Source organism: Pseudolabrys sp. Root1462, assembly GCF_001426945.1.
GTDB lineage: Bacteria > Pseudomonadota > Alphaproteobacteria > Rhizobiales > Xanthobacteraceae > Pseudolabrys.
Window position 1 is genome coordinate 2,916,480 of the sequence record NZ_LMFS01000001.1, and the last position, 57,355, is coordinate 2,973,834.

Here is a 57,355-nt window from a genome sequence, read left to right on the forward strand (position 1 = left end):
GTGCGGCTTCGCACCGCGGACGAATTGCTGGCCCGCGCCGAAGCCGACAATCGCGGCGTCGCTTTGTTGCCGCTGTCGGAGACCGCACGCGATATCTCGCTGCAGGTCGCCGGCGCCGCGCGCGTTCAGGTGAAGTTGCTCAAGCCGAAGCCGCACGCCGTCGACCGCATCGAGGCGCTGCCGCTGATCGACCGCTTCCTCAAGAGCTCGCCGGGCGTCGAGATCGTCTGGCTGTCGGACGGCGTCGACCTCGGCAAAGGCGCCGGCTTCATCGACGGACTGAAACAGATCGCCGGCAATCATCCAATCACCGTCGTCTCCGGCGGTGTGCCCATTCCGCATGCCCTCGCCGCCGCCGACAACGCCGCCGGCGCGCTGACGGTGAAGGTGCTGCGCGCGCAGACCGGCGTGTCCGAGAACGGTCTGGTCCATGCCCTCGATCTCAAGGGCCTGCCGCTCGGCGACGCGCCCTTCGCCTTCGGCGCCGGCGATCGCGAGACGGAGGCGACGATCAAGCTGCCGGTCGAAATCCGCAACGACGTCGCGCGGCTCGAAATTGCCGGTGAGCGTTCCGCAGGTGGTGTGCAACTACTCGACAAGCGCTGGCGACGGCGCACCGTCGGCATCGTCTCCGGCACCGCGCTCGACCGTTCGCAGCCGCTGCTTGGCGCCAGTTATTATTTAAGCCGCGCGCTCAGTCCGTTCGCCGACGTCAGGTTGGCCGAGAGCGTGGCGCCGCCCGAAGCCATCGGTCGCTTCCTCGATCAGCGCCTGCCGATGCTGGTGCTGGCCGATGTCGGCAATGTCGCCGAAGCGCGCGGACGGCTGGATACCTGGCTGGAAAACGGCGGCGTCCTTGTGCGCTTTGCCGGCCCGCATCTCGCCGCAGGGAGCGACGATCTCGTACCGGTCCGCCTGCGCCGCGGCGGCCGCATTCTCGGCGGTTCGCTGAGTTGGGAAAAACCGCAGCAGCTTACCGGCTTCTCGCGCGACAGCCCCTTCGCCGGCATGCCGGTGCCGAACGACGTGACTGTAACGCGCCAGGTGCTGGCCGAGCCCGACGCCACGCTGGCGGATCGCACCTGGGCAACGCTCGCCGATGGCACGCCGCTCGTCACGGCGCAGCGCCGCGGCAAGGGTCTGATCGTGCTATTCCATGTCACCGCCGATACCAACTGGTCTGACCTGCCGCTGTCGGGCGCCTTCGTCGATATGCTGCGGCACATCGTCGGCCTTGCCGGCGCGACTGCGACGACCGAAGGCGACGGCGAAAAGGTTTCGAACGGCGCCGCGCAAGTCGTGCCGCCGACGCGCGTGCTCGACGGCTTCGGCGCCTTCACGGTGCCGCCGGCGAATGCGCGGCCGTTGCCGACCGGCTATTCCGGCCGCGCCAGCGCCGACCACCCGCCCGGCTTCTACGGACCGCCGGAAGGCCTCGTCGCCGTCAATACGCTGGTGAAGGACGACCGCCCTGCTCCGCTTGACTTCGCGCCGCTCAACGCGCGCCTCGACGTCTATCGCTTCGGTGAACCGGTCGACCTGCGCGGTCCGGTGTTCATCGCCGCATTCGGCCTCATGGCGCTCGATGCGCTGGTCGTGTTCTGGATCGCCGGCGGCCTGATGGCGTTCAGCCGGCGCCGCGCCGCGACGGCGGCGCTGGTGATGATGGCACTCGCCGGCGCGCTGGCGATGCCGCAACCGGCCCGCGCCCAGTCAACGCTGGTGCCGGCGCAGAGTCTGCCGCAACGCCAGCCGCTGTCACCGCAGCAGAACGACTTTGCCATCAAGGCGACCGAGCAGACCCACCTCGCCTATATCGTCACCGGCGACGCGGAAACCGACGCCATCAGCCGCGCCGGCCTGCAGGGACTGACGCTGTTTCTCGCGCAACGCACCGCGCTCGAGCCGGGCGAACCGGTCGGGCTCGATCCGGCGCGCGATGAACTGTCGTTCTTCCCGCTGATCTACTGGCCGGTCTCCGGCTCCGTTGCGAAGCCGACCCGCGCCGCGCTGGATCGTATCGACACTTACATGAAGCGTGGCGGCACGGTGCTGTTCGACACGCGCGACGCCATCGATGCGCCGCCCGGCCCGGATGGCGCCAATCGCTCGCCCGGCATGGTGGCGCTGCGTTCGATCCTGTCGTCGCTCGACGTGCCCGAGCTTGAGCCGGTGCCGCGCGACCACGTGCTCAACAAGACGTTCTTCCTGCTGAAGGACTTCCCCGGCCGCTACACCAACGGCCAGCTCTGGGTCGAGGCGCTGCCGGCGGAAAGCGCCGAGGATCCGAACCGTCCGGCGCGTGGCGGCGACGGCGTCTCCTCGATCATGATCACATCGAACGATCTTGCCGGCGCCTGGGCGATGCGGCCCGACGGCCAGCCGATGCTGCCGCTGGTGCCGGGCGAACCGCGCCAGCGCGAGTTCGCGTTCCGCGCCGGGGTCAACATCGTGATGTACGTCCTGACCGGCAACTACAAGGCCGATCAGGTCCACATTCCGGCGCTGCTCGAAAGATTGGGACAGTAGCTCAATGAATCTCGGCGTCGCCTTCGCACCGCTGGTTCCGCAGTATGTCGTCTGGGCGGCATTCGGCGTCGCCGTGGTTCTGTCGATCCTGCTGCTGGTCGCGCGCAGCCGCGGCGCGCTGGTGCGTGCGATCGCCATGGCGATGCTGGTGCTGGCGCTCGCCAACCCGTCGATGACCCGCGAAGACCGCGATCCGATCCCGTCGGTCGCCGCCGTGATCATCGACAAGAGCCCGAGCCAGGAATTCGGCGACCGCACCGCACAGACCGAACAGGCGCGCGCCACCGTCATCGATCGTCTCAAGCGCGTGCCCGGTCTCGAACTGCGGGTTGCCGAGGCCGGCGCCGCCGACGGCGAGACCGACGGCACGCGGCTGTTCAATGCTCTGTCGTCGACGCTGGCGGACGTGCCGCCGGACCGCATCGCCGGCGCGGTGTTCATCACCGACGGCCGCATCCACGACATTCCGGCCGACGCCGCCGCGCTCGGCTTTGCCGCGCCGATCCATGCGCTGATCACCGGCCACGCCAACGAGATCGACCGCCGCGTCGTGCTGACGCAGACGCCGCGCTTCGGCATCGTCAACCAGATGCAGACCATCGGCTTCCGCGTCGAGGACCACGGCGTGCCTGCCGGTCCGGTGCAGGTCTCCGTGCGGCGCGACGGCGAAGTGCTGGAGCAGCGCACCGTCAATGCCGGCGCCAACGTCACCATGCAGGTGCAGATCCCGCATGCCGGCGCCAATATCGTCGAGGTCGAAGCGGCGCCGCTCGCCAACGAGCTCACCCAGGTTAACAACCGCGCGGTCATCTCCATCGACGGCGTGCGCGACAAGCTGCGCGTGCTGCTGGTCTCGGGCGAGCCGCATGCCGGCGAGCGCACCTGGCGCAACCTCCTGAAGTCCGACGCGTCGGTCGATCTCGTGCACTTCACCATTTTGCGGCCGCCGGAAAAGCAGGACGGCACGCCGATCAACGAACTGTCGCTGATCGCCTTCCCGACGCGCGAATTGTTCCAGCAGAAGATCGGCGAATTCCAGCTCATCATCTTCGACCGCTACGCCCGCCAGGGCGTGCTGCCGATGATCTATTTCGACAACATCACCCGCTACGTGCGCAACGGCGGCGCGGTGATGATCGCCGCCGGCCCGGATTACGCCTCGCCGACGTCGATCTGGCGCACGCCGCTCGACGCCATCCTGCCGGCGGAGCCGACCGGCGACGTCACCGAGCAGAGTTTCCATGCGCGGCTGAGCGACGCGGGCAAGCGCCATCCCGTCACGCGCGCGCTCGAAGGCGCCGGCGCCGATCCGCCGCACTGGAGCCACTGGTTCCGGCTGGTCAACACCAAGCGCACCACCGGCACCACGGTGATGCAGGGCCCGGACGGCAAGCCGCTTCTCGTGCTCGCCCGCGAGGGCGAAGGCCGCGTCGCGCTGATGCTGTCCGATCACATCTGGCTGTGGGCGCGCGGCTATGAAGGCGGCGGCCCGTATCTCGATCTCCTGCGGCGCCTGTCGCACTGGCTGATGAAGCAGCCCGAACTCGACGAGGAAGCCTTGCGCCTCATCGTCACCGGGCGCGACATGACGGTGCAGCGCCAGACCATGGCCGACGGCGTCGCCGACGTGACGCTGACCTCGCCATCCGGCAAGGCGCAGACCTTGAAACTATCGGCGGCCGAGCCGGGCCTGTGGCGGTCGCAAGTGCCGGCCAACGAACTCGGCCTGTGGCGCGCCACCGACGGCAAGCTCACGGCGCTGGTCAATGTCGGCCCGGCCAATCCGCGCGAATTCCAGGAAGTGACCTCGACGACGCAGACCCTCAACACGCTCGCCGATGCCACCGGCGGCAGCGTGCGACGGCTCGACACCGGCAGCGGCGTCGACGTGCCGCGAGTCGTGCCGGTGCGCACCGCCTCGACCTACAAGGGCGACGACTGGATCGGCATGAAGATGCGCGATGTTTCGGTGGTGCGCGGCATCGGCGTATTGCCGGTGTTCGCCGGTCTGATCGGCCTGCTGCTGCTGGTCGGTTCGCTGGCCCTCACCTGGGCGCGCGAAGGCCGCTAGTTCAAACGCGCGGTCACCCCGCGAAAGCGGGGGTCCAGACGAGAAAGAACCGGGTCCCCGCTTTCGCGGGGGCGCGCGGTTTGTTAGCGTCCATGGGCCTTCTGACGCGGGTATCTCCCATGACTTTCTCATTGTTCTTTGCGACCATGTTCGCCGGATTCCTTTATTCGGTGATCCCCGGCCCCGCCGTGCTGCTGGTGTTCTCACTCGCCGCTCAACACGGCCGCGGCATGGGCGCCAAATTCCTGATCGGACACATGGCCGGCGACGTGACCTGGAGCGCCCTGGCCTTTGCCTCGATCGTCGGCGTCAGCCAGACTGGGCCGCTGCTGTTCGACATCCTCGGCGCCGGCTGCGGCCTGTATCTGATTTATCTCGGCATCACTGCAATGCGCGCCAAGTCGGTGGGCGAAGCGCCGGTGCTGCGCGGACACCGGCCGTACCGCGCCGGCTTCCTGTTCGGCCTCACCAATCCGAAGGCCTATCCGGTTGCCGTGGCAGTCTTCACCGCGCTGATCGCGCGCTACACCCTTGAGCTGACCTGGTCGTCGGTGCCGCTGATGGGCCTTTCGGCCTGGATCGGCATCGTGCTGGGCTATGTCTGCACGCTGTTCTGGGCCGGCCTGCCGATCGTGCGCCGCTTCTTCCTGACCCACGGCGTCATCGTCACCCGCGTCATCGGAGCGACCTTCGTGCTGTTCGGCATGAAGTCGCTCGTCGATGCCGGGCGCTCGTTCCAGATGCGTTAGGAGCCAAGCCTTACTTCAGCACGTCGTCGGCGGCGGTGATGAGACTGTGCGACGGGTTCTTGCCGCAATATTCGCCGAGCTTGCCGCCGTTTTCCTTCATCTTGTCGAAGTCGACGATCGGCTTGGCATCCTGCGCGGCGTAGAAGCCCACCAGCCACATCATGATGAGACCGATGGTGTCCTTGTCGCTGGTGACGAAATCCTTGCAGGTCACGGTCGAAAGATCGAGTTGCTGCGCCTTGACGGGCAGCGACGACAGGCACGTGATGGCAAGCAGCACAACCGACAACGTCTTCTTCATGAAGGCCCCCTAACGCCGAACCAGATCGGCTGGCCAACTCTTGCGGCCGTGCAGTGACGCCGACAAGACCGTGACCTCGCGAGGCCGCTGAATTTTTTCTGAAATTATCTGAAGTTACGCCGGCTTTATGCGGGGACGATCCAGTCCGGGCGGATCAGGCCGGTGACGCCGTCGAAAGCGCCGGGCACCAGTTCGTTGACCAGCAGGCGGGCGGGATTGACCGGGCCGGGCATCTTCACCTGCCCCTTCTTGATCGGCTTGAAACCGCTGCGCGCGTAGTACGGTTCGTCGCCGACCAGCACGACCAGTTTGTGGCCCTTGTCCCTGGCATCCTTGAGCGCGCGCGCCATCAGCGCCGAGCCGACGCCGCGCGAGCGGAACGGCGGCTCGACCGTGAGCGGCCCGAGCAGCAGCGCCGGGACATCGCCGATGCAGATCGGCGTCAGCCGCACCGAACCCACCATCAGCGTGCCGATCCGGGCGACGAAGGACAATTCCGGCAGATGGCCGCGACCTTCGCGGATGCGATAGGCGCTGCGCGCGTAGCGCCCCGGCCCGAACGTGCGCTCGTTGAGGCGCTCGACGGCAAGGGCGTCGCTGGGCGATTCCGGCTGGATGACGAGTTCGAGTTCGCTCATGAAACCATGCGATTAGCATCCCCTCCGCCGAACGTCCATCGGCGGTGGCGCCCCGCTCCCCAAGCTCTTAGATAGACAGGAGCAAGGAGGCAGCATGGGACTTCTGGTTGACGGCGTCTGGCACGATGAGTGGTACCAGACCAAGGACGGCCGCTTCGAGCGGCAGGCTTCGAAATTCCGCAACTGGGTGACGGCCGACGGCAGCGCCGGGCCGACCGGCGATGGCGGCTTCAAGGCCGAGTCCGGCCGCTATCACCTTTATGTCTCGCTCGCCTGTCCCTGGGCCCACCGCAGCATCATCTTCCGCAAGCTGAAAGGTCTCGAGAGCCTGATCTCGATGTCCGTCGTCTCGCCGGACATGCTGAAAGACGGCTGGACGTTCCACAAGGACGAAGGCTCGACCGGCGACGCCGTCAACGGCAAGGACAAATTGTCCGAGATCTATCTGCTCGCCGATGCGAAATTCACCGGCCGCGTCACCGTGCCGGTATTGTGGGATAAAAAGCTGAAGACGATCGTCAACAACGAATCGTCCGAGATCATCCGCATGTTCAATTCGGCCTTCGATGCGCTGACCGGCAACACCGACGATTACTATCCGGCGGCTCGGCGCCCCGAGATCGACCGCATCAACGACCTCGTCTATCCGAAGATCAACAATGGCGTCTATCGGGCCGGTTTCGCCACGACGCAGGATGCTTACGAAGAGGCCTTCCGCAACCTGTTCGACGCGCTCGACGAGATCGAAGAGATATTGTCGCGGCAGCGCTATCTCGTGGGATCGAGGATCACCGAAGCGGACTGGCGACTGTTCACCACCTTGATGCGCTTTGATGCCGTCTATTACGCGCACTTCAAGTGCAGCTGGCGGCACATTTACGAATATCCCAACCTGTCGAACTACGCGCGAGAACTCTATCAGGTGCCGGGCGTCGCCGAGACTGTCAATCTGGCGCAGATCAAGCGACATTATTATCATAGCCAACGCACGGTGAACCCGACCGGCATCGTGCCGGTTGGTCCGCAACTCGATTTCGCCGCGCCGGACGATCGTGGTCGGTTTGGCTAATCCTGTCATTCCGGGGCGCGCCCGAAAGGCGCGAATCCAGGCGCGCGCGGTTTTGTAACGGAACTCCGGGTTCGCTTGCATTGCAGGCGAACCGGAATGACAATGGATCATGTTCGGCACCCATGATCTCTGGCTCTTTATTTTATCCGCGCTGCTGCTCAACATCACGCCCGGCCCCGACACCGCGCTGGTCGTCGCACGCTCGACCCAGATGGGTCTGCGCGGCGGCGTTGCTGCGTCATTCGGCATCACCGGCGGCATTGTCGTGCACATCACAGCCGCGGCGATCGGCCTGTCGGCGCTGATCGCGGCATCCGCCACCGCCTTCAGCATCATCAAATATGTCGGTGCTGCCTACCTCATCTATATCGGCCTGCGCCTGATGTTCGCGCGCCACGCCACCGGGGCCGACGCTGCGCCGCTATCGGTCGCGCCGCCGATGCGCAGCGTTTTCTGGCAGGGCTTCTTCAGCAACGCGCTCAATCCGAAGGTGGCAATCTTCTTTCTCGCCTTCCTGCCGCAGTTCGTCAGCAACGATGCGCCGTCGAAGGCGCTGGCCTTCTTGTTCCTCGGCGTCATCTTCAGCATTGGCGGTACCTTGTGGTCGCTGACTGTCGCCGTGATTACCGCGCATGCCGCCTCGCGCCTGAAGGCAACGCGGCGTTTCCAGCGCTGGATCGACAGCGCCATCGGCGCCATGTTCGTCGCGCTCGGCGTCAAGCTGGCGCTGGTACAGCGCTGAGGCGCAGCCGTCTTTGCCCTCGCATGGAGGGTGAACCTCTTTACCGCGCCCTCGCGTGTCAGCGGATGCGATAGGCGGCGTGACAGCCATTACAGGCGGACAGCGTGTCGCTCAGGCCGCGGTTCACGGCGGCCATCGTTTCCACAGACGGTGCAACGTCGGCGTCCTGGATGGTAATGGCCAGCCGGCTGGCCGCCCGATGCATGCTGGTGCCGAGATCCTGCATCGGCTGCGGCATATACGGCGCCAAATGCGCGGCATCGTGCTGCGTCAACGAGGTCATGCCCAGACGCTGCTCCGAGATTTTGGCCGCCGCGTCGAGTTTGCCGTCGGCCAGGTTGCCGACGATCTCGCCGACGGCCGCCAGATGATCGCGCATGTTGGCGAGCATATGCTCCTGCATCGGCGCCGGCAGGCGAACGAGGTCGCGCGGATCGGCCGCCGCGCCGCTCTGCGGCTGCTCGGCGCCGGCCGCAGGGCCGTGCATATGGTGATGTTGCATGTCCTGTGCGACGGCCATGGGCCAGACCGCCACGACGGCGACCACACCCGCTATCAATCCGATACGCCGCATCGCGCCCTCGCAAAAGTGACGAGACGCAGCTTAGGCCCGCACCGCTTTTCGCGATATGATCCCGATCATACGCGGCCCTGGGGCTTCCCGGCCCGCAGGAGCACGATCATGCCAGGGCCTCGCTTGATCTCGCCATGGCGCTCGAGCGCCGCCAGATTGCGATAAAGCGCCTCGTGCGTCAGGCCGAGCTCGGCGGCGATATCCTTCAGCGTGCCGGCGATGACGACGGTGCGGCCGTCGGCGCCAGCATTGATATGCAGCCAGTGCCGCAGGCGCTCGCGGGCCGACCGGATATTGCGCTGCTCGATGCGGGTGCGCAGGTTCATCACCTGACGCGCCAGCGTCGCCGTGAAGGCCTGCGCCGCTTTCGGATTCTTGTCGAAGGCCGCGAGCACGGCCGCCTTCGGATAGGCGCGCACCGTGGCAGCGGAGGAAGCAACAGCGTCGCAGTGATAGACCGGCGAGAACAGCGAGGCTTCGGCGATGGTTTCGCCGGGGCCAGCTACGTAAAGAAGGATCTCGTGGCCGGATGTGTCGATGCGCGACAGCCGCACCTGGCCGTCGATCACCTCGAACAGGCGCGCGACCTTGTCGCCGCGATGGAACAGAGCTTCACCGGCTTTCAAGTTGCGCTCGACCGCGGCGGCGCCGATCTCAGTCGGCGGCCACGTCGTGTCGCGATCGCTCACCACAGTTCGCTCACCGCCCGCCCCTCGAACACCTCGGCGATACGGGCGCGGGCGGCACGGCCGGTGTCGGCCGGCAATTCATCGATGGCAAAGAAGCCATGGGCGACGATCTCGTGATCCGGCTCCGGCGGGCTCTCCTGAACGAAGTCGCGCACCACAAACAAGGCGACATGATCGCGCCGCGAAACGCGCTTGTTGTGAAACACGCCGTGCAGCACCGGCTCGCCGGTGAGCTTGATGTTGCCCTCTTCCAGGAGTTCGCGCGCCAGCGCCGTCTTGATGGTCTCGCCGGTTTCGACGCCGCCGCCCGGCAAGTGCCAGCCGCTGACATAGGAGTGCTGGATCAGGAACACGCGGCGCTGACCGTCGATCACCAGGGCGAAGGCGCCCAGCGTCGCCCCGCGGGCGAACCGCCAGTAGAAGTGGAACACGCGCCGCAACAGCGGCTCGAACCTGCGGCGCAACGCGGACAAGGGCGATTCCTTCTCGATCGGAGCCCCCAAGTCCTAGCAGCGAACTGGTTGAAAGTGAGGCCACAGGCGAGCGCTGGGTAAGTCGGCCGGGCCTCTTTACACCTTAGAATAGTTCTAATATCTGAGGTAGCGACTTACTCGTCCCGAAAGGCGTCCTCCCGTGAAGCGATTTTCCGACCTGACAGAACAGGAAGTGCTGGCGCTCGCCATCACCAACGAGGAGGAGGACAGCCGCATCTACCGCGGCTTCGCCGAGGGCCTGCGCGAACAGTTTCCCTCCTCCGCCAAGGTGTTCGACGAGATGGCCGAGGAGGAAGTGCACCACCGGGCGATGCTCTACGAACTGTACCGCTCGAAGTTCGGCGAATATCTGCCGCTGATCCGCCGCCAGGACGTTCAGGGCTTCCTGCATCCGAAGAAGCCGTTGTGGCTGATGCGCCCGCTCGGCCTCGAGGAGGTCCGCAAATTCGCCGAAAACATGGAGTTCGAGGCCGAGCGCTATTATCGCAAGGCGGCGGAAAACGCCCGCGACGTGTCGGTGCGTGAGCTGCTGGTCAAGCTCGCCGAGGCCGAGGCCGGACACGAGTCTCTGGCGCACAAGCTGTCCGAGAAGATCCTCACCGAGGGCGCCCGCGAGAAGGAAGACGAAACCGCGCGTCGCATGTTCCTGCTGCAATACGTGCAGCCGGGCCTTGTCGGCCTGATGGACGGCTCGGTCTCGACGCTGGCGCCGTTGTTCGCCGCCGCGTTCGCTACGCACAACACCTGGGAGACGTTCCTGGTCGGCCTCGCCGCTTCGGTCGGCGCCGGCATCTCGATGGGATTCGCCGAAGCGCTGTCCGACGACGGCTCGCTCACCGGCCGCGGCACGCCGTGGCTGCGCGGCGCGGTGTGCGGCATGATGACCATGCTCGGCGGGCTCGGGCACACCTTGCCCTATCTCATTCCCGACTTCTATCTGGCGACCATCGTGTCGGTGATCGTGGTCGCGGTAGAGCTCGCGACGATCTCCTGGATCCGCTACAAATACATGGACACGCCATTCCTGCAGGCGACGTTCCAGATCGTGGTCGGCGGCGTGCTGGTGTTCCTCTCCGGCATCCTGATCGGGAGTTCGTGACGCCGAGCGCGCGGACGTGCTTTACAGGGCGGCATGACGTTCACCCTCGCTCACCTCTCCGACATCCACCTTGCGCCGCTGCCGCCGGCCCATGTGCTCGACCTTTGCTCCAAGCGCATCACCGGCTATCTCAACTGGCAGCGCAAGCGGCGCTTCGTGCATGACCGCGCGGTGCTCGATACGGTCACCGCCGACCTCAAGGCGCAGGCGCCCGACCACATCGCCGTGACCGGCGATATCGCCAATATCGGGCTGGAAGCGGAATATCCCGCGGGCCGCGCTTTTCTCGACGGTCTCGGCACGCCCGCGACGGTGAGCTTCGTGCCCGGCAATCACGACATCTATGTTGCGGAATCAACCGGCTTTGCCGAGCGCGCCTGGGGCGACTTCATGCGCGGCGACGGCGGCGAAGGCTTCCCTTATTTAAAGCGCCGCGGGCCGCTGGCGATCATCGGGCTTTCGACCGGCGTGCCGACGGCGCCGTTTCAGGCGACCGGCACCTTGGGCGCCGCGCAACTGGCTGCGCTCGGCCCCCTCCTCGACCGCACACGCGCCGAGACATTGTTTCGCGTGGTGCTGATCCATCATCCGCCGGTCAGCGACTCGCCGCATCACAAACGGCTCACCGATGCGGAGGCGTTCACCCGTATCATCGCCGCGCACGGCGCCGAGTTGATCCTGCACGGTCATGATCATCTCGACATTCTCAACATCATCGACGGCCCGAGCGGCGCGCGGGTGCCGGCGGTCGGCGTGCCGTCGGCCTCCGCCGCGCCCGGCACCGACAAGGATGATGCCGGCTATCATCTCTATCGCATCGATCGCGACGCGCATGCGTGGCGGTGCGAGATGGTGGTGCGGAGGATGAGTGAGGATGGGATGGTCAGGGAAGTGAAGCGCGAGATGCTCTCAGCCTAACCGTTCGTCCCCGCGAAAGCGGGGATCCAGAGGCCACGCACTCACCGAAGACTGGGTTCCCGCTTTCGCGGGAACGAATGGAGTGTGGATACGCGTTCAGAGTCGCCGAGTGTTCTACGGCTGCGGCGCGCTGAGCAGTGCCCAGGTCAACAGCGCGGCGACGGCGACCACAACGCCGTAGACGAACATGCGCACGCCGCGCAGACGGCCGCGGCGCTGTTCGTATTCGACGGTCTTGAGCGTCGCCGCCTGGCCGAACGGTACGTCGTCCGACAGCGCACGGTCGCGCTCCAGCAGCCGGCGCGCCACATAGCGCGTGATCGCGCCGGTCATCTCCGGCACGTCGTAGCTCTCGGCCAGCACGGCGCGGCCGTAGCGGGTGTCCTGCACAAAGCGGTACTGCCGCTTGTCGCGGCCCATTTCGACATGGGCCACGACGTCGAGCCACAGCCGCGGCGTCTCGCCCCGGCTGATGCCGCGGTCGAACAGTTCGACCTCTTTCGGGATTTCGGCGAACAGCGGGTCGAGCGCGTCGTTGAGCAGTTCCAGCCGCGCCACCTCGGCGTCGCGCAGATCGACGATCACGGCCGAGCGTTCGGCCGCCTCGATGCGCGCCTCGCGCAGGGCCTCTTTCAGCGGGGTCGGCGGCGGAGGCGTCTCCGGCTCGGCCTTTTTGCGACGTCCAAACATGGTCCTAATTCTAGCAGGGCTCCGGCCCGCGGAAAAGGTGATTTTCCGTGATTTTTCAACAACCTTGATGGTTAGCGGAGTATTAATTGCGGGGAACCACCCCGTAGCGCCGCAGCCAGCCGAAGCTATCCTCGGTGCGCGGCGTCGAGGGGATGTACTCGCAGCCGATCCAGTGGGCATAGCCGAGCCGGTCGAGTTCGGCGAAGACGTAGGGATAATTGATCTCGCCGTCCTCGTTGGGTTCGTGGCGCACCGGCACCTGCGAGCACTGCACGTGGGCGATCAGGGGCTGATACTTCTTGAAGCGCTCGATGAGATCGCCACCGACGATCTGCATGTGGAACAGATCGTACTGGATGAAGACGTTGTCGCTGCCGACCTTGGCGACGATGTCGGCGGCATGCTCCAGCTCGACCAGGAAATAGCCGGGAATGCCGCGGCCGCAGATCGGCTCGATATAGAGCTTGATGTCCCTGGCGGCGGCCTCGTCGGCGGCGCGCTTGAGGTTCTCGACGAACACGGCTTCCGCCTCGCGGCGCTGCTCGGGCGCCGCCTTGCCGGCGAGGCAATGGATGGCGAGGCCGCCGACGGTTTCCACATAGTCGAGCGTCTGCGCAAAGCCGGCGCGCCACTCGTCCTGCCGGCCCGGCAGCGCGCCGAGCCCGAACTCGGTGTCGCCGCCCTGCGGCGTGTTGATGCCAAGGACCTTGAGGTTGTTGCGATCCACCGCGCGCTTGTAGTCGGCCGCCGAGACGCCGTCGGGAAAGCGGCCCTCGATCGCGGTGAAGCCGGCCGCCGCCGCGGCGTCGATGCGGTCGATGAGCGGCCGTTCCTTGAACAGGTAGCCGAGATGGGCCGAAAAACGCGGCATGCGTCTCCCCTTTTTTGTTGCTCTTACTCTTGCTCTTGCGTTCGGAGTTCTTGCCGTATTGATTAGCGGTCAACCGGCGACAAGACCACCCCGCATTTCAGGAAACGCTCCCATGTCAGCCAATTCCGCCTTTCATGTCGCCGTGCTGCCCGGCGACGGCATCGGCCATGAGGTGACGAAGCCGGCTCTCGATGTGCTGCGACGCATCGAAGAGACGACGCCGAGCCTGAAATTCCGCTTCTCGGAAGCGCCGGCCGGCGCCGAGGAATACAAGGCAACCGGCAAATCGATGTCGGAAGCCACGGTGAAACTGTGCGGCGATGCCGACGCGATATTGCTCGGCGCCTGCGGCATGCCGAGCATCCGCTATCCCGACGGCACCGAGATCATGCCGCAGGTCGAACTGCGCTTCATCTACGACCTCTATGCCGGCGTGCGCCCGGCGCGGCTGGTGTCGGGCGTGCCCTCGCCCATCGTCGGCGCCCATGAGCACGGCATCGATTTCGTGCTGGTGCGGGAATCGACGGAAGGCTTGTTCGCTTCGATGGGCAAAGGCGTCACCACGCACGACGACGCACGCGAGACGCTGGTGGTCACGCGCAAGACCACGGAGCGGCTGTTCGACTTCTGCCTGCGCCTCGCCGAGCGCCGCAAGAAGCGCGGCAAGCCGGGGCGCCTGACGCTGGTGGACAAGGCCAATGTGTTCAAGGCCTTCAACTGGCAGCGCACCATCTTCGACGAACGCAAGGCGAAGTTTCCCGACGTCGCCACCGACAAGCTTTATGTCGATGCCTGCGCGGCCATGATGGTGAAGAAGCCGTGGGACTTCGACGTCATGGTGATGGAGAACATGTTCGGCGACATTCTCTCCGATCTTGCCGCCGGCCTGATCGGCGGCCTCGGCATGGCGCCAAGCGCCGACATCGGTGACACCCACGCCGTGTTTCAGCCGTGCCACGGCACCGCGCCCGACATCATGGGCCAGGGCAAGGCCAATCCGACGGCGATGATCCTGTCGGCCGCGATGATGCTCGACTGGCTTGCCGACAAGCACGATCATCAGCCTGCTGCGGAAGCGGCGATCCGCATCGAGCAGGCGGTGGACGACGCCTACAAGACCGGGCTGCGGCCGATGGAATTCGGCGGCGGCGACGGCACCGCCGCCATCACCAAGGCGGTGATGACCGCATTGGAGTCATAAAAAAGCAGACCGCTCGACGGCGGTCTGCTTGGGAAGTCATAAACGGCCAAGCCGATCAGGCTTTTTCTTGTTCCATCGTTACCGCAACGTCGGCATTGGCCGACAGGCGGACTTTCTGGCCTTCCACTTCGGCCACCAGACTCATGTCGATGAAGTGATGGTGCCCCTTGTGACTGCCCTGGCCGCTGTCAGCCTTGGTCAGTTTGATCCTGTTGCCTTCAACCTTGTCGACAGTCCCGACATGGGCGCCATCGGCGCCAATGACTTCCATGTGTTCCTTGACCTGATTCATTGTAAGATCCCTTTATTGAATAGGGTCAACGCGCGAAACCGGGATGAGTTCATCTGCGCTGGGTCGCACCACCGGAACGGACTTCTGCCCGCGCCGAACCAGCAACAGGATCGCCAGACCGGCCAACGCCATGGCCGCGCCGGCGATCGACACTGCCGGAAAGCCGAGTCCGGCGTCGATCACCGCGCCGCCGAGCGCGGCGCCCACCGCATTGCCGAGATTGAAGGCGCCGATGTTCATGGCGGACGCCAGGTTCGGCGCATCGTGCGCGGCTTGCATCACGCGCATCTGCAGCGGCGGCACCACGGCAAAGCTGGCGATGCCCCACAGGAAGATCAGCACGGCGGCGCTCGCCTCCCAGCGCATGCCGACGGCAAAGGCGACGAGCAGCACGACAAGAGCGAGCAGCGACGCGATCAGAGTGCCGTCGAGCGAACGGTCGGCGAAGCGGCCGCCGATGACGTTGCCGACAGTCAGGCCGACGCCGTACACCACCAGCATCGCGGTGACGAAGATCGTGCCGGCCCCAGTCTCGGTCGTCAGGATCGGTACGATGTAAGTGAACACGGTGAACATGGCGCTGGCGCCGACCACCGTCAGCGTCAAGGCGAGCAACACCGGCGCACGGGCGAGCACACGCAGCTCGGCGCGCATGTCGGCGTCCTTGTCGGCCGGCAGCAATGGCAGTGCCAGCCGCAGCGCCACCATGACGACGGCGCCAACGGCCGCGATGCCCCAGAATGTCGCGCGCCAGCCGAGAACCTCACCGAGCCAGGCCGCGAGCGGCACGCCGCCGATGGTCGCGATCGTCAGGCCGGTGAACATCGCGGCCACGGCGGACGCCCTGCGCTCCGGCGCCACGACGCTGGCCGCAACGACCGAACCGACGCCGAAGAAGGCGCCGTGGTTGAACGAGGTGATGATGCGGGCCGCCAGCAGCATCGCGTAGCTGTCGGACAGCGCCGCCAGCAGATTGCCCACGGTGAAGACCCCCATCAGGCCGATGAGCAGGGTCCGCCGCGGCACCCGGGCGAAGGCCAGTGTCATCACCGGCGCTCCGACCAGCACGCCGAGCGCATAGGCGCTGACCAGGAGCCCGGCGGCCGGAATCGAGACCCCGAGGCCATGCGCAATGAGCGGCAGCATGCCCATGGGGGTGAACTCGGTGACACCGATGCCGAAGGCGCCGAGCGCCAGGGCTAGAAGGGGCGGATTGAGTTTCATGGCGGTACGGCGCTCCGGATTATTGCGCCCACAGACATGGTGCAGCGCCGCAATGCCGACTAGCCGCATTCTCGGTCCAGCATCTTTGCGTATGATTCACAAATGGACCGGATCGATCACTCTGGCGAAATGGCGGCTTTCGTCGAAGTTGCCCGGCAGGGCAGCCTGTCGGGCGCGGCGCGCACCCTTGGGCTCACGCCGTCCGCCATCAGCCGGATCGTCGGCCGCATCGAGGCCAGACTCGGCGTCCGCCTGCTGGTGCGGACCACGCGCTCGCTGCGGCTGACCGCCGAGGGCGAAAATTATGCCCGCGCGGCGGGGCGCATCCTGGCCGACATCGCGGAGACCGAGAGCGCCATCGCCGATCAGGCCTCGCCTCGCGGCCGGGTGCGCATCAGCATGGCCTCGGCGCATGGCCGCATGTCGGTGCTGCCGCTGCTCGGCGAATTCACCACGCGCTATCCCGGCATCACGCTCGATATCGACCTCAGCGACGAGGTGGCCGATATCATCGGCGGCCACGCCGATGTTGCGGTTCGCTTCGGGCCGCTCGCCGACAGTCCCCTCACCGCGCGCCGGCTCGGCGAGACCGGCCGCACCGTGGTCGCCTCGCCGGCTTATCTCGCACGCCACGGCACGCCGCGAACGCCGGCCGACCTCGCCGAACACAACTGCCTCGATTTCAGCTTTCGCCGCATCGAACCGGGCTGGCCTTTCCGCGAGAACGGCCGCGACACCATCCTTCCGGTCAGCGGCAACATGACCGCCAACAACGGCGAGACGCTGGTGCAACTCGCGCTCGACGGACTCGGCATCACCCGCGTCGGCAATTTCCACATCGAGGACGAACTGGCGAACGGCCGGCTGGTGGCTTTGCTGGAAGATTTCAACCCGCACGACCGCGAAGCCATTCACGCCGTTTTCATCGGCGGCGCCAACATGCCGGCGCGCGTGCGCGTGTTGGTTGATTTCCTGGCCGAGAAATTGCGCGCGCCGAACGCGGCGTAGAAACCGTTGCGCGTGCACCCGTAAAGGGTGGGCTGCTGCCCGTGTGGCCAGCACATCGCTTTTCGTCACCCGAAAAACTTCGCGGCGATTGGTTTTGCATTCACCCCGGCCACCGCCTACGCTGCCGGCCAGACAGCACGAACCGGCGGCGGATAAATCCGAACAGCAGACCGGCTCGGCAGGGGAGGAAGATGACCATGTCAAACGAGACACGTCTCGGCGTGAGCCGCATTGCCCGCAACCGTTTCGTCATCCATGCGCTCGGCGCCCTCGCCGCGCTGGCGCTGGCCGCCGGCACGGCCTCGGCGCAGACCTACGGCATCGCCACCATGCCGCCGGGCACGCTCAGCCACACCACCGCCTCGGCGATTGCCAAGGTGCTCAAGGAAAAAGGCGGCCTCAACGTGCTGGTGCAGCCGACCGCCGGCGAGACCACGCTGCTGCCGCTGGTCGGCCGCGGCGAAGCCGATCTCGGCATCGCCAACATCTTCGAGACCGAAGCGGCGATGAAAGCCAATCCGGACCTGCGCATCGTCGGCTCGCTGCATTCGTTGCGCGGCGCCTTCTGGGTGCGCAAGGACACGCCGATGAAGACCATCGCCGACCTCAAGGGCAAGCGCGTGGTGCTCGGCTTCTCGGCGATGCGCACCATCGATCCGCTGGTGAAAGCCATCCTCGCCACCGGCGGGCTGACAGAAGCGGACGTCAAGCCGGTATTGGTCCCCAATGTGGTTCGCGGCGCCGACGACTTCGCCAACGGCGCGGCCGATATGTTCTTCTTTGCCTTCGGCGGCGCCAAAGTGCGCGAGGTCGATGCCACCGTCGGCGGCATTCGCGCGCTGGAGATTCCGAAGGAAGGCATGGCCGCGGCGCAGAAGATCGTGCCGGAAGGCTATCTGTCGCCGGCGGTGCCGTCGCCGTTCTTCGTCGGCGTCGATCATCCGATGGGCGTCTACACCTGGGACAACATGCTCGTCACCAACGCCAAGGTGAAGGACGAGGTCATCGTCAAGATGATCGAGACGCTGCAGGCCAACAAGGCCGACCTCATCGCCGTGCAGCCTGCCTTGCGCGACTTCGACGACAAGGCGCTCTACAAGGCCTACGACCTCAAATATCACCCCGGCGCCCTGAAGTATTTCAAGGATCACAACATCACAGCGATGAAGGTGCAGTAGGCCGGTAAGAAGCGAGACCATCCCTGTGAGCGATCTCCACGCCATCGACGAAGCGGCCGGCATGAGGCCGGCCATTTCTCCCGCCGCCGCGCTGGCAACCGACATTCTGCAGGCCTTGCTGCTGATCTGCGTCGTCGGCTGGGTGCTCGACCTGCCGCGCCGGCTGTTCGGCCTGTCGTTCTACACCGAGCAATTGCTGGCGGTGTGTCTCGGCCTGGCGCTGGCTTTGTCCTTCATCAATGCGAATTTCAAGCCGGCCGTGTTCGGCTGGATCGGTGGGGCGCTCGCGCTCGGCATTTGCGGCTACATTGCCGTCCGCTACGAGCCGCTGACGCTGTCGATCGCCATGCTGCCGACGGAAGGCGTCATCGGGAGCGCCATCCTCGTCCTGCTAGTGCTGGAAGCGACGCGGCGCTCGGCCGGCGGCGTCCTGGTCGCGATCATCCTGATCATCTCGGCCTATGTCTTTATCGGCCCGCATATGCCGGGCGACTTCGCCACCCGCAACGTGTCATTCGAGCGGCTGCTCGTCTATTTCGGCCTCGATACCAACGGCATGATCGGCAGCATTCTGTCGGTCGCGGTGCTGATCGTGGTGCCGTTCACGCTGATGGGCCAGGTACTCGGCCGCACCGGCGGCGCCGCTTATTTCGCCGATCTGGCGATGTCGGCGATGGGCACCTATCGCGGCGGCGCCGCCAAGATCGCCGTGGTCGGCTCCGGCCTGTTCGGCCTGATCTCCGGCGCCGCGGTGTCGAACGTGGTGGCGGTCGGCATCGTCACCATTCCGCTGATGTCGCGCTCAGGTTTCTCGCGCACCCGCGCGGCGGCGATCGAGGCCGTCGGCTCGACTGGCGGGCAATTGATGCCGCCGGTGATGGGCGCCGCCGCCTTCATCATGGCGGAATTCCTGCAGGTGCCCTATGGCGCGGTGTGCGTCGCCGCGGCAATCCCGGCCTTGCTCTACTACATCGCGCTGTTCGTGCATGTCGATCTCGAGGCCGCCAAGAACAAGATCGGCGCGGCTCAGGTTGCCGACATGCCGTCGTTCCGCGAAGTGCTGCTGTCGGGCTGGCACTTCCCGATCCCGCTGATCTTCCTGGTCACGACGCTGGCCTGGCCGGAATTCTTCCAGATACCCATCGAGCGCGCCGCGATCTATTCGACCGGCATCCTGATCGTGCTGTCGCTGACCTTCGGCTATCGCGGCAAGCGCGTGACGCCGGCCGAGATGGTACGCGCCATCCTCGACACCGGCCGCGCTGCACTCGACATCATTTTGATCGGCGCCGCCGCCGGCATGGTGGTCGGCGCGCTGAACATCTCCGGCATATCGTTCGGCCTGACGCTGCAGCTCATCACGCTTGCCGGCGAAAACTTGTTCGTGCTGCTCGTGCTCACCGCGATCATCTCCATCATTCTCGGCATGGGCATGCCGACGGTCAGCGTCTATGTGCTCACCGCCTCGCTGCTGGCGCCGTCGATCATCAAGCTCGGCGTGTCGCCGATGGCGGCGCATATGTACGTGATGTATTTCGGCATGCTGTCGATGATCACGCCGCCGGTGGCGATCGCCGCCTATGCGGCGGCCAACATCGCCCGCGTGCCGGGCTGGAATGCCGGCTGGATGGCCGTGGTGGTGGGCTGGAGCACGTTCTTCATCCCGTTCCTGTTCGTCACCGAGCCGTCGATGCTGATGAACGGCACCTGGCCGGTGATCGCCTGGAACCTCGCCCGCAACGTGCTCGGCATCGTCGTCGGCACCGCGGGCATCGTCGGCTTCATGTTCGCACCGCTGCCGGCGGCGCTGCGGCTCGCCTTCGCTGCGGCGGGCGTCGCCATCCTCATTCCGCCGCATGTCTTCCCGGGCGCCGAGTGGCTCGACTGGGCCGGGCTCGGCGGCGCGGTGGCGCTGCTGGCGTTCAACTGGCTGCAGAGCCGCGCCCACAAGCAAACGGCGCCGCAGGTGGCGGCGCCGTAATCCTTGCCCGTCACTCGGGCGGCCGAAGGCAGGGCCTACTGCCCTTCGCGCCAGATGCCGAGCGACTCCTGCGCCGGACGATCCGAGATCGAGAACAGCACAGCGTCGCCGCTCCCCGTAACCTCATGGGTGTAGCGCTTCCACGGCGGCGCCACGAAAACGTCGTTGCCGCCCCACTCGAACGGCTGACCGTCGATCACGGTGACGCCCGATCCTTCGGCAACGCAGAACACGGTGCCGTCGGTCGAGCGGTAGGGTTCGCCCTTGAAGCCCTTCGGCAACAGCGCCAGATGCGCGCCCATGGTCGGCAGCACCGGGCCGCCATTGATCGGGTTGGCGTAGCGCACGCGCGCGCCGTGGCGCTTGTCGATGTCGCCGGTCTTCTTCAGGCGATCGAGGATCGGCTTCATCTTGCGGTACGGATAATTGATGACCGGCGAGCGATTGGTGACCGCCGGCATGCCGTCGGGCAGCACGCCGGTGGCGAAGCGCTCGAACGAGTCGCCGTCCTCGTGATTCACGTTCTGCATCTTCTCGTCGAAGTGGTTGGCGAACGACGCCTGGAAGTGGTTGACGATGTGCATGTCGAGCACGTCGAGCCACATCACCGGCTCGCTTCCGGGATTGCCGTGATCATGCGGCGCCCAGTTGGCCGTGATGATGAAGTCGCCATGCTCCATCGACGACTTCTCGCCTTCGACCGCGGTATAGGCGCCCTCGCCTTTCAGCACGAAGCGGATGGCGGAGGCGGTGTGCTGATGCGCCTCGGCGATCTCGCCCGGCATGATGAGCTGGATGCCGGCGAACAGCGAATTCGTGATCTTGGACTTGCCGGGGTCGCCGGGATTTTCCAGCACCAGCACGCGGCGCTCGGCCTCCTCGGCGGTGATGACGTCGCCGGCCTCGAGCATGTACTTCTCGACCTGCGCAAACTTCCACAGCGCCGGCTGCATCTGCGACTTCGGCTCCGGCGTCACCAGGCCGCGCAGCACTTCCCACAGCGGCGCCAGATTGTAGCCTTTGATCTTCTCGTAATAGGCCTGTCGCGAACCCTGAATGTTGTGCTTCGGATTGGCCTGATCCGCGGTCGCCATCGACATGAGCCAGCTCCCTGGAGGGCGAACGCTTCGCCCGGTTGTTGAGTTTGATGCTGTATAGCGCAATCGCGGCGGTCGCGGAACAACCCTGGATCGGGGGCGCCATGCGCCGGAACGATAGTTCCGCCCCGGTCAGTTGTTGACGGACCCGCCGTCCACCACCAGCGACTGGCCGGTGACGAAATTGCTGTCGTCGGAGGCAAGGAAGATCAGCGCGCCCAGGAGATCCTCCGGATAGGCATCGCGCTTGAACGCCCGGGTGTTGCGGATCTTGACCTGCTCCTCCTCGATATGGGCGGTGTTGGTCAGCCCGGTGTCGGACAGGATCAGGCCCGGCGACAGCGTGTTAACGCAGATATTATGCTCGCCGAGTTCGCGCGACAGCGCCCGGGTGAAGGCGATGATGGCGCCCTTTGACGTCACGTAAGGCAGCATGCGCGGGATGCCCTTGTAGGGCGTGCCCGAGGCGATGTTGATGATCTTGCCGCTCTTGCGCGCGATCATGTGCGGCGCGGCATGGCGCACCGTCAGGTAGCTGCCCTTGATGTTGACCGCCATGACCTTGTCCCACAGGTCGGCGTCCCACTCGCCGAAGGCGCGCGGCGTCAGCGTCGAATACAGGGCCGCGTTATTGACCAGGATATCGATCTGGCCGAAGGCCTTCATCGTTTCGGCCACCATCGCCTTCACCGACATCTCATCGGCGACGTCGCAGATCGTGGTGGCCGCGCTGCCGCCGGCCTTGGCGATCTCGGCGACAATGTCCTTGCCGTCGGCGATGTCGGCGACCATCACCTTCGCGCCGTGCTGCGCGAGCGCCAGCGAATAATGCCGGCCGATGCCCTTGGCGCCGCCGGTGACGATGGCGACCTTGTCCTGAAGCCGGGACATGGCTTGCCCCTTCTCGTTCAGGCTTTGACGCGCTGAATGAACGACGCGAAGGCGGCGAGCTGCGCCTTGACGAAGTCCTTGGTCGGCTGGTCGGTCAGTTCGAGCGTATCCTTGTCGAACTTGTTCTGCGCGAAGCTCACGAGGACTTCGGGCGTTCCGAAGGTGAAGGCGTTGAGATAAGTGAGCGTCATGCGCATGTGATACTGCATGCGCGAGCCGCCCATCGGCCCACCGCTGGCGGACTGGATCGCCACCGGCTTGTCCTTGAACGGCTGGTCCTTCATGCGCGACACCCAGTCGAGCGCGTTCTTCAGCGCGCCGGGGATCGTCCAGTTGTATTCCGGCGAGACGATGATGACGCCATCGGCGGCGCGAATGGCGTCGGCCAGGGCCACGACCGGCGCCGGGAAGCCCGACGCATCCTGGACGTCCTGATTGTAGAACGGGATGGCATCGTAGGGCGGCGACTCGATCAGGGTCATGCCCGCCGGTGCCAGCGGTGGCAGCGCGCGCACCAGCGCGTGGTTGAAGGACTTCTTGCGCAGCGACCCGCAGATCGTCAGAACCTTGAGTTCTCCGGCCATTTCGTCCTCCCGTCGAACAAACTTATTTCGGCTAGTGCGCCAACAAAAACGCGTCCCGTGACGCTCACGGGACGCGCACTGTGTCAAATTCCGAGGGTCAACGCCAGAACCGGCGCTTCGTTCACTTCTCGTCGGCGATGGTGTTCTTGAGAACGCCGATGCCGCCGATCTCGACCTCGATGGTGTCGCCGGCCTTCATCCACACCGGTTCCGGTTTTCGGGCATGACCGACACCCGACGGCGTGCCGGTGAAGATGATGTCGCCCGGCTCCAGCGTGATGCCCTCGGTCAGATAGACCAGCGATTCCGCGACCGGGAACATGAAATGGTCGGTGTTCGACGACTGCATGGTGGTGCCGTTGAGGCGGCTTTCGATCTTGAGGCCCTTGCCGCCGCGCGGCAATTCGTCGGCGGTCACCATCCAGGGGCCGTAGCTGCCGGTCTCGTCGAAATTCTTGCCCATGCCCCACTGCGTGGTGTGGCGCTGATATTCGCGGATCGAGCCTTCCATGCCGCAGGTGTAGCCGGCGACACAGTCGGCGGCATTGTCCAGCGTCAGATGCTTGGCGCGCTTGCCGATGATGATGACGAGTTCGGCTTCGTAGTCGAACTGGATCGACTTCTTCGGACGGATCAGCGGCGCGCCCGGCGCGGTGAACGAGCTATTGACGCGGAAGAAGATCGACTGGAATTTCGGGATGTTGTCCTTCTGCGGGCCTTCCTTGACGTGGTCGAGGTAGTTGAGCCCGAGGCAGATCACCTTGCCCGGATTCTGCACCGGCAGTGCGAACTTGACGCCGGCGAGCGGGCGGCGCGCCGAAGCCGGCGCCTTCTTCGCCACGTCGGCGAGCGCCTTCACGTCGCCGCCGGCGCGCAGGAAGGCGCCGAGTTCGGAGGCAAGCTTGTTGTCGGCCGCATGCACGTCGACGACGGTGTCGCCGTCGATCACGCCCATACGCACGCCGTTATCGGTCTGGAAATTGACGATCTTCATTTGCTTGCCTCACCAGGACTATTGTTCGACCGCCGCGAAAAGCGCGCGGATCTGCGCTGCGAGGCTTAGCGCACTGTGAGGCATCCCTTCAACTGCCTGAAGGGGCCGCATTTTTCGGATTGCGGAACGGTGGGCCGGCCCGGCCCACCTTGGGCCAGCTAGCGCTTGGCCTCGGACAACGAGAATGCCTGGATCGAGAACCGGCAGTCGGTGTCCATCCAGACACTCACCGGCTCCCAGCCGACGCCGCGCGCCAGGGCGGACAGCGATTCCGGCGTATATTTGTAGCTGCTCTCGGTGTGGATGGTTTCGCCGGCCCGGAATTCGAAGCACTCGCCGGCAACCTTCACCTTCTGCCGCTTCAGGCTCGCCAGGTGCATCTCCACGCGCTGACGCTCGCGGTTATAGAAGGCGTGGTGCTCGAAGCTTTTCAGATCGAAGTTGCCGCGCAATTCGCGATTGATGCGGACAAGGACATTGACGTTGAATTTCTCGGTGAAGCCGGCGGCGTCATTATAAGCTTCGTTGAGAACTTCGGCTTCCTTCACCAGGTCGGCGCCGATGATGATCTTGGCGCCGGGGCCGAGCGTCTTGGCGGCATTGCGCAGGAAGGCCGCCGCCTCGTGCGGCTCGAAGTTACCGATGGTCGATCCCGGAAAGAAGCCGATACGCGCCGGCGCATCCAGCGCCTCTTGCGGCAGGGCGAAGGGCTGCGTGAAATCCGCGGTAATCGGCAGCACGTTGAGCGATGGGAAATCCGGCCGAAGCTCAGCCGCTTCCTGCTCCACCATCGGGCCACAGATATCGACCGGTACATAAGCCGCGAGCGCCGGCGCGGCAGCAAGCAGAATGCGCGCCTTCTTGTTCGAACCCGAACCGAACTCGACCAGCGCCGCGCCCGGCGGAATGAGCTGCGCGATCTCGGCGCCGCGCTCGCGCAAAATGTTCATCTCGCAGCGAGTCGGATAGTACTCCGGCTGCTCCGTAATGCGCTCGAACAGCTCGGAGCCCACCGCGTCGTAGAAATACTTCGGCGGCAGCCGCTTGGGCTGCTGGCTCAGGCCTTTGAGAACGTCAGCTTCGAACGCCGACTGTTCGTCATCGACGGGAGCAAAAGTGTGGGTACGTGCCAAAGCGACCATATGGCCCTCTTAATCCGAATGCGGTGTGTTAATTCCGATGCCGGCGTTCTGGTTCAGGGAAATTCGGCTAAACGCAGTCCACTGAACTGCCAGCGCGCGGCCGGCTGAAAGAAATTGCGGTAGCTCAAACGTTCATGGCCTTCCGGTGTTGCCAGCGACGAGCCACGCAGCACCATTTGTCCGCTCATGAATTTGCCGTTGTACTCTCCCAGGGCACCTTCGATTGCTCGGTAGCCCGGATAGGACAGATAAGCGCTCCGCGTCCATTGCCAAGCCACGCCGAAGGCGTCGGCAAGCGAGCCGGACCGGGCGGAAACCTCCCATTCTTGCTCGCTCGGCAGGTGTTTGCCGGCATAGCGGGCAAAAGCGTCGGCCTCGTAATAGCTGACATGCAAAACCGGAGCAGCCGGATCTACCGTCTTCAGGCCGGCAAGTGTCATGACCTGCCAGGTTCCCTCGACCTGCCGCCAGTAGCCGGGCGCCTCCCAGCCCTCAGCCTGCACCGCAGCCCAGCCGTCCGACAGCCATAGCGAAGGCGTGCGATAGCCGCCGGCCGCCATGAAATCGAGCCACTGTGCGTTGGTCACAAGATGCCGCGCGATGCGCATCTTCGGGATCAGGGTGTCGTGACGCGGCAACTCGTTATCGAAGCAGAAGCCGTTGCCGTCATGGCCGATCGGTTGAATGCCGGCAGGCACATCGACGAAGTCGTTCACCGCCCGCGGCCCCCCGGCGATGCCCGGCATGCGCCAGTCGGGATTATAGGCTGGATTGGTCGGGTTCTGTGCGAAGGCGTGCAGTATATCGGTAAGCAACAGCTCCTGATGCTGCTGCTCGTGATTGAGGCCGATTTCGAGGATCTCGAAAACGCGAGCCGCATCATGCTTCGGTACGCTGCCGATCAGTTTTTCCACCGCGGCATCGACGTGAGCGCGATAGCGCGTCACCTCTTCGCTGTTCGGCCGCGTGATCAGGCCGCGCTGCGGCCGCGCGTAACGCGGACCGGCGGCGACATAATAGGAGTTGAACAGGAACGGAAAGCGCTCGTCGAAAATCCGGTAGGACGTGTCGAACTCGCGAACCAGAAAGGTCTCGAAGAACCACGTCACATGCGCGCGGTGCCACTTGGTCGGCGACGCATCGGCCATCGACTGCACGATCTGGTCTTCCGGCGACAGGAACGACGCACGGTGCTCCGTCTCCGCGCGCACGCGTCGAAAGGCCGAGAGCCAATATCCGCGCTGCTCGTCGATGGTGGGAATTTTATGCAACGCGCCGGGCATCGACGACTTTGCGGACTGGGCCATGAACGGCCTCCGTATCACTAGCGAAAGACAACGCGCCCCGGCGGGGAACATACCATTAGATAGATACGGCTCACGGCGGGAATAGTTCCATTTTCGCTATTCACACACAACTAGGGACAGCCTCACTTTAGTCGAGCTTGCCAGGATGCCCGCGATGCGCCAGCGCGCCGGATTCACACGTCGGGCCAAGGCGATAGCCGTCGATTGAAACCGCTGGGGCACGTCTCTATAAGGGCGCATCTGGGGGTCGAATGCGCGTCAGCGGCAAGTCCTATCGCACGATTTGGATCGGTGATGACGGCCGTTCCGTCGATATCATCGACCAAACCAAACTGCCGCATCGATTCGTCATCGTCACCTTGCGGACGCTGGACGATGCCGCCCGCGCCATCAAGACCATGCAGGTCCGCGGCGCGCCGCTGATCGGCGCCGCCGCCGCCTACGGCGTCTGTCTCGCCGTGGCGGCCGATGCCTCGGACGAAGGCCTCGACCGCGCCCACGACATTCTGCTGGCAACGCGGCCGACCGCGGTCAATCTGCGCTGGGCGCTCGACGAGATGCGCAGCGCCTTGCGCAACCTGCCGCGCGAGGCGCGTCTTGCCGCCGCCTATCGGCGCGCCGCGGAAATCGCCGACGAGGATGTCGCCGCCAATGCGGCGCTGGGCGAGAATGGCGCGAAGATCCTGCGCGACATTGCAGCGGCCAAGAAGACCGAGCGTCTCAACGTGCTCACGCATTGCAATGCCGGCTGGCTCGCCGCGGTGGATTGGGGCACGGCGCTGGCGCCGGTGTACAAGGCGCATGAAAGCGGCTTGCCGATTCATGTCTGGGTCGATGAGACGCGGCCGCGGAATCAGGGCATGAGCCTGACCGCCTGGGAACTCGGCCAGCACGGCGTGCCGCACACCGTGATCGCCGATAATGTCGGTGGTCATCTGATGCAGCACGGCATGATCGATGTGGTCATCGTCGGCACCGACCGCACCACTGCGCGCGGCGACGTCTGCAACAAGATCGGTACTTATCTGAAAGCGCTGGCGGCAAAAGACAACAACGTGCCGTTCTACGTGGCGCTGCCCTCGCCGAGCATCGACTGGACGCTTCAGGACGGCATTCGCGACATCCCGATCGAGGAGCGTGGCGGCGAAGAGCTCTCGCGCATCAGCGGGCGCCTGCCGGACGGCTCGGTGGTCGAGATCGATATCGCGCCGGAAGGTAGCCCGATGGCGAATTACGCCTTCGACGTCACGCCGGCGCATCTCGTCAGCGGGTTGATCACCGAACGCGGCGTCTGCGCCGCCTCGGCGGACGGCCTGCGCGGCCTGTTTCCCGACCGCGCGCGGAAGGAATAAGAGGCACTCGATGGAGAACCTGTGGTCCGACGAGGACGCGCGCGCGGCGGTCACGACTTACGCCGGACAGGACGTCAATGAGGACGTGGCGCTGCGCACCTATACGACGCGGTTGCTCGGCGGCGAGCCGCGCCTGGTGCAGCACGGCGGCGGCAACACATCGGTAAAGACGAAAGTGACTGACAGGCTCGGCCGGATCATCGACGTGCTCTGCGTCAAAGGCTCGGGCTGGGACATGGGCACGATCGAGCCGCCGGGCCTGCCCGCCGTGAAACTCGCGCCGCTCATCGAACTTACCGCGCTCGATGCGCTGAGCGACGAGGACATGGTCAACCTGCAACGAACCAACCTGATCGATGCCGGCTCGCCGACACCATCCGTCGAGACGCTGCTGCACGCCTTCATCCCGCACAAATTCGTCGATCACACCCATGCCAACGCGACCTTGTCGCTGTGCGACCGGCCGGACGGCATGGAGCTGTGCAAACAGGTGTTCGGGCCGAAGGTGCCGGTGATCCCCTTCGTCATGCCGGGATTTGCGCTGGCGAAGAAGGCGAAGGAAACCTTCGACGCCCATCCCGATTGCATCGGCCTGATGCTGCACAAGCACGGCCTGTTCACGTTCGGCGCCACGGCGCGCGAAGCCTATGACCGCATGATCGAGCTGGTCAGCCTCGCCGAGCAGGAGCTGGCCAAGGGCGCGGGCAAGACGCTGGTACAGGTCAAGCTGCCGACGCAACTCGCCAGCGCCGCCGAGATCGCGCCGATCCTGCGCGGCCTCCTGGCGACGCCGATCGACAAGGCCGAAGGCCGCTACGCGCGCGCCGTGCTCGATCATCGCGCCACGCCGAAGGTGATCGAATATGTGAATGGCGCCGACCTCGCCCGCTACAGCCAGCAGGGTCCGGTGACGCCGGATCACGTGATCCGCACCAAGCCCAAGCCCGTCATCCTCCCCGCCCCCGAAGCCGGCAAGCTGGATGATTTCGCCAAGGCGGCACGCGCCGCGATCGAGAGTTTCCGCGCCGACTACCGCGCCTATTTCGAGCGTCACAACGCCAACGCCAATCCGAAGAAAAAGCCGCTCGACGATACGCCCCGCGTCGCGCTGGTGCCGGGCGTCGGCCTGTTCGGTATCGGCCCGACAGCGAAAGACGCCGCTGTTACCGCCGACATCGCCGAGACCTGCGCCTCCGTCGTGCTCGATGCCGAGAAGACCGGGCGCTTCGAGACCATCACCGAGGCCGACCAGTTCGATATGGAGTACTGGTCGCTGGAGCAGGCCAAGCTCGGCAAGTCGCAACCGAAACCGCTGCAGGGCCAGATCGCCGTCGTCACCGGCGGCGCCGGCACCATCGGCAGGGCGACCGCCGCGGCGCTCAAGCGCGAGGGCGCCGAGATCGTGCTGTTCGACCTCGACGCCGGGGCCGTGAAGGCCGCGGCCAAGTCACTGGGCGGGCTGGGGATTCAATGTGACGTGACGAACCGCCCCTCGGTCGATGCCGCCTTTAAGGCGCTGGCCGAGAGGTTTGGCGGTGTCGATATCCTGGTCTCGAACGCAGGTGCTGCCTGGCAGGGCCGTATCGGCGAAGTGGACGACGCCGTGCTGCGCGAGAGCTTCGAACTCAACTTCTTCGGCGCGCAGAACGTGGCGCAGGCAGCGGTGAAGGTCATGCTGACGCAGGCGACCGGCGGCACGCTCTTGTTCAACATCTCCAAGCAGGCGGTGAACCCGGGGCCGAACTTCGGCCCCTACGGCCTGCCCAAGGCGGCGGCGCTGGCGCTGATGCGGCAATACGCCATCGACTACGGCGCCGATGGCATCACCGCGAACGGCGTCAATGCCGACCGCATCCGCTCCGGGCTATTGACCGACGACATGGTCGCGGCGCGCTCGAAAGCGCGCGGCGTGTCGGAGGGCGATTACATGAGCGGCAACCTGCTCGGCCGCGAGGTACGCGCCGCGGATGTGGCGGACGCCTTTGTTGCGCTGGCGCTGGCACGCAAAACCACCGGCGCCGTGCTGACCGTCGATGGCGGCAATATCGCCGCGGCGCTGCGTTGACGTGACTGGACCGTGGCATTCGGCCTCGCGGCGGACTATAGAGCCGATCTAACAGGTGGGAGACGGAAGCCAGGGAACTCCCCCGGCTTTCTATCTTATGGAGATGCGTCAATGCGCGCAGAGAGCAACGTAGATCCAAAAACCGTTGAAGGCTTCGGGAGCGAGTGGCAGTCATTTGACCACTCGGACGACACGCTTTCGGCTATGACGCGCGAACAGATTTTTGACGCTTACTTTGGCATTTTCCCGTGGGACATGTTGCCGGCTCATCCCGTGGGAGCCGATTTGGGTTGCGGCAGCGGTCGATGGGCTGCGCTCGTTGCACCGAAGGTCGGAAAACTGTATGCCGTCGATGCCAGCGCCATGGCATTGGCTGTTGCCAAGAATAATCTTACAAATCATAGCAACGTAGAATTCCATCATTGTGACGTTTCACAGCTACCATTTCCGGCAGGATCGCTAGATTTTGCGTTTTCTCTGGGCGTCTTGCACCATCTTCCAGATACTCAGCGCGCACTTTCGGACATCGCAAGTCGATTGAAGCCGGGCGCTCCCTTCCTCGTATATTTGTACTATTCGATGGATAATCGGCCGGTCTGGTTCAGGTCCATTTGGGTGATGACAGATTGGCTACGCCTTGGAATCTCACGACTGCCGCATGCACTAAAAATCGGTAGCACGACCGCTCTGGCGGGCCTAGTCTACTGGCCGCTGGCACGGATCGCTCGTCTCCTGGAAAAACTGGGACTGCGCTTCGAACATATTCCCTTGGCCTTCTATCGCGACAAGCCGTTTTATGTGTTGCGAACGGACGCGTATGATCGATTTTCGACGAGGCTCGAGCAACGGTTCTCCAAGCTCGAAATCCAGGCCATGTTACTGAGGGCCGGCTTTACTGACATTCGTTTTTCTGACCACGAGCCGTATTGGTGCGCGGTCGGCATTCGAGCGGGCGGCTAGCGACCCTCATTCCGAAATACGCCAGTGCTTGAAACGTAACGACACAGCCTCACGTGGCCAGCGACAATCCCGCCGCCAGGGCGTCCGCGCGGAACGCCTTGACCGCCGCGAGCGACAATTCCGCGCCGGTCTTGGTGCCGAGATTGGGCAGCTTCTTGAGAACATCGGCGGGCGCGGTGATGATGTGGCAGCCCATCATGTCGGCTTCGACGACGTTGAAGACCTCGCGAGTCGAGGCCCAGATGACCTCGACGGTTTTGGTCGCGCGCGCGCGGGCGATCGCCTGCTGCATGATCGGGCGATAATCGATGCCAAAATCGGCAAGCCGGCCGGCAAACACCGACACGACCGACGGTGCGCCGCCGTCGAGCGCGGCAACGCCCTGTTCGACCTGCTCGCTGGTGAACAAAGCCGTCAGGTTGATCTTGATGCCCTCATGCGAGAGCTTGCGCACCATGTCGAACAGCGGCTCGTTGCGCGTCGTGGTCACCGGCAGCTTGACGTAGACGTTGCTGCCCCAAGAATTGATGACGCGGGCCTGCGCTTCCATTTCGGGCATGTCGTCGGAAAACACCTCGAAGGAAATATGCCGGTCCGGGACGGCGTCGACGAGATCGCGGCCGAAGGTGGCGTAGTCCTTCACGCCGGCCTGCTTGAGCAACGAAGGGTTGGTCGTGAAACCGGCGATCCATTTGTTCTTGGCCATCTCCACGATCTGCGCCTTGTCGGCGCCGTCGGTAAACAGCTTCACTTTCAATCCAGCTAGCGTTGCAATTGTCACGACATGCTCCTTACGGCCCCGAAACCGGGCACTCTATAAGCCATTTTCGGCGGCTGGGACACTGGAAGGGCCGCCTTGCAGGGGAACTATGAAAATGCAACTTTCCGCCGTTCATGGCGAGGAAAGTGCTCCCGATGTCCTTCGATATAAACGCCTATTACCGCAGCGAGTTCGCCGAGCAGCGCGAGGTCGCGCAGGCGACCGAGAAGGCTCTCGCCGCATCCTTTGCCGGTCTGGTCGCCGCCTGTGCGAAGTCGGTGCGGGCCAGCGGCAAGCTCATGTTCTTCGGCAATGGCGGCAGCGCCGCCGACGCCCAGCACCTCGCGACCGAACTGACCATCCGCTACAAGACGGATCGCGCCGCCATCGCCGCGCTGGCGCTGACCACCGATTCGTCGGCGCTGACGGCCTGCGCCAACGACTTCGGATTCGACCAGATATTCGCGCGTCAGATTGAGGCGCTCGGCCGGCCCGGCGACGTCGCGCTCGGCATCACAACCTCGGGAAAGAGTGCTAACGTCACCTTGGGGCTGCGGCAGGCCAAGGAAATGGGTCTCGTCACCGCGGCATTGTCCGGCAAGGACGGCGGCGACCTCCCTGGCCTCGCCGATCACCTGCTCGTCGTCCCGAGTGGTACCACTGCCCGCATCCAGGAAATGCATATCACGCTGGGACAGATGCTGTGCGGCGCGCTGGAAATTGAACTGTTCGCCGAAGGCGACGTTCAAGGACTCTGAACGGTCTTGTCAGGCTTAACCAGGGGCCTGCTGCCGAGCCAGCCATCGACAGCGCGGCCTGCCGATCGCGACCAGCGCGTTGGCAGCAGATCGATCCAGCGATACATCGCAATCGATACGGCAAAGACGACGACGATCGTCGCCGAGGCGGCGGCGGGCGTAGCGAGATTCGGCGGCACGTTAAGCACCAGCCAAGAGGTCAGGCTACAGATAATTGGTACGTGGATCAGGTAGAGCACGAAGGAGATTCGTCCCAGCAGCCGCCCCACCGCACCGCCCAGTACCGCCTGCAACAACGGCCAATTTAGAATCGCAGCGACTAACATGGTGGCGCCAAGCATGTGCCAGTAAAGCCCGTCAATGGCGGGGAGGCCAAGGCGATGCAGCCAAATCTGTGGCGCTGATACGAGCAACAAGCCAGTGAGAAAGACCGCAGCCTTCCATGCGGTGCCATTCTGCGCCTGGCCCAAGTCATTGCGATATTCATGCAAGAGCGCGCCGACCGGAAACAACAATACGTAGTCGCCCCAATAGCCGACGCTGAGCAAGATATAGCACATCGCCCGAATCCTAGGCGTACGGCCGGCGGCATTGACCAGGAAGACAAAAAGGCTTCCAATTAATTCGGGACGCATGGTCCACAGATTGCAATTGTAATCTGAGTGGCCGTTGACAAAGACACCGTACACTGTCTCGACTACCATCGCTTTGAAGGATGAATCGAACTTGTACCAACTCGCGAGCCACCAGCTTCCCGTTAATGCCGCTGCTTCCTGATTTTTGTATAGATGGAGCGCCAGCAGAGCCCACGCAAACAACGAGGTGACTAGCATCGGGATAACGAGGCGCATATAACGTCGCACTACTTGCGCCGGGAAACTGAGTCCCGACCTTTGGGCGAGCTCAGAGAGCACATAACCGCTAAGAACAAAGAATATGCAAACTGCGCCGTTGCCGTTAAATATCCATCCATTGCCTACGAGAGCTAAAGATAAGTGCCCAAAAAAAACAACACAGGACGCCACACCTCGAACGCCGTCGAGGTGAGCCTCCCGCGCCATTTTGACGGGTCTCAAATATGTTTCGTCGTTGCTCGCAGTCGCCACTGCATCCTCTCAGCTTAAGGCCGCCTGATTACTCGAACCAGATGTATTCGTAATCGCCAGTATAACCCGCCTGTTTGAAGATGAAGGCCCATTCATCCGGCGTGGCGAAGGCCCGGCAGGTGAGCTGCCAGTACATCAGGTTCACTTTCTCGCGTTCGTTGCGATAGGTCTCGACGCAGATGTACTTGTTGCCGCGGCTGACGCGCTCGATCTCCTTGAGTGCGGCGTGCAGATCGTAGTTGTACAGGTTGTGCAGCGTGGTGATCGAAATCACCAGATCGAAATGCTTGTCGGGGAACGGCAGCTTGTTGGCGTTGGCGACCTGAACGAACGGCTTGACGTCGTCCATGGTGTGCTCGATGGCGTATTTCGAGATGTCGATGCCGGCGACCTCGAGGCCGGGCACGGCCTCTTTGAAGTCATGCAGCAGAAAGCCCTTGCCCGAACCGACGTCGAGCACGCGCATGCCCGGCTTGAGGCCGTAGGCCGCCACCATCGCGTCCGCGACCTTGCGCCAGCGGCCGTCATACTTGTAGCCGCCATAGCCGGTCTCGCGGCTGCCGTCCCAGTAATCGTGGTCGAACTGGATCGCAAGCTCGGCGACCTCGGCCTTGTCGCGCTGTGTGACGCGCGCCAGATAATCGCGCTTGGTCGATTTGTGAATGAGGCTGACGAAATCACGGTAGGCCATAAGCAAGCTCCGAGGTTCAAGAGGTCACAAGGTCGAGATAGCGTTCGGCGGTGCGCAACTGGCGCGCCGCCCGTATTTCATGATCCTGCGCCGAGGCGAAGGCGCGACGGCGCGCGCCGACCGGCGAGAACTCGTTGAGCATGATGCATACCCATTTGACCCGGTAGGCGTCGAGCAGTGCGCGCGCGCGCCACAGATCGTCTTCCGCCAGATCGAGCGCGGCCGCGACCTTGCCGGTGAAGGCATCGTAATGATTGAGGGGCACCGCAAGCTCCGGCTGGCAGAAGAAATCGCAGATCAGCTTGGCGGGATCGTCGCGCCCGGCATATTCGAAATCGAGGAAGCTGGCGCGGCCCTGCTCGTCGATCAGGGCGTTGTGAAAACCGAAGTCGGACGGCGACACGATCTCACGGCCGATCGCCGCGTCGGGGGCGACGCCGCGGGCCTGCGCCTCGCGCAGGATGGTCGCGTGCACCTGGCGCCATACCGGATTGAGCCGTGTCTCGACGAAGGCGCGCGCCGCGGCGACATGCGGCACGGCGTCGTCGAACTCGACGAGACGGGCCACGCGCCGGTCCACAATGTCGATGTGGCTGGCCAGCGAGAAACACGCCTCCGACGCCGGCGCTAAGTCGCGCGGCTGGCGTGGGGCGCCGTTGATGGCGATGGCGAAGTCGGCCGCCTGCCCGGTCAGATCGGCGTCTGCCGAGGGAGCGCGGCGGCCCTGGACGAAGCTGTAGAGCGCCGTGTGCTGCGCCGGATCGCTGGCGAGCGGCTGCGGCACGTTGCGCACACCACGGGCGCCGATATAGCCGAGAAAGCGCCATTCGGCCTGCAGCCGGTCGCGCGGGTCGCGCGGGTCGTGGTGGTAGCACTTGAGCACAACGGCCGTGCCATCGCCGAGCGTGACGCGAAAGACGCGATTATTGCGGCCGCCGGCCAGCACCTCGATCTGCTTGGGCGCGCCAAGCCCAGCTTGTCCGGTGAGCGAGCCGGCGAGGTCCTCCGGCGCCGCTGTGCTCATAGAGCGGCCCCAAGCAGCCGGACGGACACCTCGTCCCAGGACCGGCACACCTCGAAGCGCTCGTCGCTCAGCCCGGTGGGCGCGAACAGGATGCGCCGGCACGCCGCCGGCAGGCCCGGCATCGCCAGGATCTCCGGCAGATCGTCGATGAAGGCATCGACCGCGAGCGCCGCGGCGCGGGAGATCTTCTGCTCCTTGGTTTCCTCAAAGAATATCTGGCTTTCAGGGACGGCCGCGTCGCCGGCCAGATTGCAGTCGCGCAGGAAGGCGCACGCCGACTCGTGCATGTCGTATTTCGGCCCGAGCAGCGGATGGCGCGTCTTGTGGCTGACGACGAAGACATCGTGACCCGCCGCGCGCGCCCGCGCCACGAATTCGCTGACGCCTTCATAGGGCCGCGCCAGTTCCATGCGCGAGCCGTAGACATAGCCTTGCAACTCGGTGAAATCGTCCTTGCGGCCGGAGCCGTTGAGGAAATCGCGAACCGCGTTCTTGTCGGTGGGCAGCGCCGCGTCGATCAGCCCGCGCTCGAGCGCAGCGGCGTGAAACACACCTTCGTAGTCGGCGATGGTGTTGTCAAAATCGACGCCAATGCGCATGAGATCATGTCTTCGACATATCGATCAGCGGACGGCCGATCTTGCCGCTGCGCAGATCCTCGAGCGCCTCGTTGATGTCCTCCAGCCGGTAAGGCTCGGACAGCAACTGGCGCACCGGGAAACGGTTGCTGGCGATTAGCCGGCCGAAGCGCGGATAATCGCGATCGGGAACGCTGTCACCGCCCCAGGTGCCCATCAGGCTCTTGCCCTGGTTGAACACCGACGGGCTGATGGTGAACTGGGCGTCGTAGCGCGCATTGCCGATGACCACAGCGCGGCCGCCCTGCTGGCGCGTGGCGTTGACCGCATCGCCCATGACGGCGGGGACGCCGGTGGCCTCGGCCGAAAGATCGACGCCCTGCGGCACGATCGCCTTGATCTGGCCGACGACATCGCCGGCCGCCGGATCGATCACGTGGGTGGCGCCAAAAGTCTTGGCGAGGGCTCGGCGCGATTCCTTGAGGTCGACGCCGATCACCGGATTGGCGCCGGCCAGCGCCGCCGCCATCACCGCGTTGAGGCCGATGCCGCCGGTGCCGAACACGGCAACCGCGTCGCCGGCCTTGACGTTGAGCACGTTGAACACGGCGCCCATGCCGGTCGGCGCGGCGCAGCCGAGCAGCACCGCGACATCCATGCCCATGCCCGCCGGCAGCAGCGTCAGGCGGTTCTCGCTGACCACGGCGTGGCGCTGGAACGTGGTGACGCCGCCGGCATTCACCTTCTTGCCGTCCCATTCATAGACCGCGCCACCGGCCTCGATGCCGGTGCCCTTGATCCAGGACAGCACGACCTTGTCGCCGGCCTTCACCTTGGTTACGGCCGAACCGCAGTCGACCACAGTGCCGGAGCCCTCGTGGCCCAGACAATGCGGACACCACTTGTCCTCGCCCTTGGCGCCGGAGACTTCGAGCAACTGCGTACCGCAGGCGCCAGAATAGGCGATCTCGACCAGCACCTGCCCTGGCTTCAGCTTCGGCATATCGATGGTTTCAATGACCAGCGGCTTGCCGGTTTCAACCAGAAGGGCAGCTTCGGTTTTCATTGGGCCCGTATCTTTGCGGTTTGGCGGTTAGGATAGCTTGGCGATGACGCGATCGGCGATCTGATGAGCCGTGAGGCCGAGGCGTTCGCGCGCATGCTCCTGCTCGCCCGATTCCTTGAAAAACTTGTCGGGCGTACCGATGCGCATGAGCTTGCGGGTGTCGCAACCGTTGTCGACCGTCCACTCGGCGACGGCCGAGCCGAAACCGCCGATCAGGCTATGCTCTTCGAGAGTAACGACGAGCTTGAACTTGTTCAGAGCCTCGGCGATGCAGGCCTCATCCAGCGGCTTGGCGGTATGGAAGCTGACGACGCGCGCCGACTTGCCCTTCGCTTCCAGAAGCTTTCCAGCTTCGACCGCCTCCGGCAGCATGTTGCCGTGGGACAGCAGGCAGACGTCTCTGCCCTCGGCGATGGTGATGGCCTTACCGATCTGGAAGTTCTCGATCGGGCCCTGATGGATCTTCGGCTCGCCCTTCTTGCCCATGCGGATATAGGCCGGGTGTTCCTGCTTCATCACCGCGCGCAGCGCCGCGCGCACTTCCCAGGCATCGCCCGGCGAAATCACGACGAGGTTCGGCAGCGCGCGCAGGAAAGCGATGTCCTCGCAGGCGTGATGCGTCGGCCCAAGGCCGGCGTAAGCAAGTCCAGCGCCAACCGCGACCACCGTCACCGGCACGTCGTGATAGCAGACGTCGGTGCGGATCTGTTCGAGGCAGCGCGTGGTGACAAAGGGCGTGATCGTATAGGTGACCGGGCGCAGACCGTTCATGGCGAGGCCGGCGGCCAGACCGGTCATGTTCGCTTCGGCGACTCCGCAGTTGAAGAAGCGGGTCGGATGCTTGTCCTTGAACTTGTCGAACAGGCGGTTGCCAATGTCGCCCGACAGCATGACGACGCGCTCGTCGTCATCCCCAAGTTTGGTCAGTTCGTCGGCGAATGCGTTTCTCATGACAGACCCAGTTCCTGACGCGCCTTGACGACCTCTTCCGCGGTCGGCGCGCGATAATGCCAGTTGTTGTCGTCCTCCATGAAGGACACGCCTTTGCCCTTGACGGTGTTGGCGATGAAGGCGACCGGCTTGCTCGAGCCATTCGGCACGTCGGCCAGCGCCGTGGCGACGGCGCCGATATCGTGGCCGTCGATCTCATAGGCGTCCCAGCCGAAGCTTTCCCACTTCTCGCGCAGCGGCGAAAGCTGCAGCGTTTCGTTCGACCGCGCCGTCGCCTGCCATTTGTTGTAATCGACGATGACGCAGAGATTGGCGAGCTTCTGGGCCGAGGCAAACATCGCCGCCTCCCAGACCGAGCCTTCGTTGCATTCGCCGTCCGACATCAGGGCGAAGACGCGGTAATTGGCGCCCTTGTCCTTGACCTTGGCCGACAACGCGTGACCGTTAGCGATCGGCAGGCCGTGACCGAGCGAGCCGGTCGCCGCCTCGATGCCCGGCAACATGTTGGCGGGCGGATGCTCGGCCAGCTTACCGCCGTCCTTAGTGTAGGTCTCCAGCAGGTCGCGCGGGAAATAGCCGCGGTGCGCCAAAGTGGCGTAAATCGCCATCGCGGCATGGCCCTTCGACAGGATGAAGCGGTCGCGGCCGTCGTCGGTCGGCTTGGCCGGGTCGATGTTGAGCGCGTGCCAGTAGGCCGCGGTCAGGATGTCGATGCAGGATAGGCACGAGGCGAGATGGGCGGAGCCAGTCTTGTGGCTCATGCCGATGACTTCGCCACGCAGCTCGGCGGCCTGCTTTCTCAGGAAGGCGACGTCGGGCGTATTCGCCTTGCGGCTGATGGGGCTGATCTGGTTCATGGCTTGTGAATATAGGTGGATGGGAGGTTCGGCAATTCTTTCTCGAAACGGCGGGCCCAGGCGGTTACGTCCTCGACGCCGGCCTCGAGGGAGATTTCATCCTTCCAGCCGAGTTCCGTGCGTAGTTTGGCGCTGTCCAGCATGTAGGCAGCGTCCTTGCCCGGTCGTTCCGGGCCGAGTTCGACGCACTCGTCGAACGCCTTGCCCATCTTGGCGAGGATGATTTCTACCAGTTTCCGGATCGTGACAAGCTCATATCCGGAAATATGGTACGTGTCACCGATATTGCCCTTGAGCGCGATTTTCAGCGTCGCGTCAGACACATCGCGCATGTGAATAAATACACGCTCAGAGAGACCGCCGCCGTCGAGGCGCAGCTTCTGCCCAGTCATGGCCGCGAACACCGTCCGCGGCACGATCCGATACAACTGCTGGCCGGGGCCATAGACATTGGCGGCCCGGGTCGAGACCGCCGGCAAGTGGAAGGTATCGACGAAGGTCTTGAGGCTCATGTCGCCAGCCGCGCGCGACACCGCGTAGGGCGTCGACGGGTTGAAGGGGGTACCCTCCTTCACCCAGCCCTCCGTCGAGCCATAGACCTCCGGCGTCGTCACATGGACATAGCGGTCAAGGAAATCGAGGCTGCGCAACAGCACGTGCAGCCGAACGGTGGAGACGACGTTGGTCATCATCCAGTCGTCGGGATGATCCCAGCTCTGGCCGACCATCGACTGGGCGGCGAAATTGACCACATGCGAAAACCTCTCGCGCTTTACGAGTCCACCCAGCGCGTCGAGGTCATGGTTGATATCGACCTTCTCGAAACGCACCGAACCCGGATGCTTGCGCCACTTGTAGGGCAGCATCGCCTCGTGCGGCTCCGGGGAGCGAGACGTCGCGACGACGTCGTAGCCCTTCTCGGCGAGGTAATCGACGAAGGTGGCGCCCGAAAAAGAATTCGAGCCCAAGACGAGAAAGCGTTCTGCACTGGCCATGATCGTTTATCGGTTCTCAGAACCGGTTCCCATAAACATGAAAAATGTTGTTACTCTTGCGGGCCGCGTCGAGATCGGACTTCAGCCGCTCCACCTCCAGATCAGGAAACAGAGCGCGAAATCGCTGATCTTCAGCAAGTGTCAACAGGACCTGGATCATTCCTCGTTCTCCGACGTGGATGGCGTCAACAAACTCGCTCGCCTCATCGTTGAATGAGACGCAACACAAATCAAAGAACGGTATTCCCAATTGTTCGAACTTGCGGGACATCGCTTCGCTCTCGAATTCACGCCAGAGGCCGGCATAGGGGCGATACCCCGGATCGTTGTTCAAAAATTCGACCGACGCCTTCAGATACGGGAGCTGCATGGCGACTAGCTTAACGCCACGATCCCGCGCCAAAGCGGCAAGACGTTCCAATGCGGCCATCTGGCGAGCGTCAATATGCGGGGCGCCAGGGACCGATTCGATAAGGCCTCGGTTGTTCTTCGTCTGATCGGTGGCAGAAGCGATGAGACCGGTTGGATAGCGATATGAGCCGTCAACGCGAAAGCCGGCCTGGGTCGCCATCGCATCAATGCCAATCAGCCTCATACCATCGAGTTTCGCTGGCTCCTCGCCTGAAAGCCGCGGCAAGACGTAGTTCTTCAGAAGTGCCGGGCGGCTAGTCATAAGCCTGATGAAGTTGAAGAAACTATCATAGCGGAAGCGCCATTCATTGTCGAAATACATCGCCCGCTGTTCGCCCACAGACTTTTCGTAGGCGTCGCTGAACATGAAATAGTCAATCTCAACGATAATCGTGCGTGGTTTACTGACCCTCGTGATGCGATCAACCATCTGAAACATCTGTTCGAGGTTCCAAGACGTGAACGACGCGTTGTAAAGCCGGTAGGGCTTGAACATCGCACTTCGCATCTGTCCGGCGCGCGACGAACTTACGACGACGATTTCCGGATTTTGCGCAGCGATAATGGGCAGCTTGTACGCAGCCCAGTATCGCAAATCACCGGGCAGAACGATCGTGTCAGGCTGGCGTATCTGTTCTTTTCCCGCGACAGCCGGCAATCTGATGGAGCCGCTGGCGATACCGATGTATTCGAGCGCACCAATGCTGCCGCCGACCAGGGCCGCGACCAGAACCGCAATGATCGTCAAATAACGCGCGATACCGATCCGCATGCCTGTCCTAACGCCCCGGAGAGCCCGCCGCGGATGCGCGCGGGGCACTGTCGCTGATGCGTTTGAACGTCTGGCTCTTCTCTAATTCACCGAAAAAGTAATCGGAGAACTTGGTCGCCCCCTTCTTGTCGAGATGGCCTCCCCCGTCGACCGACGAGAAGTTGTCGAATGGTGGAACGATCAGTTCGACGCCCAAGGCTGCGGCGAGCTCGCGCGCCTGCTGTACGCAGGCCTGACTGTGCGGCACCAGCGTGAACACCACCTGACCGCCAATCTTCTGAATAAAGTTGCGACCAATCTCGATCTGTTCCTTGCTGGCGTGGCAGACCCGCCCGGTGTCGAAAACAATCGACTTGTTGTCCGGGGCTCTATAGCGGGGGTTGCCGTCGAGATTGACGTTGCCATTGGCGACGTTGCGCGGAATTCCCGGGTTGGCGTAGCCTGCGATCCAATCCTCAAGACGCCACCGCAGATTTTGCCCGGCAACGTTCACGAACCCCTGCAACCGCCCATGATTGGTCGCCGGAATAACGACTGTTTTCGGACCGAGCGTCAGATCCATGCCTCGGCTAAAGAAATGGATGATCTGATCATCGACGTTGATAATCCAGAGCTTTGGACGAATCTTCCATTGCTCGATTACGCCGAGCGAGAACTCGCCGCCGCGGATGCCGATGAAAGACATGTTATAGAGCCGAAGACGGTGATCGTCGCCGAACTTGCGCAGCACGTCGCGATCGAAAGCGTACGAAACGAAAGATGGACCCAAGATGACGATGTCGGCCTTCTTGGCCTCTGACACCGAGGGCCCTACGTTATGATAGAAGAGTTCTTGATCTTGGATCTCCGGCACAAACCGCCCGCCATAGTCGCGATACCAGCGATGATCGTTATTGGGATAGATCGGGCCGAACGGATTCTGCGACACGATTGCGGGTGCAACCTGCGTATAGCCCGCGAAGGCATACAGAGAGAGCAATAAAATTGAGCCAGCTATCACGGTGAGGTAGAGCACGACTTTACCGAAATCGCACCCCAACTCCGTCTCGGCTTCTGGAGATTTGACTACACCCATCATCACTCACCCAGTCAGAACTGGAAATACAGGAACGGGCTGATACCACCGGCGACCAACGTAGCGATGAGGCCTGCGCTCAACAGCAGAGTAGTTGTGATCGCCCAAATGACACTCGGTGACCAGCCGAAACGCGCCAGGCTGAACGGCCGAGGATTCTCGTAGATCTCGAGGCCCACCCGTTGCTGCGGCTGGAACATGTCGATGATGTTTGGCATCAGGATACAGATCGCGTAGCCGACCGCGATCGCGACTGCGCAATACGTGCCCCCGATGGCGCTGGTGCTGCGCCAGTCGAAAGCGCCAAAACTAAACATCGCGGCCAGGAGACGCTTGGCGGCCGAGAACGAGTCCGCGCGGAAAAACACCCAAGCCACGACGACTGCAAGCTGTGTGATCACCAGCGAGCACAGCGCGTAGACGAACGTCTTCGACAAACTTTTGAGGACCGGCACGCGATTGAAGGTTCGCGTCCAGTAGTGATTGATGACGAGATAAACGCCGTGCAGTCCGCCCCACACCACAAACGTCCAGCCGGCGCCATGCCACAGGCCGCCCAGCAGCATGGTCACCGCGAGATTGAAATTGCGCATGGCCGCGCCATGACGGTTACCGCCGAGCGGGATGTAGAGGTAGTCGCGCAAGAAGCGGGACAGCGAAATGTGCCACCGGCGCCAAAACTCGACGATGCTCTGGGCCTTGTAAGGCGAGTCGAAGTTGAACGGCAGTTTGATCCGGAACATGGTGGACAGGCCGATCGCCATGTCCGAATAGCCGGAGAAATCGAAGTAGATCTGCAGCGAGTACGATAACACGCCGACCCAGGCGTCACCCGATGTCACGGCCCCCTTCGACGCATTCGTGAAGACCGGATCGGCAAGCAACGCGAGACCGTCGGCGATGACCGCTTTCTTGAACATGCCGATTGCGAAGATCGTCAACCCGATAGCGAAACGCTCGACCGAAAACCGCCGATTCTCCTCCGCGCCGAATTGCGGCATCATCTCGCTGTGATGCAGAATCGGACCGGCAATCAGATGCGGAAAATACGTTACGAAGAGGACATACTTCGAGAAATTACGCTCGTTGGGATAGCCGCTATAGACGTCCACAAGGTACGCGATCTGGGTGAACGTGAAGAACGATATGCCGAGCGGCAGCGCGATCTTGGCGAACTGGACATGAAGACCCGTCAAGTGATTGAGGGTGTCGATTCCGAAATTGGTGTACTTGAAGAATGCAAGCGCCGCGAGATTGGCGACGATCGCCACCAGGAACGCCCTTTTGCGCGCGACCGAACCCGGCGGCAGATGCGCCATCCGGAAGCCCATCAAATAATTGAAAATGATCGATACCGCGATGATCGGAACGAATTTGACGTTCCAGACGCCGTAGAACACCAGCGAAGCGCCGGCGAGCCATGTAATTTGATAGAGCGGGTTGCGCGCGAGGCGAGCAATAACGAAATAGCCGATAAGCGTAATCGGCAAATAAAGGAATATGAAATTATACTGTGTGAAGAGCATACGCTATGGCCCCGCGAAGCTTCAGTTCCTGCAGTTTCGCACGCAATATTCTTGGGAAAAACACCCGGATGGCTGGCTGCCGAAACTAGTAGCCTGCATTGACGGGCACGATGTCGTCGCGTTGAGCGTGAAGCCATTGCATCAGCATATGACCGACGATGACTTGAGTATCTTCCGCGATCTGCATGTCGTTGATTTCGAAATGGATCGGAACGTCCGCCAGGCTCTTGGCCTTGCCCCCGGAGTAGCCGAGAAAGGCATAGCTCGTCATGCCGAGATGCCGGGCCTCCTCGAGCGCCTTGACGATGTTCGGCGAATTGCCGGAACCCGAGAATACAATCAGCACATCGCTCTTGCGCGCCAGCACCGAAAGCTGAAGCGAAAAGACCGTGTCGTAGCCCTCGTCGTTGGCCAAACAGGTGACGACCGACGGGTTGGCGACAAGAGAGTGCGCCCGCAGTCCCGACCCTTGTCTTTTTGACAGGGCGTAGATGAAATCATTCGCCAGATGCGTGGCGTTGCCGGCGCTGCCGCCGTTGCCAGCGAAGAACACCTGACGGCCCGAACGCCAACAATCACGCAGCTCCTCCGCCAGGCGCTCGACTGGCGCCCAATCGAAGGAGTTCAGAACGGATGCAAGCCGGTCGCTGTAGGCGGCGAAGTGCTGCTTCGGCGGAATAACGTCACTCATTGCGCCGCGGCCTTCTCCATCCACTTCAGATTGTACCAGCGATCTTCGTTGGTCAGCTTGCCCTGCGAGTACATGCCAATCAGCTCCTTGATGGCGTCCTCGACAGTCTTCGTCGGCTTGAAGCCGGTCGCCAGGAGCTTATCCGAGTTAACGCGATAACTGCGCGGGTCGTTCGATTCGGAGACGATAATTTCGGCCGGCACGTATTTCTGGACCATCTTGGCAATGTCCAGAATCGAGATGTTCTCGAAACCAGCGTTGTAGACGCCCGTGTGCTCGGGATGATCGAGAAGGAACAGGTAGAGATCGGTGATGTCGTCGATGTGGATGTTCGGGCGGGTCTGATCGCCGCCGAATACGGTGATCCGGCCGTTCAGCAGCGCCTGCATGGTGAGCATGTTGACCGACACATCTAGGCGCTGCCGCGGCGAATAACCGCACACGGTCGCCGGGCGCACGATCTGCACCACCATGTCGTCCGAGTAGGACAGTAGGATGCGCTCGCCGCACATCTTGGTCTTATTGTACTCCGAGATAGGAACAAGCTCGAGATCTTCGGTAACTTGCTGTTCCTCCTTCACACCATAAACGCTGCCAGAAGAAGCATAGATAAACCGCTTGATGCCATGACGTTTGGCTTTGTCAGCAAGCTCCATGGTCGCAAGGCAAGAAACTTCCCAGGTCAGTTTGGGATTCAGATCCCCGCACGGATCGTTGGCGATGCTTGACAGATGAATAATGGCGTCGATGCCGGTCAGATCGATCAGATCCTTATCTCGGACATCCGCGCTGACGATGGTCAGGTCGGGGTGCGGCTCGAGAAAATTCCCAAACCACATGATATCGACGCCGACCACCTGGTGTCCGGCCTTGAGAAGCTTGGGGACCAGGACGCTACCCTTATAGCCGCAAGCTCCGGTAACGAGGACCTTCATTAGACCCACCCCATCGAGTATTTCGTGAAAGCGGCATGGAACTCCGCAGCCGGGGCGATCCGGCGTTTCGGATCATCTTGCTGTGAATTCAATAAGCTCGCCCAGCTTCGAAGGGCTATTTCTTATACTCAGAGTTCGCCCGGCGCAAGCTTTCAGGCGTTCCGATATCTCTATGATATCTATTTGTTTCAACAGCAATTATACGGCCAACCAGCTCGGGCATGACCTCCGTTGAAAGGTCAATTTCCCGCTTCGAATGCGCCGCCACGATATCGATAACGGACGGCTCGAGAATGTAGACGGCGGCGTTGGCAAGGTTGCCCGGCGGGTCAGCCACTTTCTCGTGAAACGCCATCACCACCCCGCGGGAATCCAGTTCCAGGATACCACAGGAACGGGGATCGTCGGTCCTGAAGGCTAGCATCGTCATCAGACAGCCGGCGGGTCGGTTGGCATGAGCGGTTCTCAATTCCGCGACATCGAAATCGGTCAGATTATCGGCATGGCCGACGAGGAATGGCTCCGATCCAAACCAATCTCGGTTGGCCAAAATTGTCCCACCCGTCCCGAGCAGGCTTGCTTCGAACACCAAATCGATTTTTGAACGCCACGCCGATGCAGCCACGTGAGTCTCGACCTTTTCGGCGAGATAATGCGTATTGATTAGGATGGGCTCGATGCCATTACTTAAAAGATTTTCCAGCCAATAGTCGAGCAAAGGGCGCCCGTGAATCGGCACCAGACATTTGGGGATCGTATCGGTTATCGGCCGCAGACGCGTGCCCATGCCAGCGGCAAGCAACAACGCGCGCATGCCGACGCCTTAAAGCTCAAACGCGTCATCTGACGCGTGATCGATGCCGTCGATCTCGGCAATCAGCTCGCGAACGTTCAGTGGCGAATTACCGACGCGGGACACCTGAACCGCCGCCGCGACCGCGCCAATATAAGCCGCCTCCCATATTTCCCGGCCGGCGCAAAGCGCCATAGAGGTAGAGGTAAACAAACTATCGCCCGCGCCCGCGACGTCCTTCGGTGACGTGTTGATCGCGTGTAGCCGGTCCGATTGGAATGTGTTCTCCTTCGGCCCGCGGATCAGCATGCCCTCTGCCCCCAAGGAGATGATAAGGTTTCGCGCCTTCGCGACGCATTGCAGTCGCTCGCCGATATAGGCAAGGCCGGTGTCGAAGTCTTGCAAAGCCAGACGCGCTTCGCGCTCGGTCGGGGTAATAAGACTCATGTCCTGAAAGCGCGACACGTCCGCCATCTGAGACGATGCCTGACTGTCGGCGGCCATCATTACGCCTTTCTTCCTGGCACGTGCGCTCATTTCATCGACCAGCGCCTGCGGCAGGCAGCCGTAATTGAAACAGGAGAAAAGCACGAGATCAGCGGCGTCCAGCACCTCGTCGAACTTGCTCAGCATCTTGCTTTGAATGCCGGGCTCGATCGGATTCTGGCGCAAATGATTGACGCGGAGCAGCGTCTTGTTCAGCGCACGAAAGCGCTGCTTGCGTGTCGTCGGACGCGCCATGTCGACAAACGCATTGAATTTTACCCCAAGTCGTTCGAGATCGCTGGTCACGAACTTCGCCGTCCCGTCGTTGCCAACGACGGTACAAAAATCAACGTCCGCGCCAAGACCTCGTGCGTGGGCGGCAACGATGCCGGCTCCGCCGATGAACGTCCTGGTTTCGATTGGCGCCACGACGATCGTCGGATCTTCCTGCGACATCCCAAGAGGGTCGCAGGTGATGTAGTCGTCTACAATCACGTCGCCTATCACAAAAATCTTCATTCCGGAGAATTGGCGAAGGGTCGACGTGACCGCAGCATGGGTCACACCATGCCGCCGCATGTATTCCGGCGACTTCCTGATGTTATGAATGTTTGTGGTCTTGAATTCCTGCTGCAGCAGACCGATCGAGGCGAACCGCATCTCGCCGGAGCTAAAGATCAACTTGCCACCATAGCTGTCGACGGCGGCCTGCTCCCGGTTGACGCGCTTCTCGAACTCGCTACCCTTGACGACAATGTCAGGCTGGAGCGCCAGCACGAATTCGTCAGGCAGCCCGTCGAGGGCTACGACCTGATCCACAACCGACAGCGCCTCCAGGCCTTCGAGCCGATCTGCCAGTTTCACGCTGGTTCCAGGCGCTCGGTCGGCATTAACTCCCACTACAAGAAAGTCTGAGAGATCTTTTGCAAATTTAAACAGCCGGAGGTGCCCCGGATGAATGACGTTAAAGTTCCCTGATACGAACGCGATACGGCGTCCGGTACCGGCGGCCAAGCGGATCGCCTTCGCCACCTCAGAATATTTGTCTGAAGCAGTAGTCGATAGAGTTCCCGTACCCACCTTTATCAAGCCCCTGTGCTTCAGTCAGCGCAATACAATTAACATCATGCACACTAGGAAAATTAGTACCTGAAGTAGATTTATAAATAAAGGGTCACTTACAGCGGTATTCCAAATCCGTCAGCTACCCACGCGACGGGCGGAAAATTTCTTAAGAAGATTAATTTCAGACGCGCTCCTAAAAAGCGCCTAATTTGCGTCCTGCTTTTCATTCATCTGTCGCAGAACATCGTCGACCTTGCCAAAATGGCACATCTTACCGTTAGCAAGATACATAGCAACATTACAGGTCTGACGGAGCAAGTCAGTGTCATGCGAAGCCAATACAAGTATTCCTGACTGTTCCGTTAGCTGACGAAGACGAGCATTGGCCTTCTGGCGAAACTCGGCATCGCCCACGGTCAGCCACTCATCCATAAGGATAATGTCGCCTTGCACACTTGTCGCGATTGCAAACATTAGTCGAAGACTCATGCCCGCAGAATATGTCCTGATCGGCATATCAAGGTATTCGCCAAGACCACTGAATTCCGCGATCTCATCGATCCGCTTCGAAATCTGCTCCTTTGTCAGCCCCATGATTAGGCCACGGATGTATATGTTTTCGTACCCGGTGCCTTCATCATCGAAGCCTAAACCGATATCGAACATGGGCACGATTACCCCGTCAGCGCGAATACGACCCGCCGAAGGATCGTAAACGCCAGCCAGCGCTCGAATTAGCGTAGTCTTGCCCGAGCCATTGGGGCCGATCAGTCCCAAGCGATCTCCAGGCTTGAGCGTAAAACTGACATCACTGAGAGCAAGAACTGCCCCATGCGAGTCATCGCTCACGACGCGCCCGCCGATCCGAGACAATTTCTTCGTTAACTCGCTCCGCAATGATTGCGGACGTGACAGACTAATGGGAAAAGCGACGCTGAGATTTTCAACAACGACTTGTTTCATTACCGATGACCTAAACCCAGAACACGACGCGCTTTTTATATCGGGAATAGATGGCAAGCGCCACGGAAGCACAGAGTAACGCTGTCAAAGCCGAAATTCCAAATGACATTAGCGGAACCGTTTTCCCCAAGATCGGATCGCGGGTGATCACCAGCAGATGAGCGATCGGGTTGAAAAGCAGCACCTCATGCCCGCCTCGCAACTGAGACGGCTGCCAGATGATCGGAGAAATGAAGAACAGCACTTGGACAAGCGCCGTAACGATTGGGGGCACGTCACGATACCGGACGCAAACGATGCTGACCGCCAACGAAATCGAGCTGACGCAAACATAGAGGAAGAAGAATCCGATCAGCGCGGTCAGTGCGTAGAAACCAACGTGCCAAGGATACACGAGCCACACGATTGGAATTACGGCGCTGTTATGCAGAAAAATGATGAAGTTCCGCTGAACCATGCGCATGATGTAGATCACCAACGGCATGTTGGTGGCCCTGATCAGGCCGCCAGACTGAATGAGGGTCGTACAAGATTCGATGATGGCCGACGACACGAAGCCCCAAATAGTCATTCCGGTGATGAAGAATGGGAGATATTCCTGCATATTCGAGCCGAGAAATCGACCCGAAACAGTCCCGATGATGAAAGCGAAGATGCCGTTCGACGCTGTGATCCACCACGGTCCGAGATAAGTACGCCGATACTTCGAGCGTATGTCCACCGCCGCCAGCGATCGCCACGTATGGAAACGGGAAAATACCGGGGTAAGGTCATCCAGGGCCCGTCCAACAACACTTTCAGGCATTAAGTTCCTCTTTTACTCGCCCCCGCAAGTCGTGATCCCCCACCCCGGCAGATTCCAGCATGGCGGCGCAGCGGTTGCGAACAGCAACACCGCCGGAATGACGTTTTAGAGCCCGACGTTCCTAGCCTCGCGCCGAATCACTTCAAGAATTTGGCAGCGTGCTTCTTCAGGAAATACAGGCTTGGCGTCGCATTGCCATAAAAATGTGAAAAAGCCAAGCTAGCTGTCCACTTCGACAAAAGCTCGTCCGCCCCGCCCAATTTCTCACTATAGGCGCGCTCGTCGCCGCGGGCCAGCGCGTCGACCTGCTTGACAATTTCAAGGACCTCATCCGCCGTATTGTCCTGGAGTACCGCACCGTTGGCGGCAAGCACTTCGGAGCTAAACACTCGCCAGCGCCAAGGTGTCGATGTCAGTTCCCGCTGCGTCACTTCATCTCCGGCCGGCAGCCGCACCGTCTTGAGCACAAACCGCACCTGGTCGCCCCAAAGCTGGGCGTCCGTCGTTATGCAATTGACCAAAGCCGACGGGATGCCAAAGCTCACCGCAACGTTCGTCAATCCCGACGTCGTACCGATGAAGAATTTGCAATTACGCAACAAGTGAAGATCGAATAGCTCCGACCGCTCGTCGCTGCGGGCGTAGTCGATCAATCGATCCATTTTGGGAAGCTCGGGCGATCGCGGCCCACCCAGCTTGATAACCCATCCGCCCTGGGAGGTTATGTATTTGATCGCTTCAAGATACGTTTGAACGTCCGAGTTTCGGTGGGTCTGCCCGGCTCCACGTCTCTCGCCATAATGAGACGCATCACGCAGATGCAAGCATACGTACCAATCGCCGAGTGACATTCCCCAGCCGCTCCTCGCGCGCTCCACGATTTGACGAACCATTGATGTCGACGCGACAAGTTTATCGAAGGCATCGCGCATTGGATGACCTCGGCCATCCGCTTCCCATTCATTCATGAGGAGAGCGCCGGCCTCCTGCCACAAACTCACTTCGCTTGAAGGGGCCTGGAAGGCCTTGAAGTTGAGGCCATACATGCGCTGCAAAGAAGCCAGTTCCCCCCAAATCGCCGCATCGACGTTGACGCCGGCGACAAGAACGGGAGCTTTCTGATCGAACAACGACAGCAGAAGGTGGTTCGCAACACTTTGTGGCCGGGCTAGGATAACAGGCCGTCCACGCCACCAGCCCAAATCCTGCATTCTTAAAAGGATATCGATCATTCCCTCGTGGCCGATTTGAGTCGTCCACTCAACGGGCAATATGCGCAAGTCTTTTAATTCGATGCCCAATTCCGCCAAAAAGGCTACGCATTCGTCCGACACGATGGCGTTTGCTTTGCCGGCTGAAGTCCCATTCTTCACGGATGAAGCGACGACGCCCGTGCTCGTGGTCAAAGCCATTTGACGCTCGAACTGCTTTCTTAAGGTGCCCTGACAACGCAGAGCGCTCGCATAAAGGCGGCAACTCAACTCGCCTCGGCCAATATGTTCCGTGCGTTGTCCCAAATAATTATAAGCATCAAATAACAGGCCCCTTGCCCCCGCTAGGAAATCGATTGCGGTGGGGATATACGCCCAAGGCTCGCGAGCTGACAGATTTTGGTGTGGCCGCCACAGCTCTGGCACCAACTGCGCGGCGCCTCGAAGAAGCTCAGCAGCTCGGGATTCCTCTTTCCCAGCCAACAACAGAAAATGAGCGAGGGTCTGCATCATGAATGGATCGCTAAGCTGGGTTTTCGGCCACAACTTGGCACATGCCGCGGCATCTTCCACGCGTCCTAATTCGAAATAAGACCTACCGAGAAGCCATAGAAAATGGACGTCCTTCAGTTGAAGGTCGTATCGCTCGATGAGCGCGATGGAAGATTCGTATTGCTTCAAATCGAAGAGCAGGTGCGCCGCCGCACGCGGCGCCGAATTGCGAAACGGCGTCTTTTTCCACAGCGAGCGTTGCGCCGTCTGGGGATGAAATTGCGAATAGTACCTTGCAACTTGCGTCGAAAGTGCCGGGTGAAAACGGTAAAGCTGCAGAAGAGCTCGATACATCAATCGGGTGGGAACGACCGCAAAGCAAAACGGTCCCAGAAATCGCCACAGACGGCGGTTGAGAACATACCGTCTCCACATTGTTGGTCGCTCCGATCAGGAAATCCTGCGTGATTAAAAATTCAAAGTCCGGCTACCCACTGCGCCACCCTACGGCTTAGAAACCACATTGACTTCGGGAAGAGGCACAAGAAACTTCCCGCCCTGATCCAGATAGCTCTGGTTACGCTTGATAATCGGTTCGAAGTAAATCCAAGCCAGGATGACGACGAGAGCCGGTTTCATATTCTTCAACACATCCGAAGGCAGTACCGGGATATGGGCGCCGGGGCTGTACATACCCTGCTTGATAGGGTTGTCGTCGACAATGAACTTTATGCGCTTCTCAAGCTCGAAGTGATAGAGGAGCGTCGTAGTCGTCGTCGAAGCCCCATAACCGGCAACCACACCGCCCGCCGCGATGACTTCATCGACAATCCGCAAGGTTTCTACCTTGCGCGCTTCGATCGCATCGAAAAAGTCGCGATAAACCTTGGGGCTGCGATATTGCCGCTTCTCCTCACCTTCGTACAGCGCGAGTAGCGTTTCGGACTTCGTACGCTTTCCTGTCGAAAGCGTTTGCGCAAATCCGCGGATGGATCCGCCTTTCGACCTCTGCTTCTCGACGTCGAATAACGTCATATCGAAACGGTTGAAGAACTTCTCGAGCGGCAGAAGCGCATGGTGCGAAACGTGCTCGTGATAGATCGTGTCGAACACCATGTTGTCGATCATGTCAAAGATGTAGGACACCTCGAAAACAAACACGCCGTCGTCGGCAAGCACCTTCCTGATGCCGGCGACGATGTCGGCCATGTCGTCGATATGGGCGAAAACGTTGTTCGCGCAGAACACAGTGGCGCGGCCATGTTCGGCGACAACCCTTTCGGCAATCGCCGTACTGAAGAACTCCGGAATGGTCGGGATGCCTTCCGCCGTCGCGGTCTCGGCGATGGCGCGCGCCGGATCGATGCCGACCACACGCATGCCATGGCTCTTGAAGGCCTTGAGCAGCGAGCCATCATTGCTGCCAATTTCGACGACCAGAGACCCCTTCGGTGCCTGCACATTCTCGACGACGTTCGCCGCATATTTACGGAAGTGCTCGACCAGCCCGAGCGACACCGACGTCCGGTACGTATATTCGCGGAACAGAATGTCCGGATTCACGGTGTCGATGTTCTGCAAATGACCGCAATCGAGGCACAAATATGTCTCTAGCGAATAGGTCCCCTGCTTTTCGTCAAGCCGCGAGGAAGGCACGAAGGCATCGCCGATGGCGGATGGCAGAATGGGAAGCACGAGTTCAAGCGAGCGCGAGCCACACAGTCGGCATGTATCCCGATGGAAGACTTCCTGCATCGACAATTCCGAATTGGTCCGAATGATTGTTAAGGCGTCGTACTTTGCGGTTGTTTGTAACAGGCTGGCACTTGTTTAAAGCCCTGTGAGGCTTTTCGCTACTTCTTCTTGCCACACGACTGACACGCCACCATCAACGAATATGCACTGCCCGTTGATGAAGCCAGCTTTTTCACTGCAGAGAAAATCGAGCAAATTGGCCGCGTCCACGCTGTCTCCCATCCGCCCAAGCGGAACAAATCGCTTGTAGAGATCCGTCAACTCGGTCTGGGCGGCATAAAACGGGCGGCTCTCATTTTTCACGTAACTCAAGGGCATAACTGCATTGACACGGATGCCCTGCCGCCCAAGCTCCCAAGCGTAGTACCGGGCAAGCTGATTAAGCCCTGCCTTAACCAGATGATACCCCACCGGCTGCGAGCCGCCCACAAAGTCGGCGTATACGGAGCTGACAATGCCAATGGCACGATCGCCTTCGGAAATGAAGCGATTTGTGAAGGCCTCAACCAGGAGTCGCGTCGCGTTGAGCCCCACCTGCAGCTCACCGGCCCAGGGATCGCCGCCGCCCCTATATCGCTGACTGAAGATCAGATATTGAACCGGACCGTTTGCCTCGACGACTTCCGACACGATGTCCCGCGCGTCCGTCAACGACTCCAGATCGGCCGCGACATGCACGGGCTGCGTGCCATCGACGAGATGATTTGGCCGAGACCGGGAGACGAGCGTTACCTTTTGGCCCCTTGCAAGAAACCGGCCTGCGATCTCGCGGCCCAGCCCCTTGGTCCCCCCAATGACGACGGCCTGCCCCCCGCTCATTCACACGCTCTCGATCTCGTCGATCCGTTTCGCCAGCGCGAACCGAAAGGCCGTCGCGGCGTCGCGGTCCGTGTCGTCGGGTGCGAACGACGCAAACACGGTACCCGAAGCATCGAACGGACCGTTGGTGATTTCGTGGATCACCAAAATGTCGGAGCGAATGACAAGCGTATGGAAGAACGGCTCGGACATGCGGTAGTAGAACGCACGCTGCGCATCGCCGGCGCCGAGTTTGACGACTTTGCGGATTTGTCCGTCATCTTCGAAGATGACAATATCAACCGCGCCATACACCAAATGGAAGGCCTCGGACTTAGTCGGGTGTTTGTGCGGCCGGATGTAGGAGTCGTTGCGAAGTGCAATAAACATCTCGTGCAGGCGGTCGTCGCTGTTCGGATGCAGATTGATGCGCACGCGGCCCTTCGGGGCGTTGGCTAGAGTCGACTTCAGAAGCTCGATTTCCTCACCGCCAATCGAGGCAATTGGCCCCTTGGCAACGAAGACTTCAGGCGATTTTTGCTCCAAATTCATAGCGCTTCTAGTAGTCGCTTTTTTCCCTCAATACCAGCGTAAATCGGCAAAATTTCCGTTCCTTTTTTGCTCAAGGGCTTGAGCTTCGCGCGGACTGTAATCTCTGCCCGCGGGCTGATGGCGAGCAGACAGGCTGAGATATCGGAACGGCCGACGATGTCCGCCGAAGGAATAATCGCCGTGGTGGTTCCCGGCACGCGGAGCCCCTGTTTCTGAGGGCTGTCGTCAACAAAAAGCGAGATGTAAGGATGCAACCCGAGGGCACTCAGAAACATGATCGACTGATGGCCCATGCCGATCAGCGCGACCTTTCCTTTAGCCGCCAGCGAAGCCACGCGCGACCGGTAGGCCTCGCGACGGGACGCGAACGACGTGCGATAGCGCTTGAAGACTTCTCTATCTTCCGGCGAAGCCGTGCCGAGCGGCTCGACTTCGCCGCGTCTGAGGATCAAAACCAAGGCGTCCTCGAGTTGGCCTTCGAACCGGTGAAAGCGCTCGACGCGAAGGCCGGCTTGTGCCGCCAACGCCTTCGCCGTTCTCTCGACGAAATACGAGATGTGCTCTTCCCACAGGAAGCAGTAGTCGAGCGCGCGAAGGAACTTTTCGCTATCCGGCACTTCGATGAGCAGCACGCCATTCGGCTCGAGCAACTGCGTCAGCGCCGCAAGACTAGCAACCGGCTCGTGACTGTGCTCGATGAGATAGCGGCACACGACAATATCGGCCAGTGACGACGTTGCCTGCCCAATGAACTCCGGCCGCAGCCGCGCCTGCATGGTCTCAAGGTAAGGATAGCCGACGCCTCCAACGCCCGGCGCAGCATCGCCGATCAGATTCAACCTCTCGACTTCGCAACCGAGGTTCTGTAACCGTGCGAGCAGCGGCTCATCGAAAGGACCGACACCAAGCGCGGTTTTCGGAGTGTTGCGGTCCGAACGCAACATGAGCGTCTGGGCCACCTTGTCGAGATGGCCTTCAGGCTCATTGTACCGGATCCAAGGAAGGCGCGGTACGATGGCATCCACCGGTGCGACCTCGACAGCCTGCACCAGCCCGCAAGATGGACAATCGCTGACCGATAATTTATGTGTCGGGGTCACCGCGTTACGGTCGGTGAACCGATTGCAGAGTGGCAGATCGCCCAGGTCAAGAGTCGGCGCTGTGAGTGGATGGTGGCAAGAAACGCAGGCCTTGACGATGTCCATCGGCAGCCCTTTCTGAGCGATGCCAGTTTTTTGCATCCATCGTCGACAAAAGCCAGCCGCGAATGCGACCGGCGCCATCGAGCGGCGCTCCTGATACACGGCGATCAGCAGGCTCTTTGGGCTCACCGGCCCTATCGGCAAACGGCCCCGGCGCGGTAACAAAGGACAGTCTCCGGACACCATGAACGCCCCGAGAACATCCGGCTATGCGGTAAATCTGTCAGCGGCCTCGCGCCCGACCGTCGCGCTTGTCGTGCCCAACTACAACCACGGCCGCTATTTGGCCGAGTCGCTGGGAAGCATCGCCGCTCAGACGCTTCAGCCCGACGAAGTCCTGATCATCGATGATGCTTCGACCGACGACAGCTGTGAGGTGATCGCTGAGTTCACCAGACTTCGTCCGTCATGGCGGGTCCTCGCTCGACAGGAACGAATGGGCGTCATCCGAGGGCAGAACGAAGCGCTCGAACTTACATCCGCCAGCTGGATCGGCTTTCTCGGCGCCGACGATATTCTGCATCAGGCCTACCTTGAAAAGGCCGTTGCGGCAGCTTCGACGCTTCCCGCGGATGCCAACCTCGTCTGCGCCTGCGTCAAGTTGATCGGCGTCACCGGAACCGACGTGTTGCGACCAGCCATCCTGCCCTCACTCGTCAGCCAATATATTCCGCCTGCAGCATTCCGCGCTTGTCTGGAAACCGGCGATAATTTCTTCGCAGGCACCGCAACCCTCTATCGGCGTCAGGCACTCGCCGATGTCGGTGGCTTCGAAGCCGAATTGGGTTCTGTCGCCGACGGCTTGCTCGGGCGTCAATTTGCCGCACGCGGCGGCTTTTATTTTATCGCTGAGGCGCTGGGTTATTGGCGCCTGCATGACACAAACTACTCCAGCACAAGTGTTACGAACGCCCGAGAACTGGACCGGCTGATCGCGAACACGCGTAAGGCTGTGATGACAGAACAGCCCGGCGTGTTTCCGGCCCATTACGCGGACATGCTTGAACGCCGCCTGCGCTTTGGCGGCGGTCGCCTATTGATCAGTAACAATAACCTTGCGCCAAATGAGCGGGCCCAGCGCGTCGCGGAAATCTGCCGGCTGGCGCCCTGGGAGCGCCGATTGCTCGCATTCGCATTGTCATTCGGCTATTTTGGGGACGCTGCCGCGATCGTCTGGCTCACGGTCCGCTTGCGCCCAATGTCGGTTCCGAAATACATGCGTCAATGGTGGGCCCGCCGCGCCATCGTCGCGACCGAAAGCCCGGGGAAAGCGACTTGACACAATTTGGTCCTCGCGGGCTTGGGAATATCCGTCAGGCACTCGGCGCATCCCGAGGCGCAACCGCGCCGCATGATGCTCGATCGCGCCAGAAGCGCGGCGTTTCTCGCACGCAGGTCAAACGCTCGAGCCGAGCTTCAGCGGGCTCGATCATCGTACCTTACCTGATTGCGCTGATTCTGAAATTCTGGGTAAGACGCCGCAAATCCGTGAGGCGGCTGTTCGCTTATCTGGCAGGACCCACAAATTCAATATTGCGGGCGCCTTCTCGCGGCGGTCGCATCATGGCTATGCTAAGCCGCCGCAGTGCCGGAAACCCGGACAGCCTCCTTACCAGATGTCAGCTGACCCTCGTCAAACTTGCGCTGGGCGCCGCCGTACAGATCAATCTGGGGGCGGGCGACAAGGAAGCGGCTCTAACGGCCGCTCGCCTTTCGAACCTAATCTTCCGCCGCGACATTCGTCACCGCGAGGGAATCGTCTCGCTGCTGTATTTTCAAACGCTTTTGCTCTGCGCCTGGCACAGCCGAATTGCACGCGAATGCCGCACGCGTGAAAGTATCGACAGCTATCTGTTAAATCTCATTTTCGGAACGGCACACCTTTATCTCCTCAATCAATCCCTAGCTTTGCATTTTCTCGGGCGAGCGGTCGAACAATCGGGCAGCCAGAGCAGCTCCGCTCTGCGCATGCTTGGCTGCGCGCATCTGATCGCCGACGATACGGCAAGCGCCGTCGAATGCTTTCGCCGCGCCACTAAAGCCGACCCACAAAGTGTCATGGCTCATCAGAATTACGCTGCCCGCTACGACACCACCACCTACTCGCCGCCGACCTGGGAGCTGGCCGATGCAGGCCGGCTCACCGTCTACGACAACCTCGTTCGGCTCGGCGAAGAGTTCTACCGTCTGGGCTGTATAGAACCGATGCTGCGATTCTATGGGCGAGCACTTGCCTGGCAGGACAAGCTTCACACACTCTATCCGCTGCCTTCCGAGTTGAAGTCCCGCATCGCCGCCGCCACCCCCCATTTCGATGCTGCACTTCC

General features: G+C 62.2%; 55 protein-coding genes (2 of these 55 only partly in view). 17 read left to right on the top strand and 38 right to left on the bottom strand.

Going from position 1 to position 57,355, the window contains the following annotated elements:
• From ASD45_RS14140 to ASD45_RS14150, 3 genes are all read left to right on the top strand, one after another.
• Positions 1-2,529, top strand: the 3' portion of a protein-coding gene (locus ASD45_RS14140) for a DUF4159 domain-containing protein (protein WP_056912064.1). Its footprint begins 333 nt before the window's first position; only the last 2,529 of its 2,862 coding nucleotides appear in the window; its start codon lies off the left edge, out of view; its stop codon occupies positions 2,527-2,529.
• 4 nt (positions 2,530-2,533) lie between these two features.
• The gene (locus tag ASD45_RS14145; RefSeq protein ID WP_056912065.1) at positions 2,534-4,600 is read left to right on the top strand and encodes a hypothetical protein; all 2,067 of its coding nucleotides are present in this window, start codon (positions 2,534-2,536) and stop codon (positions 4,598-4,600) included.
• Positions 4,601-4,719: 119 nt separating this feature from the next.
• Positions 4,720-5,349 (top strand): LysE family translocator, encoded by a 630-nt coding sequence (locus ASD45_RS14150; RefSeq protein WP_056912066.1) that lies wholly within the window; start codon positions 4,720-4,722, stop codon positions 5,347-5,349.
• Between the two features lie 10 nt (positions 5,350-5,359).
• On the opposite strand, the gene ASD45_RS14155 is transcribed toward ASD45_RS14150, so the two are convergent.
• A complete protein-coding gene (locus ASD45_RS14155) occupies positions 5,360-5,650 on the bottom strand; it encodes an HdeA/HdeB family chaperone (protein ID WP_056912067.1) in 291 nt (96 codons plus the stop codon).
• Between the two features lie 125 nt (positions 5,651-5,775).
• Entirely contained in the window at positions 5,776-6,288 is a 513-nt protein-coding gene (locus tag ASD45_RS14160; protein WP_056912068.1) for an N-acetyltransferase, read from the bottom strand.
• A gap of 94 nt (positions 6,289-6,382) precedes the next feature.
• Here ASD45_RS14160 and ASD45_RS14165 point away from each other — a divergent pair, with 94 nt between their 5' ends.
• A complete protein-coding gene (locus tag ASD45_RS14165; RefSeq protein WP_056912069.1) occupies positions 6,383-7,357 on the top strand; it encodes a glutathione S-transferase family protein in 975 nt (324 codons plus the stop codon).
• A 109-nt stretch (positions 7,358-7,466) separates the two neighbouring features.
• On the top strand, positions 7,467-8,099 hold the full coding sequence (locus ASD45_RS14170; RefSeq protein ID WP_056912070.1) for a LysE family translocator: 633 nt from the start codon (positions 7,467-7,469) through the stop codon (positions 8,097-8,099).
• 58 nt (positions 8,100-8,157) lie between these two features.
• Here the strand turns inward: ASD45_RS14170 and ASD45_RS14175 are convergent, their stop codons facing one another.
• The 3 genes from ASD45_RS14175 to ASD45_RS14185 all read right to left on the bottom strand — a co-directional run bounded on the left by ASD45_RS14175 (position 8,158) and on the right by ASD45_RS14185 (position 9,835).
• Complete coding sequence (locus ASD45_RS14175; RefSeq protein WP_156380851.1) at positions 8,158-8,619, bottom strand: hypothetical protein; 462 nt, start codon at positions 8,617-8,619, stop codon at positions 8,158-8,160.
• Positions 8,620-8,738: 119 nt separating this feature from the next.
• Complete coding sequence (locus tag ASD45_RS14180) at positions 8,739-9,362, bottom strand: Crp/Fnr family transcriptional regulator (protein WP_056912072.1); 624 nt, start codon at positions 9,360-9,362, stop codon at positions 8,739-8,741.
• A complete protein-coding gene (locus tag ASD45_RS14185) occupies positions 9,359-9,835 on the bottom strand; it encodes an NUDIX domain-containing protein (protein ID WP_244485365.1) in 477 nt (158 codons plus the stop codon). The genes ASD45_RS14180 and ASD45_RS14185 overlap by 4 nt, the downstream gene beginning before the upstream one ends.
• A gap of 160 nt (positions 9,836-9,995) precedes the next feature.
• On the opposite strand from ASD45_RS14185, the gene mbfA reads away from it, so the two are divergent.
• Together mbfA and ASD45_RS14195 are read left to right on the top strand one after the other, a co-directional pair.
• Positions 9,996-10,955 (top strand): iron exporter MbfA, encoded by a 960-nt coding sequence (mbfA, locus tag ASD45_RS14190; protein ID WP_056912073.1) that lies wholly within the window; start codon positions 9,996-9,998, stop codon positions 10,953-10,955.
• A gap of 33 nt (positions 10,956-10,988) precedes the next feature.
• Positions 10,989-11,873 carry a metallophosphoesterase gene (locus ASD45_RS14195; protein WP_056912074.1) on the top strand — a complete coding sequence of 295 codons (885 nt, stop codon included), beginning with the start codon at positions 10,989-10,991 and terminating at the stop codon, positions 11,871-11,873.
• A gap of 114 nt (positions 11,874-11,987) precedes the next feature.
• Here the strand turns inward: ASD45_RS14195 and ASD45_RS14200 are convergent, their stop codons facing one another.
• Together ASD45_RS14200 and ASD45_RS14205 are read right to left on the bottom strand one after the other, a co-directional pair.
• Entirely contained in the window at positions 11,988-12,563 is a 576-nt protein-coding gene (locus tag ASD45_RS14200) for a hypothetical protein (RefSeq protein ID WP_056912075.1), read from the bottom strand.
• A gap of 82 nt (positions 12,564-12,645) precedes the next feature.
• Positions 12,646-13,434, bottom strand: coding sequence for a TIM barrel protein (locus tag ASD45_RS14205; RefSeq protein ID WP_056912076.1), 789 nt, complete (start codon positions 13,432-13,434; stop codon positions 12,646-12,648).
• 112 nt (positions 13,435-13,546) lie between these two features.
• On the opposite strand from ASD45_RS14205, the gene ASD45_RS14210 reads away from it, so the two are divergent.
• Positions 13,547-14,635: an isocitrate/isopropylmalate dehydrogenase family protein gene (locus tag ASD45_RS14210; RefSeq protein WP_056912077.1), complete on the top strand. Its 1,089-nt coding sequence runs from the start codon at positions 13,547-13,549 to the stop codon at positions 14,633-14,635.
• Between the two features lie 55 nt (positions 14,636-14,690).
• Here the strand turns inward: ASD45_RS14210 and ASD45_RS14215 are convergent, their stop codons facing one another.
• Both ASD45_RS14215 and ASD45_RS14220 read right to left on the bottom strand, forming a co-directional pair.
• The gene (locus ASD45_RS14215; protein WP_056912078.1) at positions 14,691-14,927 is read right to left on the bottom strand and encodes a DUF2171 domain-containing protein; all 237 of its coding nucleotides are present in this window, start codon (positions 14,925-14,927) and stop codon (positions 14,691-14,693) included.
• Positions 14,928-14,939: 12 nt separating this feature from the next.
• Positions 14,940-16,151: an MFS transporter gene (locus tag ASD45_RS14220; RefSeq protein ID WP_056912791.1), complete on the bottom strand. Its 1,212-nt coding sequence runs from the start codon at positions 16,149-16,151 to the stop codon at positions 14,940-14,942.
• A 102-nt stretch (positions 16,152-16,253) separates the two neighbouring features.
• Here ASD45_RS14220 and ASD45_RS14225 point away from each other — a divergent pair, with 102 nt between their 5' ends.
• The 3 genes from ASD45_RS14225 to ASD45_RS14235 all read left to right on the top strand — a co-directional run bounded on the left by ASD45_RS14225 (position 16,254) and on the right by ASD45_RS14235 (position 20,318).
• A complete protein-coding gene (locus tag ASD45_RS14225; RefSeq protein ID WP_056912079.1) occupies positions 16,254-17,159 on the top strand; it encodes a LysR family transcriptional regulator in 906 nt (301 codons plus the stop codon).
• Between the two features lie 197 nt (positions 17,160-17,356).
• Positions 17,357-18,337 carry a TAXI family TRAP transporter solute-binding subunit gene (locus tag ASD45_RS14230; protein ID WP_162249427.1) on the top strand — a complete coding sequence of 327 codons (981 nt, stop codon included), beginning with the start codon at positions 17,357-17,359 and terminating at the stop codon, positions 18,335-18,337.
• 25 nt (positions 18,338-18,362) lie between these two features.
• Positions 18,363-20,318 (top strand): TRAP transporter fused permease subunit, encoded by a 1,956-nt coding sequence (locus ASD45_RS14235; RefSeq protein WP_056912081.1) that lies wholly within the window; start codon positions 18,363-18,365, stop codon positions 20,316-20,318.
• 35 nt (positions 20,319-20,353) lie between these two features.
• On the opposite strand, the gene gtdA is transcribed toward ASD45_RS14235, so the two are convergent.
• The 6 genes from gtdA to egtB form a co-directional block, all read right to left on the bottom strand.
• On the bottom strand, positions 20,354-21,418 hold the full coding sequence (gene gtdA / locus ASD45_RS14240) for a gentisate 1,2-dioxygenase (protein ID WP_244485367.1): 1,065 nt from the start codon (positions 21,416-21,418) through the stop codon (positions 20,354-20,356).
• A 129-nt stretch (positions 21,419-21,547) separates the two neighbouring features.
• Positions 21,548-22,306: a glucose 1-dehydrogenase gene (locus ASD45_RS14245; protein WP_056912082.1), complete on the bottom strand. Its 759-nt coding sequence runs from the start codon at positions 22,304-22,306 to the stop codon at positions 21,548-21,550.
• A 17-nt stretch (positions 22,307-22,323) separates the two neighbouring features.
• The gene (locus ASD45_RS14250; RefSeq protein ID WP_056912083.1) at positions 22,324-22,890 is read right to left on the bottom strand and encodes an NADPH-dependent FMN reductase; all 567 of its coding nucleotides are present in this window, start codon (positions 22,888-22,890) and stop codon (positions 22,324-22,326) included.
• A gap of 121 nt (positions 22,891-23,011) precedes the next feature.
• Complete coding sequence (locus ASD45_RS14255; RefSeq protein ID WP_056912084.1) at positions 23,012-23,884, bottom strand: fumarylacetoacetate hydrolase family protein; 873 nt, start codon at positions 23,882-23,884, stop codon at positions 23,012-23,014.
• Between the two features lie 158 nt (positions 23,885-24,042).
• Positions 24,043-25,026, bottom strand: coding sequence for an L-histidine N(alpha)-methyltransferase (egtD, locus tag ASD45_RS14260; protein WP_056912085.1), 984 nt, complete (start codon positions 25,024-25,026; stop codon positions 24,043-24,045).
• A 53-nt stretch (positions 25,027-25,079) separates the two neighbouring features.
• On the bottom strand, positions 25,080-26,309 hold the full coding sequence (gene egtB / locus ASD45_RS14265) for an ergothioneine biosynthesis protein EgtB (RefSeq protein WP_056912086.1): 1,230 nt from the start codon (positions 26,307-26,309) through the stop codon (positions 25,080-25,082).
• A gap of 275 nt (positions 26,310-26,584) precedes the next feature.
• Between egtB and mtnA the strand changes: the two genes are divergently transcribed.
• The 3 genes from mtnA (at position 26,585) to ASD45_RS14280 (ending at position 30,710) form a co-directional block, all read left to right on the top strand.
• A complete protein-coding gene (mtnA, locus tag ASD45_RS14270; protein WP_056912087.1) occupies positions 26,585-27,685 on the top strand; it encodes an S-methyl-5-thioribose-1-phosphate isomerase in 1,101 nt (366 codons plus the stop codon).
• Between the two features lie 10 nt (positions 27,686-27,695).
• Positions 27,696-29,750, top strand: a complete 2,055-nt coding sequence (locus ASD45_RS14275) for a bifunctional aldolase/short-chain dehydrogenase (protein ID WP_056912088.1) — start codon at positions 27,696-27,698, stop codon at positions 29,748-29,750.
• A 111-nt stretch (positions 29,751-29,861) separates the two neighbouring features.
• Positions 29,862-30,710, top strand: a complete 849-nt coding sequence (locus ASD45_RS14280) for a class I SAM-dependent methyltransferase (protein ID WP_082540839.1) — start codon at positions 29,862-29,864, stop codon at positions 30,708-30,710.
• Positions 30,711-30,759: 49 nt separating this feature from the next.
• Here the strand turns inward: ASD45_RS14280 and ASD45_RS14285 are convergent, their stop codons facing one another.
• The gene (locus ASD45_RS14285) at positions 30,760-31,491 is read right to left on the bottom strand and encodes a transaldolase (protein WP_244485369.1); all 732 of its coding nucleotides are present in this window, start codon (positions 31,489-31,491) and stop codon (positions 30,760-30,762) included.
• A 134-nt stretch (positions 31,492-31,625) separates the two neighbouring features.
• On the opposite strand from ASD45_RS14285, the gene ASD45_RS14290 reads away from it, so the two are divergent.
• The gene (locus ASD45_RS14290) at positions 31,626-32,228 is read left to right on the top strand and encodes an SIS domain-containing protein (RefSeq protein WP_056912795.1); all 603 of its coding nucleotides are present in this window, start codon (positions 31,626-31,628) and stop codon (positions 32,226-32,228) included.
• On the opposite strand, the gene ASD45_RS14295 is transcribed toward ASD45_RS14290, so the two are convergent.
• From ASD45_RS14295 to ASD45_RS14400, 22 genes are all read right to left on the bottom strand, one after another.
• Positions 32,216-33,289: an acyltransferase gene (locus ASD45_RS14295; RefSeq protein WP_082540840.1), complete on the bottom strand. Its 1,074-nt coding sequence runs from the start codon at positions 33,287-33,289 to the stop codon at positions 32,216-32,218. The two genes, ASD45_RS14290 and ASD45_RS14295, sit on opposite strands and share 13 nt — an antisense overlap.
• A gap of 73 nt (positions 33,290-33,362) precedes the next feature.
• Complete coding sequence (locus ASD45_RS14300; protein WP_056912090.1) at positions 33,363-34,025, bottom strand: methyltransferase domain-containing protein; 663 nt, start codon at positions 34,023-34,025, stop codon at positions 33,363-33,365.
• A gap of 16 nt (positions 34,026-34,041) precedes the next feature.
• Complete coding sequence (locus tag ASD45_RS14305) at positions 34,042-35,049, bottom strand: aminoglycoside phosphotransferase family protein (protein ID WP_056912091.1); 1,008 nt, start codon at positions 35,047-35,049, stop codon at positions 34,042-34,044.
• Positions 35,046-35,648, bottom strand: a complete 603-nt coding sequence (locus ASD45_RS14310) for a hypothetical protein (RefSeq protein ID WP_056912092.1) — start codon at positions 35,646-35,648, stop codon at positions 35,046-35,048. The genes ASD45_RS14305 and ASD45_RS14310 overlap by 4 nt, the downstream gene beginning before the upstream one ends.
• 4 nt (positions 35,649-35,652) lie before the next feature.
• Positions 35,653-36,693, bottom strand: a complete 1,041-nt coding sequence (locus ASD45_RS14315) for a zinc-binding dehydrogenase (RefSeq protein ID WP_056912093.1) — start codon at positions 36,691-36,693, stop codon at positions 35,653-35,655.
• Between the two features lie 27 nt (positions 36,694-36,720).
• Positions 36,721-37,644: a transketolase C-terminal domain-containing protein gene (locus ASD45_RS14320; protein ID WP_056912094.1), complete on the bottom strand. Its 924-nt coding sequence runs from the start codon at positions 37,642-37,644 to the stop codon at positions 36,721-36,723.
• Complete coding sequence (locus ASD45_RS14325; RefSeq protein ID WP_056912095.1) at positions 37,641-38,501, bottom strand: transketolase; 861 nt, start codon at positions 38,499-38,501, stop codon at positions 37,641-37,643. Before ASD45_RS14325 ends, ASD45_RS14320 begins: the two co-directional genes overlap by 4 nt.
• Positions 38,498-39,496: a GDP-mannose 4,6-dehydratase gene (locus tag ASD45_RS14330; protein ID WP_056912096.1), complete on the bottom strand. Its 999-nt coding sequence runs from the start codon at positions 39,494-39,496 to the stop codon at positions 38,498-38,500. Before ASD45_RS14330 ends, ASD45_RS14325 begins: the two co-directional genes overlap by 4 nt.
• Positions 39,497-39,512: 16 nt before the next feature.
• Entirely contained in the window at positions 39,513-40,679 is a 1,167-nt protein-coding gene (locus ASD45_RS14335) for a hypothetical protein (RefSeq protein ID WP_056912097.1), read from the bottom strand.
• A gap of 7 nt (positions 40,680-40,686) precedes the next feature.
• Positions 40,687-41,754: a hypothetical protein gene (locus tag ASD45_RS14340; protein ID WP_056912796.1), complete on the bottom strand. Its 1,068-nt coding sequence runs from the start codon at positions 41,752-41,754 to the stop codon at positions 40,687-40,689.
• A gap of 14 nt (positions 41,755-41,768) precedes the next feature.
• Complete coding sequence (locus ASD45_RS14345) at positions 41,769-43,280, bottom strand: MBOAT family protein (RefSeq protein WP_056912098.1); 1,512 nt, start codon at positions 43,278-43,280, stop codon at positions 41,769-41,771.
• Between the two features lie 85 nt (positions 43,281-43,365).
• Positions 43,366-43,995 (bottom strand): SIS domain-containing protein, encoded by a 630-nt coding sequence (locus tag ASD45_RS14350; protein ID WP_244485371.1) that lies wholly within the window; start codon positions 43,993-43,995, stop codon positions 43,366-43,368.
• Entirely contained in the window at positions 43,968-44,906 is a 939-nt protein-coding gene (locus ASD45_RS14355) for an SDR family oxidoreductase (protein ID WP_056912100.1), read from the bottom strand. The genes ASD45_RS14350 and ASD45_RS14355 overlap by 28 nt, the downstream gene beginning before the upstream one ends.
• Before the next feature lie 115 nt (positions 44,907-45,021).
• Positions 45,022-45,720, bottom strand: a complete 699-nt coding sequence (locus ASD45_RS14360) for a nucleotidyltransferase family protein (RefSeq protein ID WP_056912101.1) — start codon at positions 45,718-45,720, stop codon at positions 45,022-45,024.
• A 9-nt stretch (positions 45,721-45,729) separates the two neighbouring features.
• A complete protein-coding gene (locus ASD45_RS14365; protein ID WP_244485372.1) occupies positions 45,730-47,199 on the bottom strand; it encodes a PfkB family carbohydrate kinase in 1,470 nt (489 codons plus the stop codon).
• A gap of 255 nt (positions 47,200-47,454) precedes the next feature.
• The gene (locus tag ASD45_RS14370; RefSeq protein ID WP_056912102.1) at positions 47,455-48,213 is read right to left on the bottom strand and encodes an ABC transporter ATP-binding protein; all 759 of its coding nucleotides are present in this window, start codon (positions 48,211-48,213) and stop codon (positions 47,455-47,457) included.
• A gap of 10 nt (positions 48,214-48,223) precedes the next feature.
• Positions 48,224-49,018: an ABC transporter permease gene (locus ASD45_RS14375; RefSeq protein ID WP_056912103.1), complete on the bottom strand. Its 795-nt coding sequence runs from the start codon at positions 49,016-49,018 to the stop codon at positions 48,224-48,226.
• Between the two features lie 137 nt (positions 49,019-49,155).
• Entirely contained in the window at positions 49,156-51,156 is a 2,001-nt protein-coding gene (locus ASD45_RS14380) for a TIGR04372 family glycosyltransferase (protein ID WP_082540841.1), read from the bottom strand.
• Positions 51,157-51,225: 69 nt separating this feature from the next.
• Positions 51,226-52,476: a methyltransferase domain-containing protein gene (locus ASD45_RS14385; RefSeq protein ID WP_056912105.1), complete on the bottom strand. Its 1,251-nt coding sequence runs from the start codon at positions 52,474-52,476 to the stop codon at positions 51,226-51,228.
• A 75-nt stretch (positions 52,477-52,551) separates the two neighbouring features.
• Positions 52,552-53,295: an SDR family oxidoreductase gene (locus ASD45_RS14390; protein WP_056912106.1), complete on the bottom strand. Its 744-nt coding sequence runs from the start codon at positions 53,293-53,295 to the stop codon at positions 52,552-52,554.
• Entirely contained in the window at positions 53,296-53,826 is a 531-nt protein-coding gene (locus ASD45_RS14395; RefSeq protein ID WP_056912107.1) for a WbuC family cupin fold metalloprotein, read from the bottom strand.
• The gene (locus ASD45_RS14400) at positions 53,823-55,157 is read right to left on the bottom strand and encodes a class I SAM-dependent methyltransferase (protein WP_162249428.1); all 1,335 of its coding nucleotides are present in this window, start codon (positions 55,155-55,157) and stop codon (positions 53,823-53,825) included. The genes ASD45_RS14395 and ASD45_RS14400 overlap by 4 nt, the downstream gene beginning before the upstream one ends.
• A gap of 55 nt (positions 55,158-55,212) precedes the next feature.
• On the opposite strand from ASD45_RS14400, the gene ASD45_RS14405 reads away from it, so the two are divergent.
• Together ASD45_RS14405 and ASD45_RS14410 are read left to right on the top strand one after the other, a co-directional pair.
• The gene (locus ASD45_RS14405) at positions 55,213-56,307 is read left to right on the top strand and encodes a glycosyltransferase family 2 protein (RefSeq protein WP_056912109.1); all 1,095 of its coding nucleotides are present in this window, start codon (positions 55,213-55,215) and stop codon (positions 56,305-56,307) included.
• Positions 56,304-57,355 carry the 5' portion of a TIGR04372 family glycosyltransferase gene (locus ASD45_RS14410; RefSeq protein ID WP_162249429.1) on the top strand. 1,069 nt of this gene lie beyond the right edge of the window, so the window shows 1,052 of its 2,121 coding nt (coding positions 1-1,052); its start codon is at positions 56,304-56,306; the stop codon falls past the right edge of the window. Before ASD45_RS14405 ends, ASD45_RS14410 begins: the two co-directional genes overlap by 4 nt.

Coding starts and splice junctions, on each gene's coding strand:
- ASD45_RS14145 (WP_056912065.1), top strand. CDS start 2,534: ATGAATCTCGGCGTCGCCTTCGCACCGCTGGTTCCGCAGTATGTCGTC.
- ASD45_RS14150 (WP_056912066.1), top strand. CDS start 4,720: ATGACTTTCTCATTGTTCTTTGCGACCATGTTCGCCGGATTCCTTTAT.
- ASD45_RS14155 (WP_056912067.1), bottom strand. CDS start 5,650: ATGAAGAAGACGTTGTCGGTTGTGCTGCTTGCCATCACGTGCCTGTCG.
- ASD45_RS14160 (WP_056912068.1), bottom strand. CDS start 6,288: ATGAGCGAACTCGAACTCGTCATCCAGCCGGAATCGCCCAGCGACGCC.
- ASD45_RS14165 (WP_056912069.1), top strand. CDS start 6,383: ATGGGACTTCTGGTTGACGGCGTCTGGCACGATGAGTGGTACCAGACC.
- ASD45_RS14170 (WP_056912070.1), top strand. CDS start 7,467: ATGTTCGGCACCCATGATCTCTGGCTCTTTATTTTATCCGCGCTGCTG.
- ASD45_RS14175 (WP_156380851.1), bottom strand. CDS start 8,619: ATGGCCGTCGCACAGGACATGCAACATCACCATATGCACGGCCCTGCG.
- ASD45_RS14195 (WP_056912074.1), top strand. CDS start 10,989: ATGACGTTCACCCTCGCTCACCTCTCCGACATCCACCTTGCGCCGCTG.
- ASD45_RS14200 (WP_056912075.1), bottom strand. CDS start 12,563: ATGTTTGGACGTCGCAAAAAGGCCGAGCCGGAGACGCCTCCGCCGCCG.
- ASD45_RS14205 (WP_056912076.1), bottom strand. CDS start 13,434: ATGCCGCGTTTTTCGGCCCATCTCGGCTACCTGTTCAAGGAACGGCCG.
- ASD45_RS14210 (WP_056912077.1), top strand. CDS start 13,547: ATGTCAGCCAATTCCGCCTTTCATGTCGCCGTGCTGCCCGGCGACGGC.
- ASD45_RS14215 (WP_056912078.1), bottom strand. CDS start 14,927: ATGAATCAGGTCAAGGAACACATGGAAGTCATTGGCGCCGATGGCGCC.
- ASD45_RS14220 (WP_056912791.1), bottom strand. CDS start 16,151: ATGAAACTCAATCCGCCCCTTCTAGCCCTGGCGCTCGGCGCCTTCGGC.
- ASD45_RS14225 (WP_056912079.1), top strand. CDS start 16,254: ATGGACCGGATCGATCACTCTGGCGAAATGGCGGCTTTCGTCGAAGTT.
- ASD45_RS14230 (WP_162249427.1), top strand. CDS start 17,357: ATGTCAAACGAGACACGTCTCGGCGTGAGCCGCATTGCCCGCAACCGT.
- gtdA (WP_244485367.1), bottom strand. CDS start 21,418: ATGTCGATGGCGACCGCGGATCAGGCCAATCCGAAGCACAACATTCAG.
- ASD45_RS14245 (WP_056912082.1), bottom strand. CDS start 22,306: ATGTCCCGGCTTCAGGACAAGGTCGCCATCGTCACCGGCGGCGCCAAG.
- ASD45_RS14250 (WP_056912083.1), bottom strand. CDS start 22,890: ATGGCCGGAGAACTCAAGGTTCTGACGATCTGCGGGTCGCTGCGCAAG.
- ASD45_RS14255 (WP_056912084.1), bottom strand. CDS start 23,884: ATGAAGATCGTCAATTTCCAGACCGATAACGGCGTGCGTATGGGCGTG.
- egtD (WP_056912085.1), bottom strand. CDS start 25,026: ATGGTCGCTTTGGCACGTACCCACACTTTTGCTCCCGTCGATGACGAA.
- egtB (WP_056912086.1), bottom strand. CDS start 26,309: ATGCCCGGCGCGTTGCATAAAATTCCCACCATCGACGAGCAGCGCGGA.
- mtnA (WP_056912087.1), top strand. CDS start 26,585: ATGCGCGTCAGCGGCAAGTCCTATCGCACGATTTGGATCGGTGATGAC.
- ASD45_RS14275 (WP_056912088.1), top strand. CDS start 27,696: ATGGAGAACCTGTGGTCCGACGAGGACGCGCGCGCGGCGGTCACGACT.
- ASD45_RS14280 (WP_082540839.1), top strand. CDS start 29,862: ATGCGCGCAGAGAGCAACGTAGATCCAAAAACCGTTGAAGGCTTCGGG.
- ASD45_RS14290 (WP_056912795.1), top strand. CDS start 31,626: ATGTCCTTCGATATAAACGCCTATTACCGCAGCGAGTTCGCCGAGCAG.
- ASD45_RS14295 (WP_082540840.1), bottom strand. CDS start 33,289: ATGGCGCGGGAGGCTCACCTCGACGGCGTTCGAGGTGTGGCGTCCTGT.
- ASD45_RS14300 (WP_056912090.1), bottom strand. CDS start 34,025: ATGGCCTACCGTGATTTCGTCAGCCTCATTCACAAATCGACCAAGCGC.
- ASD45_RS14305 (WP_056912091.1), bottom strand. CDS start 35,049: ATGAGCACAGCGGCGCCGGAGGACCTCGCCGGCTCGCTCACCGGACAA.
- ASD45_RS14310 (WP_056912092.1), bottom strand. CDS start 35,648: ATGCGCATTGGCGTCGATTTTGACAACACCATCGCCGACTACGAAGGT.
- ASD45_RS14315 (WP_056912093.1), bottom strand. CDS start 36,693: ATGAAAACCGAAGCTGCCCTTCTGGTTGAAACCGGCAAGCCGCTGGTC.
- ASD45_RS14320 (WP_056912094.1), bottom strand. CDS start 37,644: ATGAGAAACGCATTCGCCGACGAACTGACCAAACTTGGGGATGACGAC.
- ASD45_RS14325 (WP_056912095.1), bottom strand. CDS start 38,501: ATGAACCAGATCAGCCCCATCAGCCGCAAGGCGAATACGCCCGACGTC.
- ASD45_RS14330 (WP_056912096.1), bottom strand. CDS start 39,496: ATGGCCAGTGCAGAACGCTTTCTCGTCTTGGGCTCGAATTCTTTTTCG.
- ASD45_RS14335 (WP_056912097.1), bottom strand. CDS start 40,679: ATGCGGATCGGTATCGCGCGTTATTTGACGATCATTGCGGTTCTGGTC.
- ASD45_RS14340 (WP_056912796.1), bottom strand. CDS start 41,754: ATGGGTGTAGTCAAATCTCCAGAAGCCGAGACGGAGTTGGGGTGCGAT.
- ASD45_RS14345 (WP_056912098.1), bottom strand. CDS start 43,280: ATGCTCTTCACACAGTATAATTTCATATTCCTTTATTTGCCGATTACG.
- ASD45_RS14355 (WP_056912100.1), bottom strand. CDS start 44,906: ATGAAGGTCCTCGTTACCGGAGCTTGCGGCTATAAGGGTAGCGTCCTG.
- ASD45_RS14360 (WP_056912101.1), bottom strand. CDS start 45,720: ATGCGCGCGTTGTTGCTTGCCGCTGGCATGGGCACGCGTCTGCGGCCG.
- ASD45_RS14370 (WP_056912102.1), bottom strand. CDS start 48,213: ATGAAACAAGTCGTTGTTGAAAATCTCAGCGTCGCTTTTCCCATTAGT.
- ASD45_RS14375 (WP_056912103.1), bottom strand. CDS start 49,018: ATGCCTGAAAGTGTTGTTGGACGGGCCCTGGATGACCTTACCCCGGTA.
- ASD45_RS14380 (WP_082540841.1), bottom strand. CDS start 51,156: ATGTGGAGACGGTATGTTCTCAACCGCCGTCTGTGGCGATTTCTGGGA.
- ASD45_RS14385 (WP_056912105.1), bottom strand. CDS start 52,476: ATGCAGGAAGTCTTCCATCGGGATACATGCCGACTGTGTGGCTCGCGC.
- ASD45_RS14390 (WP_056912106.1), bottom strand. CDS start 53,295: ATGAGCGGGGGGCAGGCCGTCGTCATTGGGGGGACCAAGGGGCTGGGC.
- ASD45_RS14395 (WP_056912107.1), bottom strand. CDS start 53,826: ATGAATTTGGAGCAAAAATCGCCTGAAGTCTTCGTTGCCAAGGGGCCA.
- ASD45_RS14405 (WP_056912109.1), top strand. CDS start 55,213: ATGAACGCCCCGAGAACATCCGGCTATGCGGTAAATCTGTCAGCGGCC.